The 57,671-nt window shown below is 37.6% G+C and carries 48 protein-coding genes, 4 pseudogenes and 1 other annotated feature (1 of these 53 cut by a window edge); of the genes and pseudogenes, 32 read left to right on the top strand and 20 right to left on the bottom strand.

The window, feature by feature from the left end; translation table 11 throughout:
* From ACTYBU_RS09545 to ACTYBU_RS09525, 5 genes are all read left to right on the top strand, one after another.
* Positions 1 to 628: the 3' portion of an amino acid ABC transporter ATP-binding protein gene (locus tag ACTYBU_RS09545; protein WP_445489187.1), read on the top strand. It extends 95 nt beyond the left edge of the window; only the last 628 of its 723 coding nucleotides appear in the window; the start codon falls outside the window, past its left edge; its stop codon occupies positions 626 to 628.
* A 975-nt stretch (positions 629 to 1,603) separates the two neighbouring features.
* Positions 1,604 to 2,086, top strand: coding sequence for a DUF2975 domain-containing protein (locus tag ACTYBU_RS09540; RefSeq protein WP_445489185.1), 483 nt, complete (start codon positions 1,604 to 1,606; stop codon positions 2,084 to 2,086).
* Between the two features lie 11 nt (positions 2,087 to 2,097).
* Positions 2,098 to 2,313 (top strand): helix-turn-helix domain-containing protein, encoded by a 216-nt coding sequence (locus ACTYBU_RS09535; RefSeq protein ID WP_017153334.1) that lies wholly within the window; start codon positions 2,098 to 2,100, stop codon positions 2,311 to 2,313.
* A gap of 45 nt (positions 2,314 to 2,358) precedes the next feature.
* On the top strand, positions 2,359 to 3,606 hold the full coding sequence (locus ACTYBU_RS09530; RefSeq protein WP_445489182.1) for a DUF4153 domain-containing protein: 1,248 nt from the start codon (positions 2,359 to 2,361) through the stop codon (positions 3,604 to 3,606).
* A gap of 66 nt (positions 3,607 to 3,672) precedes the next feature.
* Positions 3,673 to 4,224, top strand: coding sequence for a hypothetical protein (locus ACTYBU_RS09525; RefSeq protein WP_445489181.1), 552 nt, complete (start codon positions 3,673 to 3,675; stop codon positions 4,222 to 4,224).
* 316 nt (positions 4,225 to 4,540) lie between these two features.
* Here ACTYBU_RS09525 and ACTYBU_RS09520 read toward each other — a convergent pair.
* Both ACTYBU_RS09520 and ACTYBU_RS09515 read right to left on the bottom strand, forming a co-directional pair.
* A pseudogene (locus ACTYBU_RS09520) lies at positions 4,541 to 5,161 on the bottom strand (DUF2238 domain-containing protein).
* A 319-nt stretch (positions 5,162 to 5,480) separates the two neighbouring features.
* Positions 5,481 to 5,972: a hypothetical protein gene (locus ACTYBU_RS09515; protein WP_445489180.1), complete on the bottom strand. Its 492-nt coding sequence runs from the start codon at positions 5,970 to 5,972 to the stop codon at positions 5,481 to 5,483.
* Positions 5,973 to 6,213: 241 nt separating this feature from the next.
* Here ACTYBU_RS09515 and ACTYBU_RS09510 point away from each other — a divergent pair, with 241 nt between their 5' ends.
* The 6 genes from ACTYBU_RS09510 to ACTYBU_RS09485 all read left to right on the top strand — a co-directional run bounded on the left by ACTYBU_RS09510 (position 6,214) and on the right by ACTYBU_RS09485 (position 11,565).
* A complete protein-coding gene (locus ACTYBU_RS09510) occupies positions 6,214 to 6,906 on the top strand; it encodes a VCBS repeat-containing protein (RefSeq protein WP_445489178.1) in 693 nt (230 codons plus the stop codon).
* Between the two features lie 420 nt (positions 6,907 to 7,326).
* Positions 7,327 to 8,358: an ATP-binding cassette domain-containing protein gene (locus tag ACTYBU_RS09505; RefSeq protein ID WP_445489176.1), complete on the top strand. Its 1,032-nt coding sequence runs from the start codon at positions 7,327 to 7,329 to the stop codon at positions 8,356 to 8,358.
* On the top strand, positions 8,355 to 9,170 hold the full coding sequence (locus ACTYBU_RS09500) for an ABC transporter permease (protein ID WP_445489175.1): 816 nt from the start codon (positions 8,355 to 8,357) through the stop codon (positions 9,168 to 9,170). The genes ACTYBU_RS09505 and ACTYBU_RS09500 overlap by 4 nt, the downstream gene beginning before the upstream one ends.
* A 391-nt stretch (positions 9,171 to 9,561) precedes the next feature.
* Positions 9,562 to 10,452, top strand: coding sequence for a LysR family transcriptional regulator (locus ACTYBU_RS09495; protein WP_445489174.1), 891 nt, complete (start codon positions 9,562 to 9,564; stop codon positions 10,450 to 10,452).
* Between the two features lie 198 nt (positions 10,453 to 10,650).
* Positions 10,651 to 11,169 (top strand): acyl-CoA thioesterase, encoded by a 519-nt coding sequence (locus ACTYBU_RS09490; RefSeq protein ID WP_445489173.1) that lies wholly within the window; start codon positions 10,651 to 10,653, stop codon positions 11,167 to 11,169.
* Between the two features lie 24 nt (positions 11,170 to 11,193).
* The gene (locus ACTYBU_RS09485) at positions 11,194 to 11,565 is read left to right on the top strand and encodes a hypothetical protein (protein ID WP_445489172.1); all 372 of its coding nucleotides are present in this window, start codon (positions 11,194 to 11,196) and stop codon (positions 11,563 to 11,565) included.
* A 219-nt stretch (positions 11,566 to 11,784) separates the two neighbouring features.
* Here ACTYBU_RS09485 and ACTYBU_RS09480 read toward each other — a convergent pair whose 3' ends face one another.
* Positions 11,785 to 12,537, bottom strand: a complete 753-nt coding sequence (locus ACTYBU_RS09480) for a CAP domain-containing protein (RefSeq protein ID WP_445489170.1) — start codon at positions 12,535 to 12,537, stop codon at positions 11,785 to 11,787.
* A gap of 146 nt (positions 12,538 to 12,683) precedes the next feature.
* Here ACTYBU_RS09480 and ACTYBU_RS09475 point away from each other — a divergent pair.
* Both ACTYBU_RS09475 and ACTYBU_RS09470 read left to right on the top strand, forming a co-directional pair.
* Positions 12,684 to 12,937: pseudogene (locus ACTYBU_RS09475) on the top strand (polysaccharide pyruvyl transferase family protein); the annotation flags it as partial.
* A 149-nt stretch (positions 12,938 to 13,086) separates the two neighbouring features.
* Positions 13,087 to 14,544: a protein adenylyltransferase SelO gene (locus tag ACTYBU_RS09470; RefSeq protein ID WP_445489168.1), complete on the top strand. Its 1,458-nt coding sequence runs from the start codon at positions 13,087 to 13,089 to the stop codon at positions 14,542 to 14,544.
* An 87-nt stretch (positions 14,545 to 14,631) separates the two neighbouring features.
* Here the strand turns inward: ACTYBU_RS09470 and ACTYBU_RS09465 are convergent, their stop codons facing one another.
* Together ACTYBU_RS09465 and ACTYBU_RS09460 are read right to left on the bottom strand one after the other, a co-directional pair.
* On the bottom strand, positions 14,632 to 15,456 hold the full coding sequence (locus ACTYBU_RS09465; protein WP_445489286.1) for a lipid II flippase Amj family protein: 825 nt from the start codon (positions 15,454 to 15,456) through the stop codon (positions 14,632 to 14,634).
* A gap of 206 nt (positions 15,457 to 15,662) precedes the next feature.
* Positions 15,663 to 17,711, bottom strand: coding sequence for a CocE/NonD family hydrolase (locus ACTYBU_RS09460; RefSeq protein ID WP_445489167.1), 2,049 nt, complete (start codon positions 17,709 to 17,711; stop codon positions 15,663 to 15,665).
* 294 nt (positions 17,712 to 18,005) lie between these two features.
* Between ACTYBU_RS09460 and ACTYBU_RS09455 the strand changes: the two genes are divergently transcribed.
* From ACTYBU_RS09455 to ACTYBU_RS09435, 5 genes are all read left to right on the top strand, one after another.
* Positions 18,006 to 18,668: a TetR/AcrR family transcriptional regulator gene (locus ACTYBU_RS09455; protein ID WP_445489166.1), complete on the top strand. Its 663-nt coding sequence runs from the start codon at positions 18,006 to 18,008 to the stop codon at positions 18,666 to 18,668.
* Positions 18,669 to 18,871: 203 nt separating this feature from the next.
* A complete protein-coding gene (locus ACTYBU_RS09450) occupies positions 18,872 to 20,023 on the top strand; it encodes a betaine/proline/choline family ABC transporter ATP-binding protein (protein WP_445489164.1) in 1,152 nt (383 codons plus the stop codon).
* Between the two features lie 17 nt (positions 20,024 to 20,040).
* On the top strand, positions 20,041 to 20,694 hold the full coding sequence (locus tag ACTYBU_RS09445) for an ABC transporter permease (RefSeq protein ID WP_445489284.1): 654 nt from the start codon (positions 20,041 to 20,043) through the stop codon (positions 20,692 to 20,694).
* Between the two features lie 15 nt (positions 20,695 to 20,709).
* Positions 20,710 to 21,627, top strand: a complete 918-nt coding sequence (locus ACTYBU_RS09440) for an osmoprotectant ABC transporter substrate-binding protein (protein WP_445489162.1) — start codon at positions 20,710 to 20,712, stop codon at positions 21,625 to 21,627.
* Between the two features lie 13 nt (positions 21,628 to 21,640).
* Complete coding sequence (locus ACTYBU_RS09435) at positions 21,641 to 22,297, top strand: ABC transporter permease (protein ID WP_445489160.1); 657 nt, start codon at positions 21,641 to 21,643, stop codon at positions 22,295 to 22,297.
* A 183-nt stretch (positions 22,298 to 22,480) separates the two neighbouring features.
* Here the strand turns inward: ACTYBU_RS09435 and ACTYBU_RS09430 are convergent, their stop codons facing one another.
* Genes ACTYBU_RS09430 through ACTYBU_RS09420 form a run of 3 tightly spaced genes read right to left on the bottom strand, consistent with a single transcriptional unit; the run spans position 22,481 to position 27,014 of the window.
* Positions 22,481 to 23,746 carry an extracellular solute-binding protein gene (locus tag ACTYBU_RS09430; protein WP_445489158.1) on the bottom strand — a complete coding sequence of 422 codons (1,266 nt, stop codon included), beginning with the start codon at positions 23,744 to 23,746 and terminating at the stop codon, positions 22,481 to 22,483.
* 18 nt (positions 23,747 to 23,764) lie between these two features.
* On the bottom strand, positions 23,765 to 25,342 hold the full coding sequence (locus ACTYBU_RS09425; protein ID WP_445489156.1) for a response regulator transcription factor: 1,578 nt from the start codon (positions 25,340 to 25,342) through the stop codon (positions 23,765 to 23,767).
* A gap of 1 nt (position 25,343) precedes the next feature.
* The gene (locus tag ACTYBU_RS09420) at positions 25,344 to 27,014 is read right to left on the bottom strand and encodes a cache domain-containing sensor histidine kinase (protein ID WP_445489154.1); all 1,671 of its coding nucleotides are present in this window, start codon (positions 27,012 to 27,014) and stop codon (positions 25,344 to 25,346) included.
* A gap of 969 nt (positions 27,015 to 27,983) precedes the next feature.
* Between ACTYBU_RS09420 and ACTYBU_RS09415 the strand changes: the two genes are divergently transcribed.
* The 3 genes from ACTYBU_RS09415 (at position 27,984) to ACTYBU_RS09405 (ending at position 33,297) form a co-directional block, all read left to right on the top strand.
* On the top strand, positions 27,984 to 30,509 hold the full coding sequence (locus ACTYBU_RS09415) for a glycoside hydrolase family 31 protein (RefSeq protein WP_445489152.1): 2,526 nt from the start codon (positions 27,984 to 27,986) through the stop codon (positions 30,507 to 30,509).
* Between the two features lie 18 nt (positions 30,510 to 30,527).
* Positions 30,528 to 32,093 (top strand): alpha-amylase family glycosyl hydrolase, encoded by a 1,566-nt coding sequence (locus tag ACTYBU_RS09410; protein WP_445489150.1) that lies wholly within the window; start codon positions 30,528 to 30,530, stop codon positions 32,091 to 32,093.
* Positions 32,094 to 32,457: 364 nt separating this feature from the next.
* Positions 32,458 to 33,297, top strand: coding sequence for a hypothetical protein (locus ACTYBU_RS09405; RefSeq protein ID WP_445489148.1), 840 nt, complete (start codon positions 32,458 to 32,460; stop codon positions 33,295 to 33,297).
* Positions 33,298 to 33,477: 180 nt separating this feature from the next.
* Here ACTYBU_RS09405 and acsA read toward each other — a convergent pair whose 3' ends face one another.
* A complete protein-coding gene (gene acsA, locus ACTYBU_RS09400) occupies positions 33,478 to 35,196 on the bottom strand; it encodes an acetate--CoA ligase (RefSeq protein ID WP_445489146.1) in 1,719 nt (572 codons plus the stop codon).
* A 329-nt stretch (positions 35,197 to 35,525) separates the two neighbouring features.
* Positions 35,526 to 35,840, bottom strand: coding sequence for a DUF2628 domain-containing protein (locus ACTYBU_RS09395; RefSeq protein WP_445489145.1), 315 nt, complete (start codon positions 35,838 to 35,840; stop codon positions 35,526 to 35,528).
* Positions 35,841 to 36,274: 434 nt separating this feature from the next.
* On the opposite strand from ACTYBU_RS09395, the gene ACTYBU_RS09390 reads away from it, so the two are divergent.
* From ACTYBU_RS09390 to ACTYBU_RS09375, 4 genes are all read left to right on the top strand, one after another.
* Positions 36,275 to 36,847: a bifunctional transcriptional activator/DNA repair enzyme AdaA gene (locus ACTYBU_RS09390; RefSeq protein ID WP_445489143.1), complete on the top strand. Its 573-nt coding sequence runs from the start codon at positions 36,275 to 36,277 to the stop codon at positions 36,845 to 36,847.
* A 1-nt stretch (position 36,848) separates the two neighbouring features.
* Positions 36,849 to 37,649, top strand: coding sequence for a DNA-3-methyladenine glycosylase family protein (locus ACTYBU_RS09385; RefSeq protein ID WP_445489141.1), 801 nt, complete (start codon positions 36,849 to 36,851; stop codon positions 37,647 to 37,649).
* Between the two features lie 16 nt (positions 37,650 to 37,665).
* Entirely contained in the window at positions 37,666 to 38,163 is a 498-nt protein-coding gene (locus tag ACTYBU_RS09380) for a methylated-DNA--[protein]-cysteine S-methyltransferase (RefSeq protein WP_445489140.1), read from the top strand.
* 242 nt (positions 38,164 to 38,405) lie between these two features.
* A complete protein-coding gene (locus tag ACTYBU_RS09375; protein WP_445489138.1) occupies positions 38,406 to 39,263 on the top strand; it encodes a CheR family methyltransferase in 858 nt (285 codons plus the stop codon).
* 42 nt (positions 39,264 to 39,305) lie between these two features.
* Here the strand turns inward: ACTYBU_RS09375 and ACTYBU_RS09370 are convergent.
* A pseudogene (locus ACTYBU_RS09370) lies at positions 39,306 to 39,497 on the bottom strand (fused response regulator/phosphatase); the annotation flags it as partial.
* 148 nt (positions 39,498 to 39,645) lie between these two features.
* On the opposite strand from ACTYBU_RS09370, the gene ACTYBU_RS09365 reads away from it, so the two are divergent.
* Positions 39,646 to 40,317 carry a YczE/YyaS/YitT family protein gene (locus ACTYBU_RS09365; protein WP_445489136.1) on the top strand — a complete coding sequence of 224 codons (672 nt, stop codon included), beginning with the start codon at positions 39,646 to 39,648 and terminating at the stop codon, positions 40,315 to 40,317.
* Between the two features lie 170 nt (positions 40,318 to 40,487).
* Positions 40,488 to 41,178, top strand: a pseudogene (gene ypfJ, locus ACTYBU_RS09360) (KPN_02809 family neutral zinc metallopeptidase); the annotation flags it as partial.
* A 63-nt stretch (positions 41,179 to 41,241) separates the two neighbouring features.
* Here ypfJ and ACTYBU_RS09355 read toward each other — a convergent pair.
* On the bottom strand, positions 41,242 to 41,430 hold the full coding sequence (locus tag ACTYBU_RS09355) for a hypothetical protein (protein WP_445489134.1): 189 nt from the start codon (positions 41,428 to 41,430) through the stop codon (positions 41,242 to 41,244).
* Between the two features lie 266 nt (positions 41,431 to 41,696).
* On the opposite strand from ACTYBU_RS09355, the gene ACTYBU_RS09350 reads away from it, so the two are divergent.
* Positions 41,697 to 43,397 (top strand): AAA family ATPase, encoded by a 1,701-nt coding sequence (locus ACTYBU_RS09350; protein ID WP_445489133.1) that lies wholly within the window; start codon positions 41,697 to 41,699, stop codon positions 43,395 to 43,397.
* A gap of 159 nt (positions 43,398 to 43,556) precedes the next feature.
* On the opposite strand, the gene ACTYBU_RS09345 is transcribed toward ACTYBU_RS09350, so the two are convergent.
* From ACTYBU_RS09345 to ACTYBU_RS09330, 4 genes are all read right to left on the bottom strand, one after another.
* Positions 43,557 to 43,784 (bottom strand): 4Fe-4S domain-containing protein, encoded by a 228-nt coding sequence (locus ACTYBU_RS09345; RefSeq protein ID WP_445489131.1) that lies wholly within the window; start codon positions 43,782 to 43,784, stop codon positions 43,557 to 43,559.
* Between the two features lie 644 nt (positions 43,785 to 44,428).
* Complete coding sequence (locus ACTYBU_RS09340) at positions 44,429 to 45,283, bottom strand: hypothetical protein (RefSeq protein ID WP_445489130.1); 855 nt, start codon at positions 45,281 to 45,283, stop codon at positions 44,429 to 44,431.
* Between the two features lie 240 nt (positions 45,284 to 45,523).
* Positions 45,524 to 46,507 carry a GMP reductase gene (gene guaC, locus ACTYBU_RS09335; protein ID WP_445489129.1) on the bottom strand — a complete coding sequence of 328 codons (984 nt, stop codon included), beginning with the start codon at positions 46,505 to 46,507 and terminating at the stop codon, positions 45,524 to 45,526.
* A gap of 181 nt (positions 46,508 to 46,688) precedes the next feature.
* Positions 46,689 to 47,228, bottom strand: a complete 540-nt coding sequence (locus ACTYBU_RS09330; protein WP_445489127.1) for a PadR family transcriptional regulator — start codon at positions 47,226 to 47,228, stop codon at positions 46,689 to 46,691.
* A gap of 174 nt (positions 47,229 to 47,402) precedes the next feature.
* On the opposite strand from ACTYBU_RS09330, the gene ACTYBU_RS09325 reads away from it, so the two are divergent.
* Together ACTYBU_RS09325 and ACTYBU_RS09320 are read left to right on the top strand one after the other, a co-directional pair.
* Complete coding sequence (locus tag ACTYBU_RS09325; protein WP_445489125.1) at positions 47,403 to 48,617, top strand: alpha/beta hydrolase family protein; 1,215 nt, start codon at positions 47,403 to 47,405, stop codon at positions 48,615 to 48,617.
* Between the two features lie 230 nt (positions 48,618 to 48,847).
* On the top strand, positions 48,848 to 49,519 hold the full coding sequence (locus ACTYBU_RS09320) for a YdeI/OmpD-associated family protein (protein ID WP_445489123.1): 672 nt from the start codon (positions 48,848 to 48,850) through the stop codon (positions 49,517 to 49,519).
* Between the two features lie 295 nt (positions 49,520 to 49,814).
* Here ACTYBU_RS09320 and ACTYBU_RS09315 read toward each other — a convergent pair whose 3' ends face one another.
* Both ACTYBU_RS09315 and ACTYBU_RS09310 read right to left on the bottom strand, forming a co-directional pair.
* Positions 49,815 to 50,480: a class D sortase gene (locus ACTYBU_RS09315; RefSeq protein WP_445489121.1), complete on the bottom strand. Its 666-nt coding sequence runs from the start codon at positions 50,478 to 50,480 to the stop codon at positions 49,815 to 49,817.
* A gap of 3 nt (positions 50,481 to 50,483) precedes the next feature.
* Positions 50,484 to 51,656 (bottom strand): processed acidic surface protein, encoded by a 1,173-nt coding sequence (locus ACTYBU_RS09310; protein WP_445489120.1) that lies wholly within the window; start codon positions 51,654 to 51,656, stop codon positions 50,484 to 50,486.
* Positions 51,657 to 51,872: 216 nt separating this feature from the next.
* Positions 51,873 to 52,138: a binding site (T-box leader), on the top strand.
* Between the two features lie 62 nt (positions 52,139 to 52,200).
* Between ACTYBU_RS09310 and ACTYBU_RS09305 the strand changes: the two genes are divergently transcribed.
* Entirely contained in the window at positions 52,201 to 53,058 is an 858-nt protein-coding gene (locus tag ACTYBU_RS09305) for an SAM hydrolase/SAM-dependent halogenase family protein (RefSeq protein ID WP_445489118.1), read from the top strand.
* Between the two features lie 130 nt (positions 53,059 to 53,188).
* On the opposite strand, the gene ACTYBU_RS09300 is transcribed toward ACTYBU_RS09305, so the two are convergent.
* Entirely contained in the window at positions 53,189 to 53,794 is a 606-nt protein-coding gene (locus ACTYBU_RS09300) for an SIMPL domain-containing protein (RefSeq protein ID WP_445489116.1), read from the bottom strand.
* Positions 53,795 to 54,088: 294 nt separating this feature from the next.
* Between ACTYBU_RS09300 and ACTYBU_RS09295 the strand changes: the two genes are divergently transcribed.
* A complete protein-coding gene (locus ACTYBU_RS09295; RefSeq protein WP_445489282.1) occupies positions 54,089 to 55,096 on the top strand; it encodes a YeiH family protein in 1,008 nt (335 codons plus the stop codon).
* 200 nt (positions 55,097 to 55,296) lie between these two features.
* On the opposite strand, the gene ACTYBU_RS09290 is transcribed toward ACTYBU_RS09295, so the two are convergent.
* On the bottom strand, positions 55,297 to 57,303 hold the full coding sequence (locus tag ACTYBU_RS09290; protein ID WP_445489115.1) for a catalase: 2,007 nt from the start codon (positions 57,301 to 57,303) through the stop codon (positions 55,297 to 55,299).
* Between the last annotated feature and the right edge of the window lie 368 nt (positions 57,304 to 57,671).

Genomic DNA, 57,671 nt, shown 5'->3' with positions numbered 1-57,671 from the left:
TATTGGTCCATCTGGCTCAGGAAAAAGTACATTATTACGATGTTTAAACAAATTAGAGATAGTATCTGGCGGCTCAATTGCGGTAGAAAGTCAATCGATCACAGATAAAGATGTTGATATAAATAAAGTAAGACAGAATATTGGGATGGTTTTCCAATCATTTAATTTATTTCCTCATCTAAGTGTTTTAAAAAATATCACGATGGCGCCCATTCTTATTAAAAAGATGGGCAAAAAAGAAGCGGAAGAGTTGGCGTTTAATCTACTCGATAAAGTGGGACTAAAGAACAAGGCGCATATGTATCCAGATAGCCTTTCAGGTGGTCAGAAACAGCGGGTGGCAATTGCAAGGTCTCTTGCGATGCAGCCTAATATTATGCTTTTTGATGAACCTACATCTGCTTTAGATCCTGAAATGGTTGGGGAAGTACTAAGCGTAATGAAAGATTTAGGTAAAGAGGGCATGACGATGGTAGTGGTAACTCACGAAATGGGCTTTGCGCGTGAGGTATCGGATAGAGTCGTTTTTATGGAAAATGGATATGTAGTAGAAGAGGGAAACCCTGATACTATTTTTACTAATCCTAAACACAAACGAACTAAAGCTTTTCTTGAAAAAGTTTTATAAACAAATATCTGAATTTTCTCTTATCATTGGTGGTATTATTTCTTAAACTTCGAATAGAAGCATTATTATTGTTGCTCGTAAATTTAAGTAATATCATAGAAAACGATATAAGTTGGTGAAGACAACAATGGATAAGAGAAAAATCTTGATGACTCCTGGTATTCATTCAGTTGACATTTGTAAATTACTAGTTAAATCGATGCTATGTATACTTCATATACAGAACCACTAACAGATTATTGATGCGATCGATCAGAAAACAATATATAGCTGGCAATGGAAGCTATTAAAGCCAATTGGAGAGAATAGTTTAGAACGCATTCGGCTAAATGACAAGACTGTTAACTCCGATATTATGAAAGTGCAAAAAAACATCCCCTGTTTTTATAATTTTATAAACAGGGGAATTCTTAATTGTGTTGTTTTTTAACAAACAGTATGTCAGAGATAAAACTATTATGGTTGCAATCATTTTCCATTACAAATAAAACACCCTCTTACTTCCCAAGCGTAAAATTGGTACTTTTGTAAAGTCCTGTACTTATATTGGAAAAGACCACTTATTCTAAATATAGAGTAAAATCTATACCAAAACACATACGAAATCCTATTAATAAAAGGGCGGGGTTTAAAGTATAAACCTCGCCTTCTACAATAATTTTACCACTACAAATTCCCTTACATTTCTGCTTCATATAGTGATACAAAAGTTTTTGTTGGAACCGGTGAAAGCTGACTATGCATTATGTGTTAAAATAAACAGAAAGATTGTGAAGGTTTGCACTTAAAGTAAGGGCAGGTTAGCTGTACAAGTTATAAATTTAAAAGAGCATTTCTTTGAATGAGGAATGCTTTTTATTTTTGCTTAAAACAAAAAATACAACAAAAATGTTATTTGAATTAACAAAATTTTATTGTAAAACGATAAAACATATATTAAAATCAAAATCAGAATAAATAAGTGAGGTGCTTTTTATGGAAAAAGTAACAACGTTGTTTTTAAAAATAGCTGTTATTCTTTTAGGACTCCCAGTTCTTGCTCTGTGCATCTTTTTGGTGCCTGAGATGGCGAAGCTTGCAGTAAAATTGCTTCCAGAGTTTGCTTTTATAAAATATCTCGTTTTCATTGCTTTTGATGCATCGGCGATACCTTTTTACTTTGCTTTGTATCAGGCTTTCAAACTCTTACGCTATATTGACAAAAATAAAGCTTTCTCCGATTTATCTGTAAAAGCTTTAAAGAAAATCAAATACTGTGCCATCACAATCAGTATTTTGCATGTGCTGGTTTGGCCGCTCTTCTATATCTTTGCGGAAGTAGACGACGCACCAGGAGTTATCTTTGTCGGATTGGTTGTTCCTTTTGCTTCGATGGTTATCGCAGTCTTTGCGGCTGTTCTCCAAAAACTTTTACAAGAAGCAATTACTATCAAATCAGAAAATGAGTTAACGGTCTGAGGTGAATAACAATGGCAATTATAATCAATATTGATGTGATGTTAGCAAAAAGGAAAATGAGCGTAACAGAACTTTCGGAGAAGGTTGGAATAACAATGGCGAACCTTTCTATATTGAAAAATGGAAAGGCAAAAGCGATTCGATTATCCACTTTAGAGGCAATTTGTAAGGCTTTAGAATGTCAGCCTGGAGATATTTTAGAATACAAAAGTGACGAAGACAGTTAAACATATTGAGGAAACTTAATAATTATTATTAGGGGAGGTATAACTATGGATATTAACAATTTGATTATTGAAAATATTGCTAACCCTCATGAGCTGGAGAGAATGTATAGAAAAGACCCGAAAACTTTTAAAAAGTCATTCTCACACGCATGGGAACAAAATCCTGATTCTCAGATTCTTAGCGTTTGGTATGAAAGATTGCATTTCAAGGAGACGGCAAATACAGAAAAATCTTCCATGCCTCAAAAAGGTTTCTTATTCATGGTCATTTTAGCCATTCTGGCCGGGATAAGCACCAGGATCATTTTCCATTTTGTCGAACAAGAAGCAATTGCTCCAATTAACCTGGCTTTTGGTATTATTCCCTTTATTGCTGCCTATTTTGTATACAATAATACTCCGAAAAAAAGTGTTATTTATTCCCTTGCAGCGTTGTTCCTAATTTCCGGGTTTTATCTTAATATGCTGCCATTAAATGATAAAGACAGTATTATCCTTGCATATTTACACATTCCCATATTCTTATGGGTATTGGTAGGGCTTGTATTTACAGGAAATGAATATTCAAAAGGCAGTACAAGATTAGCCTATATTAAATTTAATTTGGAATATTGTATTCTCTACGCCAGCATGGCAGTTAGCGGAATGGTACTAGCAGCATTAACCATGCAGTTATTTAGATTTGTTGGGTTGGATATAGAAGACTTCTATTTTAGCAATGTCGTTTTATTTGGTGCTGCCGCTCTCGCTATTGTGACTGCATACCTGGTATCAATGAATCTTAAACTTGCTAAGAATATTACCCCATATATAGCTAAAATTTTTAGTCCTCTTGTCCTGGTCACATTGTTGGTCTATCTTATAACGGTTATATGGGTCGGAAAAAATCCATTCTTGGACCGCAATTTCCTGATGGCCTTCAACGGAATACTCCTTGGTGTATTGGCCGTTACCATATTTTCCATTACCGAGAGCGACTCAGACGAGAAAAAGAACATTTCAGATTATATAAATTTTGCCTTAATTGTTCTTGCGCTTATCATTGACAGTGTGGCTTTGTCAGCCATTGTGTTCAGACTTTCTTCTTATGGGATTACGCCTAATAGACTTGCTGTTTTAGGAGTAAACATACTTATCTGGGCAAATCTAATTTGGATTATGCTCTCCTATATGCGTTTTCTACAAAACAAATCCGGACCTTCAACTATCCAAGATGCCGTTACTAAGTATTTGCCGGTCTACGGACTTTGGGCAGCTTTCGTTACATTTACTTTTCCTATAATTTTTAACTAGAAAGGGTCTGTTAATGTAACGAAAAGCTAATCTTCTATAACGAATAAAATCCTTAGAGTCGATATTATGCAGCTTTTTATACAGAGTTGCAACTATGATGGTAATGGTCGAACAGGGCGTTTGATTGTCGGGAGTTATTTATCGAAGTACTTAGAAAAATATTCAGCTATAACTTTTTCTTATGCAGTGAATAAAGATAAATCTAAATTTTACAAGGCATTAGAAGAAATACCATCCCCTTTGAATCAAGGAGATTTGACCTTCTATCTAATTAATATGTTAGAGTTGCTTTCGACTGGACAAAAAGGAATCATTGAAGATCTTGAACTTAATTTAATGAAGCTTGAACGAATTAAAGAGTACATTAATAAGGATAAATGGAAAAATTATAAGGACGAACGTGACTTATTATATTTAATAATTAGTATTAATGTATTTGTAGATGATCATATAATATTATCTGTTCAAGAGTTAATGGAATTGTCAAATAAATCTAGACATATTATTAATAGAGTGATGGATTATTTAGTGCTAGAGAAATATGTTGAGATAGTAAGTAAAAAACCAAAAGCATATAAAGTTTGCGATGAATGTTTAGAAAGTATATTACCTTCTTAAACCACACTTAGATATATCACGGTGAACCGTATCATAAGTAAATGAGGTTTTAGAAGCGAGTATGATACCAAATTACAAGTGATCCGATATTAAGTTCAGACTCAACAATTGTTATCTTTTTGAAAAACTTTTTAAAGAGCATTAATAATTGGTGAAGTTAAATGGGAGGCAATGCTCACCTAGAGAGGCTCTAAGTGCCCAACAAGAAAAAGGGCACTTAGAAAAGTTTGTTATTACAGCTATTTAAACCAAGAGAGTGTTGTTTTCTATTTAAAAAGGTGAGATACCTATGTTATTTTATGTAGATAGCAACTCATTATCTAAGTTTTTCCAATCCTTTATAAAGGATCTTTGTGAAAAAAAGCGAAAGAATGGAACCTACTAATAAAAATGCCATATCCCACTGAGCGTCCCATATGTCTCCTTGCATGCCTAAAAAATCTTTTGTAGCTTTTCCTTCTCTCCCTACTTTTGTACTTGCCCACTCGATGATTTCGTAGAAAGCCCCAATTGCTAGCGTTATACATAGAGCAATAAAATTTGTTGTTTTCCTTTTCAATAAAGCTGTTTTCCTTACTAATATCTCTATTATAACTATGACCATACTCCCCTTAAGAAAATGACCAAACCGATCATAGTGGTTTCTTTGTAAATCAAAATGATCTTTGATCTATGTAAAGAGAGGAACTTTGGAATAAGAATAGTGCCCACCTATAAACGTTAAAATGACAAGAAGGGAAATAATGACATAGGAAACAGTAGTAAGGCGAAAATGATTGTATATTGATATCAAGAATATTAAAACTAATACTGAAGGTAAAATTTCCATTAACCAAACAATATAACCTCCCTCAGGTTTAATAAGGGACCAAATAAGAACAAGCATAACAACAAATAACATAAAAAAATGTAATGAACTACTTTTTTTACGTGACACACAAATCACTCCATCAGAAAACAGGATGTATTTAGTATTTGCAAAAAATTTAATAAATATTAGAAAGAGGTATGGGATGCTGGTTCCGAAAAAAACAAATTTCCATCATAGCTAACTTAATTGCTGATTTTACACCCTCAATCGTATCGTGTATTTCAAGCAAGTAGGATAAGGACGAATTTTATTCGTACAGACTCTTTTGAGGTGAAATGGTCATAGTCTGTAAGGACAAATAAACAATCGAAATGATTGTTTGTACCAGGAGAAAAGTCGATAAATAAAAAAGGGGCTATTACGCCCATAAATCGTCTAAAAACGACTAACACAATACAATGATTTTATAGGGAGTAGTTTGGGCTGGAATACTAAATGTAGCAGGACCATATACAACAAGTAGATTTCGGTTTGCAGGATTCAATGTGAAGGGTTGATCGTTTTGTAATAAAATCGAAGTATAACTCGAAATATTCAATTGTAACTGACCATCACTACTCACCAGCTGGCTGTTAAAATAGTCTACCTTTACATTTTGATAAGTGTAATCTTTTACGATAATGAGGGCTTGATATTGTGGTGGGTAAATAAGAATGACAGGTACATTGACATCATAAAAACCAGTTACACGGTCTCCAACTGAAACCATAACACGGTCTAGAAAATAGGTGGATGGACTAATAACGAAATTTACTATTGAACCATCTTCTCTTATTAAGGACAGTAATTTAAAACAGCCTTTTAATTCCTCATCTGAACCTACTAAATAATCTTGAATCATGGTAACCGTACCAGAAAAAGAACTGAATTTTTTCACTTTTTCCCCTCCTATATGATGAATAATAAACGAAATTCAATCCAAACTTCGAGAGCGGGGGCCATGCAATGTCTTAATGTAAATTCAGTAGGCCTTATAAATTTTATGATGCTGGTGATTAGATATTACTTATAAAGAGCTATCGATAAAGAGCAATAATTCTTTTAGACCGTTAGGAAATTATGATGATAGTCATCATGAAAAGGAGTATGTTATGTATAACTATTATCCTAGGACAACTATGAATCAGCCAAGTATTGTTTCGTTTGCACGTGGTGATGTAACCGGAGATAGAGTACCTGATAATGTTTATTTAACTGGAATAAAGACTCCAACTAGTCCATTTACTCAAAATATTACCCTGCTCGTTCAAGATGGAAGAACTGGCGAGGTAAAAAGTGTTCCACTTCGTGAAAATGCAGGCTACAATCCTACTATATTCTTGGGGGATTTTACTGGGAATAGAGTAGATGATATTTTACTAAGTATTGCTACAGGTGGCAGTGGAAGAATCATGTACCATACTATTTATTCCTTTGTGGAAAATACAGAACAATTACTATTTGATTTCAATGTATATAATGTGCAATACCAATATGAGGTTACTTATCAAGACAATTACAAAGTGGAAGTAGTCAGCAAGATCAATAATAAAAAGTACATGATAGACATTTCAACAAAAGGTGCTGAGTATTTAAATGAGATATATGATGAAAAAGGTAAACTGAAAAGTCCTATTACTGGTTTTGTAAATCCTCTAAGTGGCTTATATCCTGTAGATTTTGATTCAAATAAAGTGTATGAGCTATTGGCGTATCAAAAAATTGCTGGAAGATACAATGCAGATTCTTTAGGATATGTTTTGAACACTTTAGCATGGTTAGATAATAGGTTTGTTTTGCAAAATCAGTATGTAGCTATTTTCGGATATTAGGATAGCAAGAAATAAATTTCGGAGAGGTAGAACTTTTTAAATAAGTAATTATTATACAAAATATATAATCCTCATTTTGATACAACACGGTGAACCTTATCACATGTAAACTGTTTTTTTAGTTATACTCGGTTGACGATGGAGTTGGTATTCATAAATAAATATTCACGCTGCGTCAGAAGAAATCTTTACGTTCTATTGGTATTAGACTGTCAACCTGTCATTCATAGTTCACAATCAGTTTATAAAGAAGGTTTATCATTCCAATATAATCAGTATATATAGAATTATGCAGGCAAACATCTTGGCATAAGAAGGATTGCCAAAAAATACACCTCAAGACGGAGGTGGTTCCCGACGTAGGTTCATTTTTAAAAGAGGAGATACAAATTAAAGTAATAAGAAAAGGGAGGAATGGAAATGGAATATGTAAATAGCAGAATAATCACCCCAGATAATAGTGAATGGGCTGTTGAAGCGCGTGGACTCGTTAAAACGTTTGGCGATAATCGTGCGGTTGACGGAGTAGATCTTAATGTAAAAGCCGGTACTATCTACGGGGTACTTGGTCCAAACGGGGCAGGCAAAACGACGACGATCAGAATGCTGGCGACTCTACTGCGTGCAGACGCTGGCTCGGCTAAGATATTCGGATATGATGTGGTGAAGGATCCGCAGATTGTACGTCAATTGATTGGAGTAACTGGCCAGTATGCATCTGTCGATGAGTCGCTTAGCGCTACGGAGAATCTTGTTATCTTCTCTCGCTTGTTAGGGCTGAGTCGTGCTGAGGCAAAGTATAAGGCAACGGAGCTGTTGGAGGAATTTGGGTTAACGGAAGCAGCGAAGCGTCCGTTGAAGAATTTCTCCGGCGGGATGCGTCGCCGTCTGGATCTGGCGGCAAGTCTTATATCGCATCCACCGCTGATCTTTTTGGATGAACCGACGACCGGGCTGGACCCGCGCACACGTAATCAAATGTGGGATACGATCCACCGATTGGTAAAATTGGGATCAACCGTACTATTAACAACACAGTATTTGCAAGAGGCAGATGAACTGGCTGACCGGGTGGCTGTGATTGATCGAGGTCAAGTTGTCGCAGAGGGTACTGTGGATGAACTGAAAGCGTCCGTTGGTACCTCTTCTTTACACCTAAGAATCGAAAGTCCACTCGACATCGCGAATGCCCGACAGACGATTGAACAGGTCCTTAAGGTTCATACAACTGTGACACCGGAAGCTAGGAAAATTACTGCGCCAATGGCGGATGCTGATCTGGTCACTGATCTGCTTATCGTTCTCCGTGAAAAAGGCATCCATCTCGCCGAGTTGAGTGTTCAGAAACCGACTCTTGATGAGGTCTTTTTAACGATCACGGGCCGCAGTGTGGAGGACGACGAATCAAAGGTGTCAGATAAATCATACAAACTAGAGGAGGCAAGACAATGAAAAGCACTTCTATTAAGCCGGTTGTGGAACGTCAACTGTATAACAAAACGAGCTTCAGCCAGACCGTAAGCCATTCGTTAACGATGGCCTATCGAGGTTTGCTGAAGATTCGGCGCACCCCTGAGCAATTATTCGATGTTACACTCCAGCCAATCATCTTTACCCTGATGTTTACCTACATTTTTGGAGGGGCCATCTCTGGAAACGTGCATAACTATTTGCCGGTTATCATTCCCGGAATCCTCGTGCAGACTGTGATTACAACCTCAATCGTTACCGGTGTCCAATTGCGAGAGGACATGGATAAAGGGGTGTTTGATCGATTTAAGTCACTGCCTATTGCGCGGATTGCTCCGTTGGCGGGGGCACTATTGGCCGACACCATCCGATATACGATAGCGGCTGTGCTTACCTTCGCCATGGGCTATTTCATGGGCTATCGGCCCGACGGGGGTCTGGGTCACGTTGCCATCGCTGCGCTTCTTGTCATTTTGTGTTCCTGGGCTATCAGCTGGATCTTTGCCTTCTTTGGTGTAATTGCACGTACTGCATCAAGCGTACAGGGGATTTCGATGATTGTGCTGTTTCCACTGACGTTTCTCTCCAATGCTTTTGTACCAGCAGACACGATGCCCGACTGGCTCCAGTGGTTTGTAAAAATAAACCCAATCTCGCACCTGGTAACAGCTGTCAGAGAACTCACCAACTCTGGCACCATAGGTTGGGACTTAACTATCTCCCTTATTGGGGCAGCTGTCATTGTGGCAATCTTTGCACCTCTCACGGTACGTGCATATATGCGTCGGACATAGTGAGAGGAAATGATAAAGAGTTTGAAAAACTGTGTAAGCAGCTAAGCTTAAGCATAGCTATTTATACAGTTTTTCTGTTTTTGATAAGAATATTTGTTTCTTTTCTCTCCTTTCGTTACTTGAAATGAATAAAGTAAACTTCCATCAGTAGGGGTTTTTTTCTCATCCCCCACCTAGCTTCCTCGATTTCTCGGCATCTTGAGGTGGGGGGCTTACTGCCCGTTAAGAGTGGGATAAATTCCTAAACTTTCTTGTTTTCTTTTTCGATAAAATTTCTCGATTTCCCAGGGTTTTACGAGAGGAGTCGATATTCAGGCTTACAAAAACAGCAGAAAATATCGGAATAATATGGTAACCTATAGTCAAAAAGGAATTAAAAGTTGGTGAAAACATGGAAATAAAGCATTTACTATATTTTATCGAAGTAACTCGCACTGGCAGCTTTACGCAGGCAGCAAATCAGTTATATATTACGCAGCCTGCGATCAGTAGAATCATTAAATCATTGGAAACGGAGATGGGTGTTTCTCTTTTTATTCGTTCTAGGAAAAAATTGGCGTTAACAGAAGCTGGCCGTGTCCTTTATAAACACGCACAGGTATTTGACAAGCAGTTTCAGTTGTTGAAAGCGGAAATGGATAATGTAAAAAGCCTGAAAAAAGGGCATATTCGTATTGGTCTTCCCTCTATTGTTAATTCCTTTTTTTTCTCCCAATTAATTGCTTCCTTTCATAAAGAATATCCAGAGATAACGTTTCAATTGGTGGAGGATGGGTCAAAGCGAATTGAAGAAAAAGTGTTGGATGATAAGCTTGACCTTGGAGTAGTAGTTGTATCGGGCCATCATGATTTATTAGACTATTATTCTTTTGTTAAAGAAGAGCTAAAGCTTATTGTGCCTCCTTCCCATCGTTTTGCCAACAAACAAATGGTTTCCTTGGCAGAACTTAAGAATGAATTCTTCATCATGTTTAATCAGGATTTTTCACTACGAGACCGCATTATTGCAGCTTGTAATAACGAAGGATTTGAGCCAAGCATCATTTCAGAAACTTCACAATTAGATTTTATTCAAGAAATGGTAGCCTCTAATCTGGGAATAACGTTATTGCCTGAAAGCACGTCTGCAGATTTGACCGCTGATGTTAGAGCAATAAACTTATCCAATCCAAAGATTGATTGGAATCTTTCTGTCATTTGGAAAAACAGCGAGCGGTTATCAAAAGTGTCAAAGGAATTTATTCGTTTTGCCAAAGAAAAGCTTTTGAAAAACGATAAGTAGAAAAGAAGGCTTTCTCCAATTTATGGAGGAAGCCTTCTTTTCTAGAATAAAGCATTTACATAACACTTTGTTATAAACTGCATCTAGTATTGGCATTGTACTTCCAGCAAGTATACGCAATATAATAGTTAATATAGATTTCTAAATATAAGCAATATGTTAATAGTATAAAAGGTATAGAAATAAGGTGAACGATGAATGGTACCAAAAAAAATCAAGGATACTCGTATTATTCAAAATGATCAAGTATTAATTAATGATTTGAACAATTATCATACTTTGTTCGGCGGCGTATTGATGAAAAAGCTGGATGCATGCGCAACGCTATCTGCCCGCAGACACGCAAGAGTAAAAGAGTGTGTTACGGCTTCGACAGATTCGGTCAATTTTATCGAACCGATTCGTCAAAGTGATTCTGTTTGTATCGAATCATTTGTTGTGTATACAGGAAAAAGTTCAATGGAGATTTTTTGCAAGGTAATTGCGGAGGATATGATTACTGCAGAACGAAAAATAGCTGCTACTGCCTTCTTAACTTTTGTAGCGCTGGATGAAAACAAAAAGCCAATCAATGTTCCGGCTATTATCCCGGAATCAGAAGAAGAAAAATATCTTTTCGAAACGGGAAAAGAAAGAGCGGAAATACGAAAGCTTAAACGAGAGCAGCACAAAGAATTAGTAGCAAATCTATCTATAAAAAAGCCTTGGGATGAATAATTATCGACTGAAGGAGGAAATGAAATGTTAGTAATATCCAGTTTTAGCGATTTAATGAACGCAAAAAGTGAGATTGATGAATTTAAAATGACAAAACCAACCGTTTATAAAAAGTTTGTAAATGTTATAAACTTAACACGTCAACTTCAATTTAAATTTCAATATATGGGCTGCCTGCTTATGGATGAAGAGCCAAATGACTCCTGCCCTAACGTTAAGGATGACTATGTATTGGCTTTGTATCAAAAGGAAATAGAAAAGCTAAAAGTAGAAAACACTTTTTCTGATTTAAAAAGATTGCTGGCTGATTATAAAAAAATTGGATACGCTAATCTAAGTGCTTTAGTAATGGGAAAAAATCCAAAAGTATTAGTAGGTCCATCAGTAGTTCGATAAAATAGTGAAAAGACATTTTATTTTAATAAAAATTTGGTATAGAAGAGCAGCTAAATAGTTAGCTGCTCTTCATAATGTAGAGAAAGTACTATTTTCTCTACATTATTTTTTGTTTAGCGTCCATCTCTAATACTTTTTTAGTTCCCCTTTTGATTTAGCTTTTTCTATTTACTTTTAAATAATAGCTTGGCTGGAATGAATATTCCCTGATATACAAATTTACTTTTTAACAAACATCTGAACCCACTCATAACCATTTTTTTCAAATCCAACTCCGATATGAGTGAATTTACTGTCTAAAATGTTTGCACGGTGCCCCTCGCTATTCATCCAGGCATTTACAACCTCTTCTGGTGTTTGTTGACCTTGAGCTATGTTTTCACCAGCTGATTGATAGGAAATTCCAGCGTCCCTTATCATATCAAATGGTGATCCATAGGTAGGACTTGTATGGGAAAAGTATCCTTTTTCATTCATGTCTTGTGCTTTTTCGTTTGCTACATTACTTAATTCAGGATAAGCCTTTAAAGAAGGAAGGCCATTCTTTTGTCTTTCTTTATTTGTTAATTTAATGACAGTTGTTATATATTCGCTTCCGTTTTGATTTTGGTTGGCATTTTGATTAGGCTCATTTTGTAGCGGCTGCTGTGCATTTTTTTGAGTTTGTCCTTGTTGTGTATCTTGTGTTTGCATGTTGCCTTGCTGTGATTGAGGCATTTGCTGCTCCACGTTTTGGTCATTCGGAATATAATTTCCTTCCATAGGTCTGAAATCATACTTAGCATCTTGAATCTTTATTGGTAGCGTATGGGGATAATTTTCACTGTTTAAATCGGTATTAATGCTGGAAATCGTATCACTTTCATTATCATGGTTGTTTTTACCTTGTGATTCATTGTTATTGTTGCAAGCTGTTAGCATTAGAAAAATGGTGCTTAAGGTGAGGGTAATATAAAGATTTTTAATTTTCATCATAAAACTCCTTTGCTATTTTTTTTATTTTTTCTATCTTTTAAGAAAATAAATTAGGTGATTTATGGGAATTAGAAAATTGTTGGCACAAATAAACATGTGAATAGGGTACAACGATATTTAAAGGGAGCCAATTTTCCCTACTTATAGAAGAAGACAGAAGAAAAGTCATCTCGGCGTTTAAAGATAACCAAACACTCTCTTTCCCACAATCTGTCTATTTTGAAGGTATAGAAGAAGGAAATCGAGAGAAGAAAAAATTCAGGATGCTTATCACCAAAATCCTAATTTAACAATAGTCGCAAGAGAGTCGCAGACACTAAATCGGTTAAAAGAAACATTTCGTTCAAATGTAATATATACTCCGGGTATGGTGTTATCATTAAATATAGTTCCTAAAGGTATCTCTTTGTAAAAACAGTATAATAAAATTAGCAGAGGCAGACACTAAAAAGGTGCTTGGATATAACCAAAAAAACATAAATATTTAGAAATTTATATTTTCGAGAAAAAACAAAAGACGAAAGAAGAAAGGGAGAAACGATGACAATGATGACAAAAACAGGATGGAACTTTGACAATAGTTATGCCAACCTGCCTAAATTATTTTTTTCCAGCATTCTTCCAACTCCTGTACGCTCACCTAAATTGGTTATTCTCAATAATGAATTGGCAGAATCTTTAGGTTTGGACATTCAGGCGATGCAAAGCAAGGATAGCGTAGAGGTTTTTGCTGGAAATCAGATTCCTGATGGTGCTTCGCCTCTTGCTCAGGCTTATGCAGGGCATCAATTTGGACATTTTAATATGTTAGGGGATGGTAGAGCGGTGCTGCTAGGTGAGCACATCCTGCCTAATGGTGAGCGGGTTGACATCCAGCTTAAAGGCCCAGGGAGAACGCCATATTCCCGTGGAGGGGATGGGCGTGCAGCACTTGGACCAATGCTGCGCGAATACATTATCAGTGAAGCAATGCATGCACTTCGTATACCTACCACTCGCAGTTTAGCAGTGGTAACAACTGGTGAGCCCGTATTCCGAGAAACCAAGCTGCCTGGTGCTATTCTAACTCGCATCGCTGCCAGTCACCTGCGCGTCGGTACTTTTCAATATACTGCAAACTGGGGTACTGTTGAGGATATTCAGGTATTGGCTGACTATACAATAAAACGTCATTATCCAGAAGTGAAAGGGGATGAAAATCGCTATCTTTCACTGCTTCAGGAAGTTGCTAAGCGGCAGGCTGAGCTTATTGCCAAATGGCAGCTGGTTGGATTTATACATGGGGTGATGAATACAGACAACATGACGATTAGCGGTGAAACAATCGATTATGGTCCTTGCGCTTTTATGGATGCTTATGACCCTGCAACAGTATTCAGCTCTATTGACCGTCAAGGCCGCTATGCTTATGGCAATCAGCCGGTTATTGCCGGGTGGAATCTTGCGCGCTTCGCTGAGTCTCTTTTGCCGCTGCTGCATGAAGAGGAGGAGGAGGCAGTAAAACTTGCACAGGAAATCATTTCAAATTTTTCTGCATTGTATCAGTCTAATTGGCTAGCGGGAATGAGAGCAAAACTGGGAATATTTAACGAAGAGTCGCAGGATGAAGCTCTTTTTGATGGATTGCTCAGTATGATGAAAAAGTATAACGCAGACTATACCAATACTTTCCGTGAACTAACGTTTGATAAACTAGAGGATTCCGTTCTGTTTGGAACCTCTGAATTTAAAGAGTGGCAAATGCTCTGGAAGGAAAGACTAGGCAGACAAGAGGAATCAAAAGCCTCTTCTCATCAATTGATGAGGAATAGCAATCCAGCCATAATTCCACGGAACCATCGGGTGGAAGAGGCATTAGAAGCAGCGGAAAAACGAGGAGACTACAGCGTGATGAAACGGCTATTAAATGCTCTTGCAAACCCATTCGCCCACTCAGTAGAGCAAGAGGAATATGCTGCACTGCCAAAATCGAGTATCCCTTACCGAACCTTCTGTGGTACTTGATAGAAAAGTATCCTTTCCAACAATATCGGAAAACCTCTGGAATAGTTAAATAGAAAGGAGTGGAAACGAAATCTTTTCCACTCCTTTTCATTTAAAGAGGATGAAAAACTTAGTAATCCAGGCAATGTATTGGGCGCCAGGCAAAAAGAATAGCTGGGCTAATATAGTTCCGAAGAGCCTTGAGGCTATCATGATGATGGATATGGCTTTAAGGTTTATGTAGCTTCCTTTTTTATTTACCACATTATCTGCAAGAACAGAGATTTTTGGGTCGATAAAAAGGGCGAGAAGAATGGTTGCAATCCCATTTATTAATCCAGATGCCATCATGGCAGCGCTACTCCTGTCTGGCGCTAATAGGGATGCGTAAACTGCGGATAAGACTCCAATGGTATAAACCGATGAAACAAACATATTGAAGAAAAATAATCGGAAAGGAATATCCTTTAATTTTATATGTCTAATATAGGAAAAATTAGGAGCATGAATATGCTTTATTCCTCTTTTAATATACTCCAATGTAAACCCCTTTTTTATTAAAGAAGGTACAGAACCGCCTTCATTTGCTAAATGGATGATTGCTCTTGAGAAAATAGCGGTGAAAGTCGGCAGCAGGATGATCCCCAGCATCGTTCCAAATGTGGAAGCACCGATGAGCACTCTAAATTGTTTCTCCACAAACAATAGAGTATGTTCTTTAGGAGCAGTATCAAGCAGACTTCCTGTAACAGGCTGCTGCATCATATTCGCCATTCTGGAAACAACGACCATCATATTAAATAAGGAAAGGGCAGAGGCAATTAATTTAACTCTTGCTCCGGATAATCTCACTGCATAGGCGAGCGTTTCAATGCTGTGAATAATTAGGGTGAATAATGCGATAAATAAGACCTTGCCTGTAAGAAATTCCAATGGATTCACTTCTTTCTTTACTGCTTGTACATGGGGATATCGTACCATATATTGGATGAAAAAGCTTTTGTGTTTTAAAAGGAAAGAACATAAAAAGAGGTCTTGGTGCTTGAAAAGGCTAAAAAATAAGTACGAAAAAATCAAAAAATCCCGGTATTCTAGACGGGATTTTTTGATCTACTAGGATGGATAAAGAGATTTCCGGCTTAAACTAAGTCACGGGGAACTTCTTTTATCCACTTTTTGTGGAATACTTTTTCTTTTCCTTCATAAGCAGTCAGTTCGTTTGTAAGATAGAAGTACTGGTCATCGGCTTTCATGGTGCTAGTCGTTTCTGTTTTTGTCTGCCAATCCTTTCTTCCAACATGCATGGTCCATTTGCATGTTACTTCTGCAGATAATGGATCTCCTTCTACAATGGTGTAGACATTATGATTGGTGCTTCCATATTCTACTCCATTATGCACGAGCTTGCGGGAGCCTTCATCAGAAAAGTCATCCAGCTTCCATGTGCCGCTAATAATGTCATGCTGCACTTGACGTGTACGGTTTTCACCACTAAATTCTATTTTCTCAGCAACTGCTGCTGTTTCTGGCGGACCAAAAGCAGGAAGTGTATCGTCCATTGCTTTTTTCTCCCTTACAGGAAGGGTAAGTTTTGTATTTTCTCCAGTGAATACTTGCAGTGTCGCTTCTTCAGGAGAAGGCCATGCTTGCGGCCAGTAGGTTGGCGATAGTGCAAGCTGCCAGCGATGTCCTTCTGGTATAGAATGGGCAATCGCATTTAATTTCATATTTATTGTGTACTGTTCACCTGGTACTAACGCAGTTGGAAACTCATGACTTTCACGATGAGTAAGATTTAGCATTCCCCAGCTTACGAGCCTAGAACTGCCATCCGGCGCTACATCACAAAGACGTACAGCAAGCAGTGAGTTTGGCTTGTCTGAGCTGAGCTCTACTTTCACTTCCGGAAAGCCGAGAATTTCCATTGGCTGCTCTAATGGCTCCGATGTAAAGCAAACCGCTAATCCATTTTCAAGTCGCTGGTCTGCCGCATAATCGCCTGGCTGGCCAAATGGACAGAAAACTCCGGCATACAATCCATGCTGCTGCGCACCCGAAACGGTAAGTGTGTCTTGTTTTGGCTGCTCTTTTTCCAAGGTTTGATGAGAAAGCCAATATTCCGCGCTGTTTCTCTTAGAAGGCGGCCAGCTCTCTTCTGCCACCCAACGGCCAGGTCTTTCTTGATAATCAACCTGCGGCGGTACACTATCTTGCATCCATGCGCGAAGCAACGGCTCATCCATAATGCCAGTCTCGATACCTTTTAACCAATAGTCCCACCAACGAAGACATTCCTGCAGGAATCCAATGGATGGTCCAGGAATAGCCACTTCAGGGTATTCATGTGCCCATGGTCCAACAAGTCCTTTTTTTGGTCCTGGAAGTCCTTCGAGTAGACGGAAAACGGCATTCGTATATCCATCCGCCCATCCGCCTACAGCAAATATAGGAATATTAATATCTTCATAGTTTTCGTTTACAGATCCGTGCTTCCAATAAGCTCCTCTTCGTTGTTGTTTTACCCATTCTTCTACAAATGGAGGTGTCTTTTCCATTCGCTCGAACCAATTTTCCCGCCATTTATCCCCGACGATGCGTGGGTCGGCTGGTCGGCTGTTAAAGGCGAACATAGTCGATCCCCACCAGAGCATATCTGATGCTAAAATGTTTCCTCCTTTATAATGCACATCATCCGCATAGCGGTCGTCTGTAGAGCATAGAGTTATGACCGCTTTCAGTTCTGGAGGCCGGTTCGCGGCTACTTGCAGCCCATTAAAACCACCCCAGGATTTTCCAATCATTCCTGCCTCCCCAGTAGACCAGGGCTGTTCAGCAATCCACTTTAAGACATCAGCTGCGTCCTCTTGTTCTTGAGGAAGATATTCATCATACATGATTCCTTCTGAATCACCGCTGCCCCGAAGATCTACTCGGATGCTTGCATAGCCATGTCCAGCAAAATAAGGATGGCGAATAGAATCTCTTAATGCAGTAAAATCATCCTTGCGATAAGGGATATATTCTAAAATGGAAGGTACTGGATGTTTCTCCGCATCATCTGGCAGCCAAATTCTCGCTGATAATCGTGTACCATCTTTCATTGGAATCCAAACATGTTCTATTTCACGAACTTTTTTAGGGAACGTTTTTTTTATAGATAATTGAGAATCTCGAACATTAAAAACCATCATAATCCTCCTGAAATTTATATGATTAAAAACCTTTATGAAAGTGCACAGAAAGTATAGCGATGCAAACGTTCAAGTTAGTTGCATCTCAGTATAACTCTAGGGAATTTGCGATCAATTTTGCATTTTCAGAACATTGTGCTATAATTTTGTAATCATGATTATTTTTTTGGTAGTGATTATATTATCACATGATGGGGATGCTAATCAAATTATGATGATTAGTTTATAGGGTATCTAATCTATTGGTATTCCAAAATAGCAGGTGATCTTTTGTGTAGAGGAGCATGGGTTTTGAATAACAAAGAGATAAAAAAAAGCCGTATGTGGAAATATTTTGTGGAAGCAACTGCGGAAATTATTCAAGAAGAAGGAATAGAAAAGGTTACGATTAGAAAAGTCGCAAATAAAGTAGGATACAATAGTGCAACTATCTATAATTATTTTTCAGAAGTTTCACATCTTATCTTTTTTGCCTCTATGACGCTTTTAAAAGATTACACGGAAGAAGTAGCGGTATATATGCAAAAATCAGAAAAGCCATTAGAGAAATACCTTCTAGCGTGGGAATGTTTTTGCCGCCACTCTTTTAGCCAGCCTAAAGTATTTTACGCTATTTTTATCAATGATTTAGGCGATTATCCTGAAAATATGCTGGAAAGTTATTATAAAAAATACCCGCGGGATTTAATTAACATTCCAGAAGAATTAATTCCTACCTTGTTTGAACGAAATATGTCGAAAAGAGGAAGATCAGTTCTTGAATTAGCTTTACAGGAAGGAGAGATAGAAGAAGAGAAGGTAGATGCCATCAATGAATTAACCATTTTAGTATGGCAGGGGATGTTTAGCAATATCCTAAACCATCGTAAAAGCTATGATTCTGAAAAGGCAGTGCAGATTACGATGAAATATATTTCAGAGATTGTACGCAATACAGAAATATTCAAGTTTTAATAAGGTGAAAAACCTTTTAGAATGACGGAGCAGCCTGAATACACGTAGACTCTCAGCACGGATTAGCGAGACAGGCGAGAAGAAAGCAGGAGTGAAACGACGAAGCGGCTAGCCCCGTGGAAAGCGAAGTGTATTCAGGCTGAGGGCTAAATAACAACAATCTATACGAAAAGAGCCTAATAAAAAATGGAGGTTTTAGAAAATTGCTTAAATTTGACCATGTTTCAAAAGTTTATAGTGGAAATAAAAAAGCTGTTAATAATCTAAATTTAGAAATCAAAAAAGGCGAGTTTATTTGTTTTATTGGACCCAGCGGCTGCGGGAAAACAACAAGCATGAAAATGATTAATCGTTTAATTGAACCTACAGAAGGACGTATTCTAATAGATGGCAAGGATATTATGGAGCAGGATAAAGTAAAGCTACGCCGTGATATAGGATATGTTATCCAGCAAATTGGTTTATTTCCTCATATGACCATTAGTGAAAATATTACCCTCGTTCCTAAATTGCTTCAATGGTCCAAAGAAAAACGCAGAGAAAGAGCAGAGGAACTTATTCAATTAGTTAACTTGCCGCTGGATTATTTAGATCGCTATCCACAGGAATTAAGCGGAGGACAGCAGCAGCGCATCGGTGTGCTTCGTGCATTAGCATCTAATCCGCCGTTGATATTAATGGATGAACCTTTTGGGGCGTTGGATCCTATTACACGCGATGGGCTGCAAGAAGAATTTAAAGATCTTCAAAAACGACTTGGAAAAACGATTGTTTTTGTCACACATGATATGGATGAAGCAATTAAGCTGGCAGATCGCATTGTCATTATGCGTGATGGTCAAATTGTACAAGTAGATACTCCAGATGAAATACTCCGAAATCCCGCAAATGAATTTGTAGAATCATTTATTGGAAAAGAACGCATCATTCAAACAAAACCCGATGTGACGACAGTAGGCCAAATTATGAATAAAGTGCCTGCTGCGATTCAGAAAGAAGAGACACTTTCTGCTGCTATTAAGCAGATGAAAGAAAAGCGCGTTGATTCTTTGTTGGTTATCGATCATGATCATAAACTAGAAGGCTATATCGATGTAGAAATGATTCAAGAAAATCGAAAAAAATTTAACACGGTTGGTGAATGCTTAAGAACGGAGCTATATTTCGTAAAAGAAAACAGCTTCATCCGCGACACGATCCAAAAGATGATTAAACGCCAAACAAAATATATACCTGTAGTAGATGAAGACAACAGATTAAGAGGGATTGTGACTCGAGCTACGCTTGCTGATTTAGTTTATGACTCTATTTGGGGCGAGGAACAAGAAGAAGAAAGTAAAACAACGATTAAATAAGAAAGGAGATGATAATATTGGATGCTATTATGCAGTTTTTACAGGAACAAGGAAATAGTTTGCTTTTAAAAACATGGGAACATTTGTATATCTCCCTATCAGCTGTTCTTTTAGGAATTGTGGCAGCTGTTCCTTTAGGAGTGGTTTTAACACGATTAGGTAAAATAGCAGAGACGGTTATACGTATGATAAGTGTGATTCAAACATTCCCTAGTCTTGCTATATTAGCTTTTTTTATCCCGATTTTAGGTGTCGGAAAGCTGCCTGCAATTATTGCTTTGTTTTTCTATTCCATGCTCCCTATCCTGCGCAACACCTATATTGGCATTAAAAATACGGATAATAATTTAGTGGAAGCCGGACGAGGAATGGGGATGACAAATTGGCAGTTGATAGCGGGACTTGAACTGCCTATGGCCATTCCAATTATAATGGCAGGAATTCGTATTTCAACCGTTTATTTAATTGGATGGGCAACTCTAGCTTCGTTTGTTGGAGCAGGAGGTCTTGGTGACTTTATCTTTGATGGCTTAAATTTATACAAGCCAGAATTTATCCTTGCTGGAGCCATTCCATCTACCATATTGGCTCTTTTAGCAGACTGGATTTTAGGAATATTGGAGAAAAAGTTAACACCGCGGACAACTTCAAAAAAACGTGAACTAGCTTAGAAAGGAGAAGCATACATGAAGAAACTTTTAAAGCCAATCCTTGCAAGTACTATTATTGCGCTAATTCTTTCTGGTTGTTCTCTGCCTGGTCTAAGTGGTTCCACAGAAAATACCGTAAAAATTAGTACAATGACAACATCAGAAACACAAGTTATTGGCTATATTCAAAAATATATGATTGAACATTATACTGATTTAAACACAGAAATTGTCGGAAATTTAGGTTCTTCTATTATTTCTCACCAAGCGATGGTGAATGGAGATGTAGATGTTTCCGCTGCACGCTATACAGGGACAGACATGTCTGGTGCATTAGGCATGGAGCTTGTTAGTGATCCGAAAGAAGCAATGGATATCGTACAAAAAGAATTTGACAAAAGGTTTGATCAAAAATGGTACGACTCCTACGGATTTGCGAACACCTACATTGTCGCAGTACGAAAAGAGGAAGCAGATAAACATAACTTAAAAACTCTTTCTGACTTAAAGTCATATGCAGGAAACTATAAATTTGGCGTCGACAACAGCTGGATTAACCGCGATGTCGTTGGCTATGAGCCGTTTAGCAAAGAATATGGCTTCAAGTTTGGAAATGTATATCCGATGCAGATAGGTCTTGCTTATACCGCTTTAGCAAATAAAAAAATGGATGCTGTGCTTGTTTATTCTACCGATGCACGGATTAAACAGTTTAACTTGGCAACGCTGGAGGACAATAAACATTTCTTCCCTCCATACGATGCATCGCCATTAGTAAGCAAAAAACTACTAGAAAAGCATCCAGAATTGGACGGGATTTTCCAAAAGCTCGTTGGCAAAATCGATGGAGATACCGTTATTGAGCTAAATTACGAAGCAGATATCAAGTTGAAAGAACCAAGCATTATCGCAAAAGAATTTTTAGAAAAACACAATTACTTTGAAGAGGAATAGGAGGTGTTAAAGAATGAATACGATCACTCAATTAGTTGATTATTATGCGCAAAACTCAGCTTATGTATGGTATGAAATTTATCGGCATTTTCTAATGTCAGCCTATGGTGTCTTCTTTGCTGCTATTGTTGGTATTCCTGTTGGGATTTTGATAGCTAAATATTCTAAGCTTAGTCCATGGATTATTTCTTTAGTAAATGTCATACAAACAATTCCTGCACTGGCCATGCTTGCTGTTCTTATGCTTGTTATGGGGCTTGGTACAGGGACAGTAGTAGTATCCCTATTTTTATACTCTTTGCTGCCTATTATAAAAAATACCTATACAGGGCTGATTGGCGTTGACCGGACACTTCTAGAAGCTGGACAGGCTATGGGAATGACACGTATGCAGGTTCTTCGAATGGTGGAGCTGCCATTGTCATTGTCTGTCATTATGGCGGGACTTCGCACAGCTCTTGTGATTGCTATCGGAATCGCAACAATTGGAACATTTATTGGAGCAGGAGGTCTAGGGACTATTATTGTCCGAGGAACAAATGCTTCGAATGGTACGGGAGTCATACTCGCAGGAGCAATCCCTACAGCGTTGATGGCAGTTGCTGCAGACTTGATAATGGGGTGGCTGGAGAGGCTGTTATCTCCTGCTAATAGTAGACAAATCCGATAAAAAACGTTTAGGCTATTCGAATAAAGAATATAATAATATAGTAAAAAACGGGTGTTCAATTCTTACACCCGCTTTTTACTATATTATATAGAAAGAAGTGAACACTCTTTGCAAATTCTTAAAGTAGGCAAGCAGTGAAGATAATGGGCATCTATAGAAGGTATATCCCAAATATCTATCTTCTTAGGATTCTGCTAATAGCACGTCTATTTCAGCCGCTGCACGATCTAAGCCATCCTCTACTGACAATTCACCGGAGAATATTTTAGTTAAGTACTCGGTATATACTCCATCGATTTTATTCCAATTTTTAACAGGTGGCAAAAGAAAGGCAAGATCTGTTGCTTCCTTATAAGCAAATAGATAAGAATTTCGAGGTTCTTTCAACATTTTAGCAGCTTCTAAATTGGTAGGCATTAAACCAGTTTTCGCCATTAGAACTTGGGCTTTTATCCCTGTCATCCACTTCATAAAAATCCAAGCCTCCGTCCGATGTTTGCTGCCCTTCATCATAATTAAGTTTTCACCGGTAACTAGGGCTGCTGGATGACTCATTTGAGGAAATGGTACAGGTAAGGTCAGTTTGAGTGCTTGATGTAATTCTGCACCGCTCAAAAACCCATAGAACCAAGGACCATCATCTGTCATAAGCATATTTCCAGCCTTCATTCGATTCCAGTTTTCTTCCGTCCCTAATATATCACCAGGAAGATCAATAAGCTTTTCTTTGTAAAGGCTAGTTAACTGCTTCACTGCATGGATAGTCTCATCTCCGTTTAAATAGCCGGAAGCTTTGTGGAAGTTCTTGTCCGTTAAAGTCCCGCCAAGGCTGTAAAGATAAGCAAGGCTATCTCGAGTATTCAGACTTCCTATTCCAATGGAAAAGTGATTTCGCCGGGCAAGAGTCAATACCTCGTCCATTGTGCTTGGAGGCGTTGAATAGCCCGCTCTTTTCAATAGTTCAAGATTAAAAATAGCTGCTTTCGTATAGATATTGAGCGGAAGAGAATAATAAATAGTATTATGTAAGCCTGCATTCATTAAATTTGATTGGAACCTGCTGTGAATATCTTCAAAGTCCGGCAATGCATTCAAAGGTTCTAGAAAGCCTTTCTGTGAGAGCTCAGGAACCCACGAGATATTAATCCGAGCCACGTCTGGACCTCGATTGGAGAAGGTGCGAGCCATCAAGCTGGTTTTTAATTCATTATTAAAAGCTAAGTTTACTGAATGTACTTCAATATTAGGATACTCTTTTTCGAAAGCAGGAATTAATTTCTGTTCCAGCAGTTCGGTTTCTTTGTCATTGTATGTGTGCCAAAAAGTAATGATATGTTTTTTGCTATGATGGAGCTTTTGAACTTTGTCAGGATTCGAGATCATGGCAGAGTTACTGCATCCTGCCATCCATGCTAAAACCAGTACGAAGGATACAACCCGCCAAAGCATCACGTAAACCACCCTTTCTTAATCAATTGATAATCTAGTAGCTTGGTGTTTTTCCCTGTACTCAATCGGAGTTAGTCCGGTTATTTTTTTAAACAATTTGCTAAAATATTTTACATCATTAAAGCCTGCAGCTTTCGCTATATCGTAGACGCGGCTCTCATTTTCTGCCAAAAGCCGCTTTGCTTCTCTGATGCGAAGATCGTTCAAATAATCAACAAAGTTTCGGCCAGTTTGTTTTTTGAAATATAGGCTGAAATAACTTTTGCTAAGATGGACAATATCCGCTACGCTCTGTAGAGTTAAGTTCTCCGTATAATGGGCAGCTATATATTCCAAAGCTTTCGTAATCAAATCTTCATCATAATCTTTATCCGCCAATTTCCTTATAATGGGTGTCCGGATTTCTTCAAGTTGACTTATCAGAATGGCTGTCATATCTTCCAACGTTTCTGCACGGTAAAGGAGATCGAACTGCTCAGATAGTGCTGAATTTTGGTATGTATTTAATTCATACGTTCCTTTAAGAAGATGGAACGCCTCTTGCTTAACTTGTGCTGAATTTACTGCTCCGCTTTTCCAACGATCCAAAGCAATTTCAATTGCAGATGAAACAGGATCACCATTGCTAACCATATCAAAGAAGGGTTTCCAATCATTCTGTTGTTTTTGGACAATAGCTGTCTTTTCTATAAGAACATTGGATGGTTCGATAGAATAAAGCCCACCCAATCCTTCAAAAAAGCGTCTTTGGCAAACCAAATTGCTATTGGCAAATCCGTCAAGAATGCTCCCTATTCCTTTTTCTGTCACGAATCCGGCAGACATGGAAATTCTCCATTTTGATTCCATCAATTGTTTCCATTCAAGGAAACTTTGCTGTGCCATTCCATTGCTGTTCGGTACTATAATAAATACTGCGCTTTCCGACACAAGAAATGCGACTCCTTCTTCCACTTGTTCATAAAACATTTTTTGTAATTCCTCTAAAAGGAACTGTACATACAAGTAGCCATGATTTTCTCTCCATTCGTCCGTACCATCTAAAATAAGATAAATACAAGAATAGGAATCCTCCAGCCAGCATGGAACCCAGCTTTCAGCTGCTAGAGAAGGGTTCTCCTGAACAATCAATCTTTTAATTTCTTGTTCAATTCTTTTTCTGTTCAAATAGACCGCCTCTTGCTGGTAATGAATTAATTCGGTATTCCTTTTTCGTTCTTTCTCCAGTATGGAAATGCACTGCCGAAGGACGGCAAGCAGGTCATCTTTTGTTAACGTTAACTTTAATAAATAATCAACAGCTCCAAGCTTAAGCCCCTCTTTTACGTACTCAAAGTCACTGTAGTTGCTGATTAAAATCACTTTCAACCAAGGATAAAGCTTCATTGCTTGCTTCATGAGTTCAATCCCATTCATCGAAGGCATTTTTATATCTGTAATAAGAATATCAAACGAATTTTTTTTAAGACCGTCAAGTGCTTCTAAGCCATTTGCGTATTGGTCATCAACCATCATGCCTTCTTTTTCCCAATCAATAAAGACAGAGATTCCTTTGCGGATAACAGGCTCGTCATCCACGATAAGAATTTTATACATGTTAATCCCCCTGGTCCGCTAATTTTTTTAATAAAATTCGAACAGTCGTGCCTTGTTCAGGTTTGCTCGTTATACTCCAATCCCAACTATCTGCATAATATAGTCGAAGCGTATCAAAAATATGGCGCAGCCCAATTCCCACTTTTCCATGCGCTAGAGCGGTCTTTGGATTGTTCAATTCCTGCAGCCTATCTTTATTCATTCCTAAACCATTATCGGATATAAGTAATTCTAATCCGTCATCATGAAAGGAATGAATCCTAATGGTGATTTCGCCTTCGATATTTTTTGGTACGATCCCATGAAATATAGCATTTTCCACCACAGGCTGCAGAAGCATGCGGGGAATAGGCCTCTGTTCAATCCCTGCTTCCATATCGAGTTTTAGGTGAAATGTTCTTTCATAGCGAAGTTCTAAAATAACCAAATACTTTCGAATAATATTCAGTTCCTCTCCAAGTGTTATAACACTTCCGCTTTTTCCCATATTTGCTTCTAGTAGATGATTTAGCGCTGATAATACGAGAGAAGCACGGTCGTTCTGCTTTGAATCGATAAGCCAACGAAGAGTGCTGAGTGTGTTATATAGAAAGTGGGGTTGGATTCGATGCATAACAGCTCGAAGCTCCGCGTGGTATTTTTCACACTGTTCCATTTCTACCTGTTTCATTAAATTCTCAATTTCATAAAGCATTTTGTTAAATTGCTCGCCCAAGAAGCCAATTTCATCAGAAGATTGGACAGCTGTCCTTACTCTTAAGTCTCCTTGCTGCACGCTCATCATTTTTCTGGTTAATTGTTTAATAGGTTTAGTCACTCTTCTTGCAAAGAAGAGCCCGATGCCGAATGCAAGAAGGGAAAAAATTGCAGAAGTAAATAAAATCCAGGATTGCAGACGATCCAACTGTCCGCTGATTTCAAGCATCGGAACAGTGCCTACAAGTATCCAGCCGTTGCTGAGAAGCTGTTTAACGCCGTAGTATGGAACACCTTTTACAGTAAATTCAAATTCTTCTGTGTCTTCTAGGACAGCAAGCCTGTATAGGTCAGGATTTTCCACCTTTTTGTTGATTACACGAAGATTAGAATCTATCATTATTTTTCCCTCGGTATCTACAACAAAAAATTTTCCGGTCTTCCCGAGTTTCATCTGACCAATTGTGTTGAGTATAGATCTTCCGTCTAAGTGAACTTGGACAAGTCCGATATTACTCATTGTATCAAAATTTTTCAGGACCCTGCTGACGGGAAGAACCAATTCTGTATTCACTCCGCCCCCTTTATAAGGATCATATTGAATTCCTTGCCAAACCAATGATCCATCCTTTCTTTTGGCTGCTTGGATCCAATTTTGGCTGTATAGATGTATGTTTTTTAGGTTCATTTCGGAAAAGGAGCCGCTGCCCCAACCATTGCCCTCTTCGTTCAGAACATAAACAATTTTAACGAAGGAGTTGGAATAAACATAATTGTTTAACAATGTATTTATATACTGGGAATTCTTTTTTTGTTTAAACGCCGGCGTATTTTTCAATTGTAAAGCAGCTTGCTGAATATTCGGATCGCTGCTGATAAAATCCGAGGAATCCATGCCAACGTTCAAAATGGAAGAGAGAGACTCTGCCGTTTGTTTGGCAATTTGAACGGTTGATTCCCTCACATTTTTCTTCAAGATAGAATTAGACTCCCAGTAGAAAGACAAACAAGTAAAAAGTGCCGGAATTAAAAATACGAGCAGAAAGGCCAGGATAATCTTGGATGAAAAGCTTTTTCTCAATAACCGTTGTCTTACCATAACACCCCGCCTTATTCAAATATTTCTATTGTTATTGTAATGGTCAAAAGGGTATTTGAACATTACAATAATGTGTCTATTTATACTATTTCTTAAAATTAACATATCATTTTTTTTAAAACTATAAGTGAAAGTGTTTTATATTGAACAAAAAAAGAAAAATAGTGCACCATAATAGAACACAAAAAATAAATGATATAAATCCATTATTTTTAAAAAAAACCTTAATCTGGAATATAAAACTTTTTTTAGTGTCTTATTTTAAGGGAAAAGTGATAAGAAAAAGGGTGACATTTCTAACGAATATAAACAAAGAGCAAAGTCCTATAGTACTCTAGGTCTATATTTCTAAAATTATCTTTTCAATTTGTAAAGAACTAGAAATAGTCTGCCATATAGAAAGGGTAGAATAAAAATAAGCAGAAATCAATGTCTTCCGTTATGTTAAGGCTATTATTGAAAACTAATTTGCTAGCAATCTAAAAAAATGAAAACGTATTCAATTGGACATAGGAATTTCTCCCGATTGTTGTATGAACCATATATTGCTAATTTAATAACAAGACCAAGGTAAACCGGTGCCCTTTGGATTAAAAGAGAGGAGAGATGACAAACAAAATATAAAATAAGTGCAGTTTTGAATTTTGAGTGCCTGACAGTTCTTTATATTATGTTGTAAAAAGTAGATTACCTGATTAAAATTTGAGGATTTCAATATGCAAAAAATGTGCAGTTTCATCATTTGTACTGGTGAAATATGTTCAAAAAACCAATGTAACAAGAATTATAATGTTCAACTATGAGCATAAACATTTTTCTAATCTATTTCGTTGGAGGTATTTATCATTGTCCATTATAAAACCAAAAATTAAAGTTATCGTATCTCTTTTGTTTGCTTTAATCATTGGGTTATCGACTGTTTTAACATCAGCTTTCGCTGCTCAGCCGGAGCCCGATACACCTTTGAATAAGAATAATCTACAGAAACTTTCTGTGAGTGGTACAGAAAAAATCAAAGACGGTGTGAAATTCGATTTAGGAAACTATGATGGCTATATCCACATGTTATCAGAGGATATGATCAAAGTTTCTGTTCTCCCTGAAGGCACGGATGAAAAAGACTCACCAGCCATTCAGAAAAAAGATTGGGAGACTCCTAGGTTCACAGCGACAGAACAGGATGGAGTATATACCCTGAAATCAAAAAAAATCACAGTGGTTGTAAATGAACAGCCTTTTGGCATTAAGGTTCTTGATGAAAAAGGACAAGTTATCAATGAAGATTACTTAAATAACGATGCAACATCCGGTTACGAGAACGGAAAGCCATACGTATTCAAAAAAACGTCTAAAGACGAGAATTTTTATGGATTCGGGGAGCAGACAGGAAGCACATTCAATAAACGCGGAAAGAGCTTAGGAATGTGGAACTCGGATTCATATGGATATAATAACAGTACAAAGTATGTTTATACCTCCATTCCTTTCTTTTTGGGTCTAAAAGATGGCAAAGCATATGGTATTTTGTTCGATAACTCTTATCGTTCTTATTACGAAATGGCCAGCGAATCAGATGATTACTACTATTTTTACGCAAATGGCGGTCCATTAACTTACTACTTTATGAATGGTCCTGATATTTCCCATGTGTTGGATCAATACACAGAGTTAACTGGTAAAATCAATCTTCCGCCGGAATGGGCATTAGGTCTTCAGCAAAGTGCATGGGCTTATACACCTGAACAGCTGACCGAGATTGCCAAAACCTATCGTGATAAAAAAATTCCGCTCGATACACTAAACTTTGATATTGATTATATGAATGGCTACAGAGTTTTTACGTGGAGCGATCCTTTTAAAAACGCGTTTAAGCAAATCGAAAATATGGGAGGCTTTCACACCGTGGCTATCAATGATCCAGGCGTGAAACAAGATGATCAATATTCCATATACAATGAAGGAACAGCTAAAGATTTTTGGGTTAAAAAAGCGGACGGAACACCTTATATTGGTCCGGTTTGGCCGGGGAATTCTGCATTTCCTAATTTTCTGAAAAGTGATGTACGTAATTGGTGGGCGGGTCATATTGCCTCCACTCTTCTAAATGAAGGTATTGATGGTATTTGGAATGATATGAATGAACCTGCTGTATTCAATGATGGGGATGGATTCTTCCATACGCTTCCGAACGATTCTTTTGGAGAAGATGATCAGGGGAAAAAGGTGCTTCATACGGAATTCCATAATTATTATGGACACTTGGAAAATGAGTCAACATACAATGCTTGGAAGCTTAGCAAACCGAATGAAAGACCGTTTATCCTAACTCGTGATATGTTTGCTGGAACGCAGCGATACGCCGCGGTATGGACTGGGGATAGTCTGAGTGATTGGGAACACTTGCAAATGTCGTTGCCGATGAATATGAATCTTGGTCTTTCTGGAGCTGCCTTTGTAGGAAATGATATTGGCGGTTTTGGAAATAAGGCGAATCCTGAACTATTTGCTCGCTGGATTGAGCTTGGTGCATTCTTGCCATTTGCCCGTATTCACTATGATCAATGGAGTGATCGCAGCTATCATCAGGAACCATGGTCATTTGGATCTGATGTTGAAAATATCAGCAAAAAATATATTGAAATGCGCTACCAGTTGCTTCCTTACCTGTATAATGCTTTTCATGATGCAGCAAAAACAGGGAAACCTGTTCAGCAGCCACTTGTTTATCAGTACCAAAAGGATAAAGGTACTTACAACATTGATGATCAGTTTATGTTTGGGGATTCCATGATGATTGCTCCTGTTGTTGCTGAAGGGAAAACATCCCGCGATGTATACCTTCCTGAAGGTGAAACTTGGGTGAACTTTTGGGATCACAAAGAGTACAAGGGCGGACAAACGATCAACATTAACGCTCCTTTAGACTATATGCCGATTTTTGTGAAAAAGGACTCCATTATTCCGACCCGTGAAGTACAGCAGTACACTGGCGAGAATAAGCTGACAAACCTTACACTTGATACTTATTTGGATAATGAAGCATCTTACAGCTTCTATGAAGACGATGGTAAAACGCTTGACCACAATAATGGTGAGTCCAATGTAACCAACTTCCATATCGCTAAGAAGGGAAATCATATTGACTTTGAACAAAACAAAGAGGTTCAACAATATGATTCAGCGATTCAAACGTACACGCTGAAATTGCATCAAGCAGAAGAACCAAAGAAAATCAAAGCACGTAATCAAGAGTATGTTAAAGCGGACAGTCTGGATTCCCTAAAGGAAAACAGCTATTATTTCGATCAAGATACTGCAATGCTATATGTGAAAATACCGGTTGATATGGATGGAAAACTGCAAATTAAATAAGAGTAGAGGTATAAAAGGATGAAAAAAAGACTTTCTCTCGTTCTAACGTTGGGCTTGCTGTTCAGCAGTTCGCCTGAAGTGTTTGCAAAAGGACAGCCACCTAATGATTCAAATGATAATCTTGGAGTCTATTATGAGCTTTTCGTTAACTCTTTCTATGACTCCAATAAAGATGGCCATGGCGATCTTAATGGGGTAGCCCAAAAGCTGGATTATTTAAACGATGGAAATAGCCATACCAAAAAAGATTTAGGTGTTAACGCCGTCTGGCTAATGCCCGTCTATCCATCGCCAACTTATCATAAGTATGATACGACAGATTTCTATAATGTCGATCCGCAATATGGAACGCTTGAAGACTTCCGTCATATGGCCGATGAAGCACATAAACGTGGACTTAAGATCATCCTGGATCTTGCGCTGAATCATTCGAGCAGCCAGCACCCGTGGTTCCAGGCAGCTGTGAAAGATAAGAACAGCTCCTATCGAAATTATTATATTTGGGCGGATAAGGATACGGATATCAACGAAAAAGGGCCTTGGGGTCAGCAGGTTTGGTATGAAAGCTATCCTGGTTCAGGAGACTATTATTATGCTGTGTTTGATAAAGCAATGCCAGACTTGAACTACGATAATCCAAAAGTCCATGAAGAAGCCATCAATATTGGACAGTTTTGGCTGAAGCAAGGTGCGGATGGATTCCGACTGGATGCGGCCATGCATATTTATACAGGCGAAACAGATAAGAACGTTGCCTTATTAAAGGAATTCAGTCAAGGTTTAAAACAAGTGAAACCGGATGCCTACCTGGTCGGAGAAGTTTGGGATCGTCCAAATAACATTGCACCGTACTATCAGGCACTGAACTCCAATTTTAATTTTGACCTTGCTGGAAAAATTGTAGATTCCGTGAAATCCGGCGTAGATAATGGATTAGGTCTCTTTGAAATGAACACTCTTGATCTCTATCAAAGTTTCAGTACATCAGCGATAGATGCACCGTTTTTGACCAACCATGACCAAGCGCGGACCATGTCGGTGCTGAACGGGGACATGGATAAAGCGAAAATGGCAGCATCAATACTCCTGACAATGCCAGGTAATCCATACATTTACTATGGGGAAGAAATAGGTATGCTTGGTGAGGGGCCGGATGAGTATAAACGTGAACCGTTCCGCTGGTATCAAGGGGATGGCGAAGGCCAAACAACTTGGGAAGCGCCGCGTTATAACGTGGGAACCTCTGCTGTTTCTGTTGAATCAGAAGATAAAGACAAGGATTCCTTGCTTAATCATTATCGAGATTTGATACATGTTCGTCAATCTTCCTTGGCTTTAGCCAAAGGGGACTTAAAGGAAATACAGACTGGCGACAGCCGAGTGATAGGTTTTACCCGAAATTACCAGGAAGATTCCGTGCTCGTTTTGCACAATCTTTCGAAGGAAACAGTCACAGTATCCGTTCCGAGCCAAGCAGTCAAAGGGAACAAGAGATTATTTTCCAATGATAAAGTGAAGGTGAAGCGTAATGACGGGGAGATTCAAGTCACCCTCTCAGCAACATCGACAATAATTTTAGAGTAATTATTTCAGGTTTACCATACAGGAGATCCTGGAAAGAACTTTTATAAGCAGACTCTGTTAAAACGATAATGTTGTTTTTGGGAAGGAAATTTGCGAGACTCCACAGGAGCAAAGCTCCGAGGAGGCTCGGCGCCCGCCCCGTGGAAAGCGAAGTGTATTCTGACTGCGGTCTTTATTTTTCAGGGGAGCCTAAGTAAAGTTGCTTACTACCTGAAATGAAGAAAGATGCTTCCAAATTGTTAAAAGACTAAAAAATGAAGAAGGGGCTAGCAAATAAGTTAGTTCTTTCTTCATTTTATCTACTAAACTAGCAATTAGACGAAGTAAGTGTTGAATTCTGAAACGAACGAAATGAGGGAGAATGTTGAAAAAGGCATATAAAATAACTACAGGCATCCTAACTGTATCATTGCTGGCTATTTCATGTGTACAACCTGGACATATCACTTTGGCTGCAGCAGCAAAACAAGAGCAAAAGCAAATAGATAACCAAAAAAAGGGACAAAAAGTTCAATCAATATGGGATAAAAGTTCATTATCTTTTATAACTGCAGGTGTAACCTCTAATGGCATCTCTGCGACTATTAAAAATGGCTATGACTCAAGGGCTATGCAGGGAGAAGTCAAATATGAAGTTTACTGGTCCAAAGAAGGTAATCCTAAAGATGGAGAAGTGGTTGCAGAAGGGAAAGTTAGTCCATTAACTCCAGGTGAAACACAACTGTTAACTTACTCACCAGATCAGCTTGAAGCTGGAAATTATATGTTTAAGGCTTATCAACGGCCTGACCATCCAGGGACAGGAGAGTTGTGGAGTGAGTCCGTAACTATACAAGAACCGATCGAATTAAACGACTCAGAAGAACCACAACGTCCGTTTGATCAGTATTTCCAATCCAATGTTGAAAAGGGAACAGCTACGTTTACTATTCCTGAAGGGGCCTCCCCCGTTGAGATAAGCTTTACAAGCTATGCCTATCCTGAAGGAACAGGACCTCAAGATTACAGCAATCCATATGAGGCTCAGTCTGTATGCGATAATGTTACAAAAGTTTATGGACCAGGTACATATACCGTAGATGTGAAACTTCCGACCGGATATTTTCAGGCCGATCTGTATTTAGGGCCCGAAATGGAGAAATTAACGGAATATGGGCATCCAATGGATATAATCATTGATGCAGATTCTGGATTAAATGAATAAAGGTAAAATTGGAAGGATATTTCTATAAATAAGAATCAAATAGAGACATAGATACTTCCACGCTAAAAAAGTGGCTAACCAATTATTTTTGGAAGTTAGGGTGGAAGACTACAACAAAAAGAGACTGCTGGAAATCGTTCAACTTTCAAGCAGTCTTTTATCGTTCCTTGTCGTATTCTACTACTCTTCCATTGTCGATAAATCTCCGGTCGGCAATCCGAGCTCCCATGCTTTTAACACACGGCGCATAATTTTGCCGCTTCTTGTTCTCGGGAGTTTATCACAAAATTCTATTTCTCTTGGAGCGGCATGTGCAGCTAATCCTGTTTTCACAAATTGGCGGATTTCTTCTTTTAATGCTTCTGATTCTGTATAGCCATCAACCAAAGAAACAAAGGCTTTAATAATTTCTCCTCTAATGGGATCTGGCTTTCCGATTACTCCAGCTTCGGCAACTGCTGGAAATTCAATTAACTTGCTTTCCACTTCAAATGGCCCAATTCGTTCCCCTGCCGTCATAATGACATCATCCACACGACCTTGGAACCAGAAATAGCCATCTTCATCGATATAAGCTGAGTCCCCTGAAACATACCAGTTTTTAAAAGGAAAATAGCTTGCGTACTTTTCATGGTTGTTCCATATGGTATCCATCATGGAAGGCCAGCCTTTTTTAATAGCCAAATTGCCCATCTGATTAGGTGGAAGGATATTTCCTTGGTCGTCCAGTATGGCTGCTTCTACACCTGGAATTGGTTTTCCCATGGATCCCAGCTTCATTTCCATACAAGGGTAATTGCAAATCAGCTGTGCCCCTGTTTCTGTCATCCACCATGTATCATGTATCCGCTTCAGAAAAACATCATTTCCCCAGCGAATGACTTCAGGATTTAACGGCTCCCCTACACTTAAAATATGGCGCAAAGAGGATAGACTGTACTTTTGAACTGCCTCTTCTCCTGCCGCCATTAACATTCGAAAGGATGTTGGCGCGCTATACCAAACCGTTACGCCAAATGTTTCAATCGTCTTATACCAAGCATCCGGACTAAAACGCCCGCCAACAACAATATTTGTTGTCCCTGTTAACCAAGGACCAAAAATTCCATAAGAAGTGCCAGTAACCCATCCCGGGTCTGCTGTACACCAATAAATATCATTTTCTTTTAAATCCAACACCCATTTTGCTGTTTGATAATGCTGGATCATGGCGTTATGAACATGCAAAACACCTTTAGGTTTGCCGGTTGATCCAGAAGTATAGTGGAGAATTAATCCATCATCTCGATTTACCCATTCTATTTCCAACTGCTCAGAAGCATACAGAAAATATTTATGAAAATCTGCAATTTTTCCCTTCTCTTCGACATTTTCGCCAACAATAAAAATTGTTTCTAGTGCCGGCAATTCCTTGATCGGAACACGCTCCACCAAATCGGCTGTGGTAATTAATACTTTTGCTCCGCTGTCTTGCAGACGGTCTTTTACCGCACCTTCCATAAAGGCTTCAAATAAGGGACCGACAATTGCCCCTAGTTTAATGGCGCCAAGCAGTGCAAAATATAATTCAGGAGAACGAGGCATAAAGATAAATACCCGATCCCCTTTTTCTACTTTGCCTTTTTCCTTTAATACATTTCCTGCTTTATTGGTTAATTTTTTTAAATCTTCAAATGAATATTTTTCGCTTCTCGTATTACTGAGATAGTAGAGGGCCGCTTTATCCTTTGTAGGACTTTCAGCGTGCCGATCAATCGCTTCATATGCTAAATTGACCTTCCCGGTATGATGCCATGAAAAATTTTGTTCCGCTTGTTTCCAATGGAAATGTTGGTACATCTCTTCGTAGTTTTCCAGGTTATAATTGCCTTGAATAGGTGGAAACGTTTTCAAGTTCATTCGTACATCCCCCTCATTTCAATAATTTAACATCTATACTATAAAGTGAACCTTCCATCAGTGGGGGTTTTGTTCATCCCCCACTGATGGTTAGTTAAACTTATCGGATCTTTACGGGCAAGTTTCAACATCTAGCGTCCTCGATTTCTCAGCATCCCCGAGGTGGGGGTTTTACTGCCCGTTAAGAGTGGGATAAAATAAAATCACTATATACACAATTTTAATGGTTGAAATTTAATTTTATTCCTTTTTTATCAAAAACAAGTTTATAACGCAGAAAAAAAGCTGACATCAAAAGGATTTTTAAACCTTTGCGTCAGCCATTTGTCTTATGCAGTTTTAGAAATGATTTGATTATTTTCTAACAAAGCTCTTGAATCATCATTTGCAGGTTGATAGCCTTTTTCGATTAATTCTTTTATGTATATTTTGTTGTAAACAAAGGCAAATACAATCCCGCTTATCCATGCCCCTATACCTAAAGTAAATGAGCCGAGTATTGCCTCAATAACAAGCATGATAACAGCCCATTTTAAATCACCACGAAACAATGCAGGGAAAAAACCGAAGAAGAATGTTGTCCAACTAAAACCAACCTTAACTTCTTTTCTTAACCCACCTTGATTTTTTAAAACAGCTTTCATTTCAAAATCCACTCCTCTTTTAGTATAGAGAGAGAGAAAAGGAAAGAATAATTATTATGATAAAAGTACTAAAAAAGTTCTAGTTTTTTCTCTTCTCTAGTACTATAATATTATAATTTATGACAAAAAGGGAGATTTATGGAGAAAATTTATCGTTTTATGGTTTTACCTTATTTCCTGTATCCATATATTTTTAAGCTAATAATCTGAAAGGAAGCTTTCACTTTTCCCCATGATCACGTTCTGCTCATTTCTTCAAGGGTAATTATCCTTTTCTTATCTTCAGACCATAAGAGCAAGAATGAGGACGAATTGGATGTGGAATCCTTGTTACAATGAGATCAATTAAACGTTGTGGTAAGATTTCTTTAGAAGTATGAAAAAGGAATAAGGATAAGGAAACATGGAAAACGGAATGGAGCGGAAGGGAAAAAATGGCTGCGATAAATCTTTCTTTTGATGAAATGTGGGAGAAAATCATTGCTGGTGATCGTAAATATGACGGGTTATTTTTCACGGCGGTGAAAACCACCAAGATTTACTGTCGTCCTTCTTGTCGATCAAGGAAGCCGAAAAAAATAAATGTGGAGTTTTTTTATGATATAGAAGAAGTAGAAAAAGCTGGGTTTCGACCTTGTAAAAGGTGCCAGCCAGAAGTAGAGCATTCGCCGCATATTGGAACGGTGAGACATGTAATTGCCTTTTTACTCCAACAATATAAACAAAAGATAGAGTTAAAGGATATTGCCAACCATGTCGGGTTGAGTACTTATTATTTGGAGCGACTATTCAAACAGGAGACAGCAGAAACTCCACGTACTTATTTAGAGAAAATCAGAGTAGATAAAGCAGCATATCTTCTTGCAACTACGAATAGAACTAATCTTGAAATTTGTTATGAGGTTGGCTTTCAAAGTCCTTCCAATTTTTACAAGGTGTTTCGCCGCTCGAAAAATTGTTCACCTAGTGAATATCGAATCCTTAAAAGAGAAGAACCTGCAACGTGAAATGGATCGATCAAGAGCTGCTGCACAGATAAAAGGTGGATGTTTATACAAGCTGGTTGAAGTAAGTGGAGAACCTATTTTATTAAAAATTCAGAATGCTCTATCTTCCATTTATGTAGAATTTCCAATAGGAAGTCCTTCTGAAAAATACCGAGGGCTAATTGCAAACTACATAGGAGAATGGTTTGATTTCGATCAAGATTTAGAGAATTTTTATAAGGTGGCTAGCAAGGATAGAGTATTGAATAACCTTGCAGAAAAGTATAAAGGTTTACGGGTTATATGTATTCCAGATTCATTTGAACCGTTAACATGGGCTATAATAGGACAACAAATCAATTTAAAGTTTGCTTATACGCTAAAGAAGCGTTTTATTGAACATTTTGGAGAATCGCTTATATATGAGGAAGAAAGATATTGGCTATATCCAGCATATAAAATAATAGCGACTCTAGATGTGGAAGACTTAAGGAAGCTCCAATTTACTTCTAAAAAGGCTGAATATATAATAGGAGTCGCTAAAGCGATGAAAAACGGTGAGTATACGAGAGAACTGCTACTTCAAAAATGCGACTATGATCAAATCAAACAAGTTTTATTGAATATAAAAGGAATAGGAGCATGGTCTGCAGATTATGTGCTGATGAAATGCTTCCACTATCCACAAGCATTTCCGATAGCGGATGTTGGTCTTCATCATGCAATAAAGCTTCAATTGGATCTTAAAAGTAAACCTACTTTAGAAGAAATCAAAGAATTATCGTTGAAATGGGAAGGCTGGCAAGCATATGCCACCTTCTAAATGTGGAGGTCATTATATGAGTAAAATTTATGCCATAGATTATCACTCTCCGATTGGCATTATAGAAGTCATGGGTACAGAGGAAGCCGTTTTCTCTATTTTATTTTCTGAAAAGGAGGCGGTATTCCATCTTCCAGGAGAAGATATTCCTAACGTTTTAATGGATTGCTATCGGGAGTTGGATGAGTATTTTCAGGGGAATCGTTATGAATTTACGTTTCCTTATATCCTGGAAGGGACGGAATTTCAAAAAAGTGTATGGCAGGCATTAACAGAAATTCCATACGCAAAAACAGGTTCGTATAAAGATATAGCTGTTTCTATTCTAAAGGAAAAAGCAATGAGAGCAGTAGGAAGTGCCAATGGAAAAAATAAAATAAGCATTGCCATTCCGTGTCATCGTATTATTGGTTCAAATGGAAAGCTTACAGGCTACGCAGGAGGTTTATGGAGAAAAGAATGGCTTCTTCAGCATGAAAGAGATATGTTGGCAAAAAAGGAGCAAAATGATTGATAAGCTGCTCAAATGCTGTCTGCACTTGGGCTTTTTTTATATAAAAATTCCGAATCACAAGTGAAATATTAACAAAAGTACTTGATATTTCTTTTTCGTTTTAAATACTATACTATTAATATAGTTAAATTATAGTAAAAAGGCAGAAGAAGGAGCATCAGATTATATCAGTAAACCTTTGGATTTAGATCAATTATATTATGTTCTGCGCGTGTGGCTACAAAAGCAAGGAGGCTAATGTCATGGATAATCAATACTTGGATGTAGAGCATGAAAGAGAGGAAAGTCAACATGCCAGTGTAGAAATTGACTTATTGCTGGAAGGAATCTATCGGTTGTCCGGGTTTGATTTCCGCCAATACAATCGATCCTCTATTTCTCGACGTATTTATTATCGAATGAAGATGGACAGCATTCCAACGATCTCTCGATTGCTCGAAAAAATTATCCATGAAGAAGCCTTTTTAGAACAGGTTTTAAATGATTTTTCCATTAATGTTACAGAAATGTTTCGCAACCCAAGTTTTTTTAAAGCATTTAGAGAAAGAGTAATTCCGCAGCTGCGGAATCTTAAGGAAATTCGGATATGGCATGCTGGATGTGCTACAGGCGAAGAAGTATTTTCAATGGCTATTTTGCTAGAAGAAGAAGGGTTAATGGATAAAACAGTTATTTATGCAACAGATATGAATGAACATGTTTTACAGAAAGCGAATCAAGGAGCTTTTCCTCTGCATAAAATGCAAGCATATACAAAAAATTATATGCTTGCAGGTGGAACACATGCATTTTCAGAATATTACAAGACAGATCATCATTATGCATATTTCCATTCGAATCTGTTAAAAAATATTATTTTTGCTCAGCATAATCTTGTCACAGATCAATCATTTAATGAATTTCATGTAATTATCTGCAGAAATGTTCTCATTTATTTTACGACGGCATTGCAAAACCAAGTGCAGCACCTATTCTATGAAAGTTTAAGCAAAAATGGTTTTCTTGGTTTAGGAGATAAAGAAACACTTCGTTTTGTAGATGCAGCGCCTAACTATAAAGAGTTAGTTGGGGATGAAAGGATCTATCAAAAAATTCGTTAACTTAGAAAGCGGGATTCTTTATATGGAATCCTGCTTTTTTAATAGAGAATTAATTAGGTTGGTTTTGCATAAAATATGCCAGTCTAACTCAGCTTTTAAATGTAATGCAACACGGGTACTGGCAAAAATATCCACCTTATTAAGCAGTTTTGTTATATAGTCTGTCCCGCCAATATCTAATGCATCTGCCAACTTGTTTTTATCTTCAAGTGCAGTAACAAAAATTATAGGCAAAGTAGTATTTTAAATGAATGGCGCATAATTCTGACTAGTATGAATAAGGGGGATTTTCTTTTTTCATGTTTGTATATGGGTAAATGAGTCTAATTATTTTATATAGTGCAAATTATATAAACATACAAGGAAAGGAGGTTATGGATAGATGAAAATAAGTATAAGGGTTATTTTGCTTGTTTTTTCTATAATCCTGAATGCACTCGGAAATGCACTAACCATAAAAGTTGCATTAGGTTCAGCACCTTGGACTGCTGCCAGCCTAAATGTGTCAAAAGGTCTTGGTATATCAGTTGGGAGTGCTACTATAATAATTGGAAGCATCATACTGATTTTAGATGATGTGCTTCGACGGAAATTTAACCGAATTAAGGATCTTTATAATTTTCTTTATTTGATGTCTTTTGGCTATATCATTGATTTGTGGTTATTATCCATGAGAAACGTTGAATTTCACCATTTTTCTTTTCGATTATTTCTATGTATTGCCGGTATTCTGATGATTGGTGCCGCTGTTTCCATCTATTTAAGAGTCGATCTTGTCTTTCATCCTTGTGATGATCTATTGAATATTTTAAGACGTAAATACTTAAATGGAAATGTCATCTATGCTGAAATCATAAGTCTCGGCCTCCCACTTTGCATAAGCGGCATTTTTGGGGTTGTGCAAAATAAAATTTATGGAATTAATATTGGTACGCTCATTAGCTTCATGTTTTTAGGTTTTTTCATCCATTTTTTTGATCGTACGATTCAACTTAATAATCGGCCAATCGTTCAGCTCCAACCATATTGGGAAAGAAAGAAACGGAATGAATGAACTCATAGTTGATGTTTCTTAATATAGCGAAAGCATCTTTTAAAATAAACAGCTCCTTGTCGGGAAGACAGAGGGCTGTTTATTTGGCCTTTAATTCTAAATTCTATCAACATAGGGTATAAGGCTAGTACATTGCTGCTCATACATAAAAATACAGGAGGAGATTGCTGGTGAAATGGAAAGGCAGGAAAGGAAGCTATAATGTAGAAGACCTCAGAGGCATGGGAATGGCCGGAAAAGGGGTCCTCGGTGGAGGAGTTGGTTTAGTAATTGTCCTTATTATTACTTTGCTTGGCGGAAATCCAGGTGAATTATTAAAAATAACTTGCAAATGACCGATTCAGACAGCAGTACACCCTATCAAGAAACAGAACAAGAGAAAGAGCTGTCGCAATTTGTATTCGTTGTGCTTGCAGATACAGAAGAAGTATGGAAGGAGGAATTTCAGAAAGAAGGGCTAACATATACAAATCCTACTCTGGTTTTATACACAGGAAGTGTTGATTCTGCCTGTGGAGCAGCTGGTTCATCCGTTGGCCCATTTTATTGTCCTGGAGATCAGAAACTCTATATTGACCTTAGCTTTTATCAAGAGCTTCAAGATGAATTTAAAGCGTCTGGGGATTTTGCGATGGCTTATGTTATTACACATGAAGTTGGCCATCACACGTACAAACCCTTTTAGGTACATCTGATAAAATTATGCCATTGCGGTCCAAATTAAGTGAAGAAGAATTTAATAAGTACCTTGTTCGTTTTGAATTGCAGGCAGATTATTTTGCTGGCGTTTGGGCAAATCATGCTCAAGGAATGGACTTGCTTGATGAGGGAGATTTAGAGGAAGCTTTGACCGCAGCAAATATTAATTGTTTTACATGATTAACAGGATTATTTGCTAACGTTTTTCATACTAGTATACTATAATTATGTACAACCATAAGAAATATGCCATCCTTTTAATAACTCTTTATTAAGCAAATGCTGTTTTGAAATAATTGTTTTTAGCCGCTGATGAAAATATAAAAAAGCAGATAATTTTTTATTTTTACCATAGATGGTTGACAATATTAGCATAAAAACATGCATAAAATTCATAATAATAGAAATATTCACCTTTTAAGGTATGTTTTTTATGATTTTTATTTCTTAATGTATGGAGAGTTCTTTTTAAGGGTTGGATAATTATTCGCAGGTCAGAAATAGATAGAGAGTTGATTCTTAGCAATAAAAGCAAAAGGGAGGGGGAATAATATTTTGCTTCATGTGGAGCGGATAAACAAATGGGTGTAAAGCAGGTCTAAATCTAAAGTAGATATGTGTAACCACTTGAGATGATCTGACATAAAAAATAATTAAATATACAGAATGGGAGTGAGATCATGAAGAAATTTCATTGGATCAAGTGGCGTACTTTCCTTGTTAGATTCGCAATCATTGCTGTTATTGCAATAGCATTCTGGGCAGGCGGTCCAAAAGCTTGGAATATTGGTCTCAGTATTCTCAGCCTTTTGATGCAATTGCTATTTGCGGTTGTGTTTATCATTATTCAGTTTGTTGCTCTCTTTTGGTTCTTGGCTCGGGGGCGAACGTATTGGATATTACCTGGGGAAACAGGTTCTACCTGGGATGACTACAGAGGGAATCCAGAGATTGTCGAAAATGCAAATCGGATTGTAACCTTGCTTAGAGGTGTTAAGGAGTTCAAGGAAATGGGCGGCGAGGCGATACGTGGATTGCTTTTATGCGGACCTCCCGGAACTGGTAAATCTTATCTTGCTCAAGTTATTGCAAATGAAGCGCAAGTTCCATTTGCATATGCTTCAGCACCAAGCTTTCAAAACATGTTTTTTGGTGTTGGAAATTTAAAAGTAATGGGTCTCTATAAAAAAGCGAGAAAACTGGCTAAAGTATATGGTGCATGTATTATTTTTATTGATGAAATAGATGCGATTGGAATGTCGCGGCAGGCAAACAGCGGCGGTGGCGGAATGTTTGGAATGGGTGGAGGAACTGGCCTTCTAAATGAACTGCTTTTGCAAATGGATCCACCTAATATTGATAACTCAAAGATTGCAAAATTTTTCCGTTTACTTGGTCTGCATCGCAAGCAGGCAGAACGGCCGGCAGTATTGACTATTGCAGCAACGAACCTGCCTGATGTTCTTGATCAAGCTTTGCTGCGTCCAGGTCGTTTTGACCGCAAGCTTTGGGTCGATGCACCAGATTATGATGGTAGGGTGGATATTTTTCAATATTATCTGAAAAAGGTGCAGCGAGATGACACCCTTACGCCACAAAGCGCTGCTTTGGATACCATAGGCTATAGTCCGGCGCAAATTAAGCATATTGTTAATGAGTCGATTGTAATTGCTCATCAGCGAGGGGCGCAAAATGCCAGCTATGAGGATTTCCGATCTGCTATGGAAACATATGAATGGGGGTTGAAACAGCCGCTTCGATCCATGAGTGATGATGAAAAAAGAAATGTTGCCTACCATGAGGCTGGCCATGCGGTAGCACAGTATTTATTGAAGCCTCACGAACGTGTTTGGAAAGTAACTATTATTCGAAGAGGCGGGGCTCTGGGGCTTGCTGCTACTAAACCAACAAAAGAGCGGTATAATCGAAGCGATAGTGAAATCTTGGCAGAGATTCAGGTTTGTTTAGCAGCCCGTGCTGTTGAAGAAGAGTTTTTAGGGAAGAAATTAAACGGTGTCACCTCCGACCTGCGTCAAGCTACACAGCTTGCTGGGGTTTATCTAGGTATGGTTGGGATGGGGGATGAGCTGTTCAGCTGGCTTGCGATTGGATCACAAACCGATGCTTTAAAGCAGCTGCGGCCGAAGATAAATGAGCTTCTAAAAGATCAGATGGATCAAGTGAAGGGCTTAGTAAAAGAACAGTCGGAATTCGTCCATAAAATTGCAGGTGAATTGCTAAAACGCGGTGATCTTACAGGAGAAGAAATTGAACAAATTTATGTTAGCCTAAACGGTCACAGCCGGCTAGATGTACCGGAAATAAAAGCAAGTATCGTGTATGAAAAGAAAGAGGAAGATGCTTTCAGCGAAAACAACTAACGAAAAAATACACAAGAATGAGGCAGAAATGCGGATCAACTCTATGAAACTGGGAATGAAGATGAGGGTATCTAATTAATCGAGTGAATGATAATTAGATACCCTAGTTTATTAAAAAAACATTCTTTATTATGCCCCGCATTCCTTTGGAATAGTGAATTATAAGAAGGGCTTATCCTTTATTTTAATGGATTGTGCTGGACAGCTGTCTTGAGCTTCCATTAAATCCTCGAGCATATCTTCCTCTACTATTACAGTGCCAGTATTGCTATCCAACAGTACTTCCGCAATTCCATCATCATCAAAATCAAAGATGTCTGGGGCAATTGCACCGCATGCTGCGCAAGCAATACAAGTGCTTTTTTCCACTATTGTAAATTTAACCATTAAACATCATCCCTCTTTCACAATAAGGTATATCCTAATAGTAAACGCTAATAATGTGGATTCTTCTAACTAAATGTGACCATTTTTTAACAATTTTTGAACGGTGAAAGTAGTAGTATTCTTTTTAACTCAAAGTTCGCAGTTATCCCACTCTTAACGGACAGTAAGACCCCCACCTCGGGGATGCTGAGAAATCGAGGAAGCTAGGTGTTGAAACTTGCCCGTAAAGGTCCGATAAGTTCAACTAACCATCAGTGGGGGATGAAGAAAACCCCCACTGATGGAAAGGTTCACTTTATAAATTCCTTTTCACGCCTTGAGACAACTTGGTTTGGAGCAATAGAAAAGGAATGTTGCTTTTAAAATATCATCTTTCAACGTTAATCTACCAACAGATGAAACCTGAGTCTGTCTTCTAAAAGATGGTTGTTTTTACCTGGTACAGCGAAAGCAACCACCCTATTTAAAAGCAATAAAGTTTGAAAAAATACCCAAATAGAAAAAATTAACTCTACTATTGTTTTGTAGTAATACCTTGTTATAACAAGCTGTCTCTTCATCACTCTCTTTGCGAAGTTTGAGTTTTTAATAAGAACATGTTTTTTCATACGAAATAAGCAGGACGCTTGGACATCTATAGTTTCTTATTCAAAAAGGAAGTATCTTTTCGCTTTATGTGGATAGACCCCATCTGCTTCATGTAAGCTCCAAAACAAATCATCCGGTTTTCTTCCAATCGTACCGTGTAAAATCAATCCAGGTGCTGTTACATGAAGAGGCAGCCCTTTTGTATTATACATTCGATTTGAACCGAGATCAGTTAAAACAACTGTGTCTCCAATGATGCTAGTTATTTCAAATAAACTTTCTTCTGTATTGGCAAATTCGCAAAATTCTTCTTCCATTTTATCTAAGTCTTTATTAATATCCCAACCCTCTTGATGGATTTTAGGGAAGTTGATTTGGAAAAGGGCGTTTAGCAATTGTTCGCAACCTATCAGATCGTTTAATGCGTCTTTATAGTTGCTTATTGTCTTAAAAAAGGAAGTATTTGCACGGAAATCAAGCCAGAAGCAAAATTTTTTTAATTCCATCAGAAATTTTTCTGTTTCTTTTTTTTCTGGAGATAGTTTGATAGAAAGAGGGAAGTAGAGATAAATCAGCTTTTCCCAAAAGGGGGATTTGCAGGTTTCCCAAGAGGATGGAACCTTGTCTTCTAAATAATCAGTCATGTACTTGGAGAAAATACGGAGAAACTCATTACAGTCTGGATCCGACAAATACTCACGCTTATAATCAATTAAATCATCTCCATAAAATTCAAATAGAGCTCGAAACCGCATATTAAAATGAGAACTAATTTCTATTTTCTTTAAGAATTTTTTACGATCTAATGGATTTTCAATCGGATGAAGTATAACTTTAGTTTGGGAGGTATTTTCGCAGCAAATTTCTTGTGGTTTTCCGCTGCCGCATAAACAATAAGAATAATTTTTCATAAAACAAATCAACCTGCTTTCTATTTAATTTGCGAAACGAGAAAAAAATAATAGTTTACCCGAGGACGAGGGGTAATTTAAGGAATTATTCGTATTATACAAGGTATAACAGAACGTGTCACTATCAAAACGTGTTAATATTTTGAATATTATGTGAATTTTACTGAATAAAGGATGAGCAAGCATTAGTGAGAATTGCTTGCTCATCCTTTGAGATAAGCTGCTGTATTTGCTTTGCTTTTAATAAACTTTGTCGCCATTAAAGATGGAGTTTTTTACAACAACATAATCTACATTGCGGATGGATTCCAGTTTGTTTCCGCCAGCATAAGAGATTGAGGATTGAAGATCTTGCTCCATTTCTGTCAATGTATCTTGGAGAGAACCTTTGTGTTCAACAAACATTTTTTTGCCTTCCACATTTTTCTTTTCCCCTTTTTGGAATTCAGAAGCGGAGCCAAAATATTCTTTGAAGAGCTTTCCTTCTTTTTCAAATGTTTCTCCTGGTGATTCCTCATGACCTGCAAATAAGGAGCCAATCATGACCATCGAGGCACCAAATCGAACAGATTTGGCAATATCTCCATTAGTGCGAATCCCTCCGTCTGCAATAATTGGTTTGCTTGCTGCTTTGGAACACCAACGAAGAGCGGCTAATTGCCAACCACCAGTTCCAAATCCTGTTTTAATCTTGGTAATACAAACTTTCCCTGGTCCAATGCCCACTTTTGTTGCATCTGCACCAGCATTTTCTAATTCTCTTACTGCTTCTGGCGTGCCAACATTTCCTGCGATAACAAAACTTTTTGGAAGATGTTTTTTTATATGTTTAATCATTTCAATCACAGCATTGGAATGTCCATGTGCGATATCGATTGTAATATAATCTGGAATAAGATTCTCAGCTGCTAATTGATCGATAAATCCGTACTCATCTTCTTTAACGCCGACACTTATAGATACAATTAACCCTCTTGATTGCATATCTTGAATAAAAGAGACCCTTTGTTCAGGATAAAAGCGATGCATAATATAAAAGTAGCCATTTTCCGCTAAATAAACAGCGATCTTTTCATCTATAATTGTTTGCATATTTGCAGGTACAACAGGCAATTTAAATGTATGAGCTCCTAATGTTACTTTTGTATCACATTCAGAACGACTATTAACAATGCATTTTGCAGGAATTAATTGAATATCTTCATAATCAAATACATTTTCCATGTATTACACCCCTAAACACGAATATTAAAAACTTTTTATATAAAAATGTTCGACCCTTTGGTAATGTACATCATTTTTATCAGTATGTCAAAGTTTTTACTATTTATGTATAAAACTGGTCGGAAACACTTCATAAAAAAAAGGATTAATGCCAGCTGAATAGCAGTCATTAATCCTTTTTTTAACATGAATGAATAAATTTTTCACACCATTCAATATATAAGCGCTCATATTGAATGCCAAATTCCACAACAGCAATGCTGGAAGTAATGGGGTCCTTTGGATTGGCTGGATCTTGCATCCCTTTTAATTCAGCTGCTTTATCTAAATAGACTGATAACTTTTCTTCATGCATTTTTTTTCTTTCGACCAGCCTTTTTTTCATATCCTCCGGTTCTATCAGCCATGAATTATATGCTTTAAGTAAAAATTCATCTTTCATTTGTTGAGGTTCTGACGGGGCCATTGTCCACTCTATTAATTTTTCTTTGCCAACTTCTGTGATTTCATAGACTTTTCGTGCGGGCCGATAGTCATGCTGTTCTACACCTTGAATTTTTACTAATCCCTCTTTATCCATTTTTGCTAATTCAGGATAAACTTGGTTGCTTCCTATTTTCCAGAATGGTCCCATTCGGTTGTTCATTTGTTGTTTAATATCATATCCGCTTAACGGTTCTCTCGCTAATAAAGTAAGCATAGCATAACGATTTGCACTCATATAAATTACTCCTCTTGCTAAATATAGGTTCATATTAATATATATTTTTTTGTGATTTTTATCAAGTTAATAAAAATATAGGTTAAATTTAACTTATATTTTTATTGATAAACAAAAATATATATGTTATTTTTTACTTAGGTTAAAATTAACATATGAAAAGAGGTTTTGTTTATGAATTTAATTTTTAAGGATCACACTTTTTCTTTTGAATTATTACGTACTTTAAGCTATGCACCATACGGTGGAGCAGATATCAGTGAATGTCTGTCTACTGCTTATCGGATAAAAGAAGGGGATTTTGAAAGCTGGTATGAAGAATGGTACAAGACAGCAGAGAGAATTCATGGTTTAGCAGTTGACAGTTTAGAGCGAAATAATCGGATAAGTGCTCGTGAGTTTTTTATGAGAGCTTCAAATTACTATAGAACAGCAGAGTTTTTTCTTCATGGGAATCGGCATGACCCACGAATTATGGAAACATGGGGAAAAAGCAGAAGTGCATTTTGCCATGCAATAAATTTAATGGATATAATGGTGGAAGAAGTGAAAATTCCTTATGAAGGGACATATTTGCCTGGTTATTTTTATAGAATAGATGATACTCCAAGACCTACGCTGCTTGTTCATGGAGGGTTCGATTCTACTGGGGAAGAATTATATTTTGAAGTAGCATCTGCTGCAGTGCAGCGTGGATATAATAGCCTTGTCTTTGAAGGCCCAGGCCAAGGTGCAGTTATAAGGGAGCAAAATATCCCCTTTAGGCATGATTGGGAGAAGGTGGTAACACCAGCAGTGGATTTTTTGTTTGCTCGTCCTGAGGTGGATTCAAGTCGAATTGCTCTAATGGGTATAAGTCTTGGAGGCTGTTTAGCACCTCGTGCAGCTGCATTTGAACATCGATTGGCGGCATGCATTGCAAATGATGGATTATTTGAGAATCAGTTTAGTGGAATGGGTCGCAAGCTGCATCAAGGTAGAGAGGGAAATTTAGATGATCCTGAATACATGAACAACTTTATACAATTTCTAATGGAAAAAAGTACAAACGTCCGCTGGGCTATAGAAAATGGAATGTTTACGTATAATGCGGAATCCATCACCGAACTTATTGAAAAAACAGAGCTTGTTACATTAGAAGGAGTCGCAGATAAAATTAAATGCCCTGTGCTGGTATGTGAAGCAGAAGCCGATCACTTCTTTGCAGGGCAGCCGCAAAAGCTTTATGATGCATTGACATGTCCTAAAACCTATTTGCTTTTTACAGAAGAAGAAGGTGCAGAAGAACATTGTCATTTTGGTGCCCTACAATATTTTAACTACCGCATTTTTGAGTGGTTGGATAAAACAATGGGTGTAAAGAATGGGACATTGCAGCATTCTAAATAAAGAAAGACGTAGGAGTAGAATATAGTTGTATAAAAGTTCGAATGATCGACATTTGTCTGACCATTTGAACTTTTTTATTTCTTAGACAAAAAAGCATCAAAGCAAACTTATTGAGCTGTTTCCTTCATGGAAGCGAACGTCTATAAAAATCACAAAATATTGCTAACTTAAAGTGGAAGCTCTACACTGAAAGAAGGCGTGATCATAATAAACAATGGGTGGTAATATTAATGGTTAAAACTATTGTAGAAAAATTAAATTTGCGGAAATATGAAAAAGTGGCAGTGCTGAATTTGCCAGAAGGTGCTTCATATTTAGAAGAAATTGCAAATTATGATACAAAGCTAGACGACGATGCTTATGACCTTATTTTTGCTTTTGTATTAGATATGGACACTTTAAAGGAACTAATAAACAAGGTAATTAAAAAAAGCTATCTCAATAAAAACGGTTATTTATTTGCAGCCTATCCAAAAAAGGGGAATAAATTGTATTCCACTTTTATTCACCGCGATGATTTATTTGATGGCTTAGGTGCAGGCGAAGATGGCTATATTGGAACAAGTAATATTAAATTTGCGAGGATGGTGGGACTCGATGATGTTTTTACTGTTGTCGGTTTTAAAGAAGACAAGGCTGGCAAAAATAAAAAATCTTCTAAAGCAAGTCAATGTGTAGATGATTACATAGAATTTATTACTCAGATAGAAGAAGATTTACAGGATAATCATACTTTACTGGCATTCTATCAATCCCTTACATCAGGATACCGTAAAGATTGGGCTCGATATGTGTATAGTGCGAAACAAGAAGAGACAAAAGCAAAGAGACGTGAGGAAATGAAAATGATATTAGGAAAAGGATATAAAAGTCGAGATCTGTATCGAAGAGATAATCGATAAAGTAAACTTCCAGCAGTGGGGGTTTTTCCTCATCCCCCACTGCTGGTTAGTTGCACTTATCGGACCTTTACGGCGAGTTTCAACACCTAGCTTCTTCGATTTCTCGGCATCTTGAGGTGGGGGTCTTACTGCCCGTTAAGAGTGGGATAAAGCTGGTTTAGAATAAAGATTCTTGATTTTCTTCTGTTGGAGTGAAAAAAAGTATCCCTAATTTAAATGGGACACTTTTTTAACAATTAATCATGTATGAGGCGAAGTAAAAAGGAGAGAGGTACTCTCCTAATAAGCATATGTCTTAAGCTTCTGCTAATTTCGAAGAAATTAAGTCTGCCACAAGGATATACCGTCTTGGAGCATCTCCTATATATTTAAACGGGTAGCATGTCGAGACGGTTAATGTTGCTTTTGGTTTTGGGACGATTACTGTTCGATCGTCTTTGTCAACTATCCGCACTTTTTTTACTTTATACGTAAATTCTCCGGCAGACGTTCTAACCGTTAGAACGTCTCCTTTTCCGATTTCCCCAAGTTTGCGAAACACAGTATCTCGATGGCCAGACAATACGGTATTATCTTTTTCTCCTGGCAAAACGCTCCCTGCAAAATGGCCAACTCCTTTTTCCAGTTCTTCTTCATCTGTACCATGGAATATAGGAAGTCGTGCATCTAGCTTTGGAATAATAAGCTCTCCCATATTCTCTCCTTTTTTTGGAAGAGTCGAATATATAGAGGATTGCGTTATTGGTTCTTTTTTCTTTGTCTCTAATTGCTCTTTCGGTTGCTCTATTTTTGCATCTGCTTGTACTTGCCCTGTTTTAAAAAGGAAATAGCCCTTTAAAAAAGTATAGGCGTTAGTACCGCTAAACCAAAGCCCAAACAAAATAATGGCAGTAGGTAAAGAAAGAAGAAGCAAACGGCTTCTCCTTTTGCTTCTTGCAGTGTTTTTAGCTGCACTTCTCATTTGTTACATCCCTTTAGCACGAACACGGCGAAACAGGATAGTACCAGCCACAATAAAAGCTAGTCCAATTAAAGTGTTCTGCATGTAATCGGAAGCGGTATTTGGAAGTTTGCCGCCTTTAACTGTTTTTACAACAGTTTTTGCTTTCACAGGCGTTTTTGCTATGGTTTTCTCTACTGATTTTATATCATTTCCAGTTTCCTTAATTAACTCGGAACCAAACATATCTGCAGTTAATAATACATCTGCAAGGAATTCTCCTTGTTTAGTATATATTTCAATCAGCAGGTCATCGCCCTTAGTCGTTTTCATTGTCATTAAGGAGTCAAAGCTTAGTAGTTTTTTTTCTCCATCATGTACAAGGTAGTATTTTGTATTTATTTCGAAAAGATTTAGCATGCTGTTTGAAATATCTAGAAGTTCGGCAATTTGTTCAGCAGAAAGGTCATCAGCAGAATCAAAGTTTTCGAATGCCGTCATTCGATCGCCAAGTGCTGTTAACTTGTCTAAAAAAGCAGAATCTTCCCCATCAATTGTTTCCAGATGAGCAAATAATTTTTCAAGCTCTTCATCTGTCAGCTGGACAGCATTTAGTAGTTTATCCATTTCTGCGTCGATATTTGCACCGCCGTTTTGGTAATAATCCACGGTAAGCTCAAGGTCTTCTATATATTCATAGTTTTCAATTGAATCATCATATTTTTGTAAAAACTTTTCAAGTTCCTCTTTCGATTTGAAGCCATATTGATTTAAAAGCTCCTGAAGGCTGCTTTCTTCAATTGGAGTACCTTCAGATCCATTTATATAAAAATCGACATAATCATAAAGGTCTTCACTAAAAAGGATGCTGGAACCTTCTAGGACATCTTGTCCTTTTTCTATATCACCGTTTTCGATAAGAAGTGCATTTAGCTCTTCCCGGCTTAATTCAAAATCCTGAAGTACTGGCTGAATAGATTCTTCTGTAAGTGGGGTTCCTAGTTCATCAGTGGATTCAAAGTCATCCAAATACCAATCCTTGCTTTCTAAATAATTGATATAATCTTGTTTTTCCCAGCCGATATCTTCTAAAAATGCTTCCAATTCTTTGTCATCAGATTCCATAGCAGAAGCTGCAGCAGGCAATAAACCAAAACCAATGATTACAGCAGACAATAAATATAATAAACGTTTCATCGTTTCCCCCTAGACTCTATTAATATATATGTTCCAGAATATTATAAGTGTAAAAAATAGATTTAGAAACAAAAATATTTTTCTGAAAAATTAATTTTCATATTAACAAATAGGAGACTTTGGAAGAATGCTAATAAATAAATCAGAAAATTTTTAGTATTGACATAATAATAGGAGCATGGCATGATTAGTGGAAAGATTTGCTAGAAAATATAAAAAGAGACGAAGAAAAGAAGAGTACACTCGAAATGAAGCTTAACAGAGAGCCTGGATAGGTGAAAGCAGGCAGTGGATAGTAGAGCTGGAAGATGGTCTTGGAGTCGAGCGGTTGAAGTAAATAGTTATCTATTTTTTAAATCGCTACGGAAGCACCCGTTACCCGTGCAGCAGTATGACGAGAAATATCTCAAGTACTGGCAGAGGCATAAATAGTAATATTTATGCGAATAAAGGTGGTAACGCGTTAATAACACGCCCTTTTACGAGTCTAATAGGAGATTTGTAAAGGGGCGTTTTTTTATTTTAAAGGAGTGAAGAGAGAATAATGAGTAAGTATTTAGTTTTGCAAACGGATTTTGGGCTTTCAGATGGGGCTGTCAGTGCGATGCATGGTGTTGCATATACAGTAAGCAATGAGATTGTTGTACAAGATTTAACCCATGATATTCCGCCATATGATATCTGGGCAGCATCGTACCGGCTGTTACAAACGGTTTCCTATTGGCCAAAGGGTACGGTATTTGTGTCGGTAGTAGACCCGGGAGTTGGGAGTGATCGCCGCAGTATTGTCTGCAAAACAAAATCTGGCCACTTTATTATTACACCAGATAATGGCACATTAACGCATATAGCTCATTTTCAAGGAATCGATGAAGTAAGAGTAATTAATGAAGTGGTGAGCCGCTTGCCACATTCAGAAGAAAGTCATACTTTTCATGGCCGTGACATATATGCATATAACGGAGCAAGATTAGCTTGTGGGGAAGTAAGTTTTAATGAGTTAGGAGAAATTGTTTCATGTGAAACAGTGGAAAAGCTGGAAATTGAAAAATCCAGTATAAAAAATGGCATTATTTCTGGCAATATTGATGTACTTGATATACGCTTTGGATCGCTTTGGACGAATATTCCTCTTTCATTAGTAAAAGAAAATCATATTGTACATGGAGATTATTTACAAGTATCCATTTATCATGGTACAAAAAGGGTGTATCAAAATATTGTGAAATTTTCAAAATCATTTGCTGATGTGAATATTGGAGAACCGTTGGTGTATGTAAACTCCTTAGTAAACATTGGAGTTGCCGTTAATCAGGATTCATTTTCTCGTTTATACCATATTGGCACAGGAATTGATTGGAAAATGGAGCTAAGAAAAGCAGCGAAAATAATATTTGAATAAAAATATAAGAATAGTACGTTTTAGTCAAATGGTCTTAAACTCTGTTTGTGGAGATAATTCGATATTCTTTTTTTGTGACGGGGAAAAGAGGAACAAGCAGGGAGATGAATGTGTATCTACCCTGCTATTGTTATACATAATAGTTAAACTCCAATTCTAATTTTGCTTCAATCGTTATTTGTCCTGGTTCAATAGTAGTAGCAAATTCTGAGCTTGCTAGCTTTTGATAAGGTATGGGTGCTGGTTCTGTTGTTTGCTCGACCATTTTCACTGGGATTGGATCGAGGATTACTTGCATTGATTTTGACAGTGTTTGAGCCTTGGCTATTCCATCCTCAAGTGCAGTTTGCAGTGCTTGCTTATAATATTTATTTTTGTTTTTAACAGTAAAAGTAATAGAGGATATTCTGTTCGCTCCATTTTGCACTGCTGTATCGATCACTTTCCCTGTTTGAGGAAGATTATCTATGGTGATAGAAAGGATATGTGCCACCTGATACCCTTTAAATTGTTGTTTGCCATCCACATAATCATATTGAGGAAATACAGTAAATTCCGCTGTTTGTATATTTTCCTTGGAAATGCCAAGTCCTAATAATGCTTGAATGATTTTCTCAGTAATTTGGGCATTTTCTTGTTGGGCCTGCTGAAGCTCTGACTCCTGTGTTACGACCCCTAAATTCATTTTTACTACATTTGGTTCTAACGACAGAATGCTATTTCCAATCACTGTCATCTTTCGTTTTACCTTATTATTTGTTTCCCTAATCGGAGGATAATACATATTTTTTCCCCACTTTCTCCTATAGTTTACTACTACTTATTTCATGATGAATTTCTTCTGTTTATGTCTATTTTAAGAAAAAGATATACAGCAAGCAAAAATGAAAAGAAATGAGAACGTAATAGATGGAAGTTTAATTATTATAAATATTAATAATTAATATTATTAATATTTATTTTACTAATGATAAGTGTTCTGATAAATTGCTTGTAGAGGAAAATTAAAGGAAGTGCTTAAATAGTGGAAATGGTTTGGGGAAAACAAACTCAATTGGTCTTTATAAAGGGAGTTGGCATTACCGCGCTGATTGCAATAGCAGCAAAATTTTTATCAAAACTTCCATTCTTGTCCATTATGGGACCATTGGTTATAGCGATTATGATAGGGGTTATTTGGCGAGCTGTATGGGGAATTGACGAAAAAATCCAAACAGGTGCATCATTTTCCAGTAAAAAACTTTTACGAATTGGGATCATTCTTTTAGGGATGAGGTTGAATATTGTCGATATCTATCATGCGGGAATAAGCGTAGGAGTTATTGCAGTGATCTGTATGGTATTTTCTTTTTTTATTGTTTATGTTTTAGCAAGGTTTTTTCGGGTGGGAAAAACCCTGAGTATTCTCACAGCTTGTGGGACAGCCATTTGTGGTGCTGCTGCTGTGATTGCGATAGCTCCTCAACTGAAAGCTAAACAGGAGGAAACAGCTGTTGCTGCTGCAGCGGTGGCAATATTAGGGACCGTCTTTACACTGGGATACACCTTTTTGTATGCTATTTTTTCTTTTTCTTCGACAGAATACGGTGTGTTTTCTGGTGCCACGTTGCATGAAGTGGCTCATGTAGTTGCTGCGGCTTCTATTGCTGGTCAAAACGCGTTGGATATAGCGGTTATTGTGAAATTGACTCGTGTTGCATTATTGATTCCTGTAGCGTTAATTATCGGATTTTTAAACAAAAAAAATATAAGGCCTAAAAACAAAATAGGAATGGCTATGAACTCTATACCATGGTTTATCATTGGGTTTCTTGGGATGAGCGCATTTCATTCGACGGGACTTGTTTCAGAATCGCTTGCTCAAGTTATAGTGAATACTGCCTATTTGCTAATGGCTATGGCAATGGCTGGAATTGGATTGCAAGTGGATATTAAAACTTGTTATACATTAGGGAAAAAATCGTTTACAGCTGCCTTAATTGGGAGCTTATGCTTAGCTATTTTAGGATATTTGCTGGTTCTTTTATCCCGCTCTTAACGGGCAGTAAGACCCCTACCTCAAGATGCCGAGAAATCGAGGAAGCTAGGTGTTGAAACTCGCCCGAAAAGATCCGATAAGTGCAACTAACCATCAGTGGGGGATGAGGAAAAACCCCCACTGATGGAAGTTTACTTTATTAAAATGCCCTAATATAAATGCCCTGATACGGAGAAGAATTAGGGCTTAAGTTGTAATACTTATTGTTTTCTCTCCCAAAAACGGCCTTGTGTGATGCCTTCAATAAAATCTGCGATGGTTTTATTGGATAAATCGTAGACGCCAGCTTCTTCTATTTTTACACGACTTTGCGTTAATGATTCTGGTAAAGTAATAGAAATTGCAAGTGGCTTAAAATGTTTATACGTCATTTCGATAAATTCTAATGCAGGAGCTGCTATGGAAGATTCACTGCTTACCAAGATGGCCGCATCAAAAAGACTCGAATCTGCTGTATCATAAGTGTCTGTTACCTGTAGCGTCTCATTTATAGCATGCACTTTTTTATCCACAATACTGTAGTTGACTTTATGCTGTGCTAATGTTTTTAGCCATTTAGTCAAATGTTCAGCATCTGCCTTGCCGTTTAGAAGAATTGCGACAGTTTTTGTATCTGGCTTTCTATTCGTATTCGCCATGCTGAGAGCAGGAGATTTTTTATCGGATTTTACTTCATGGTTTTCTTCTGGCAATACGGCTCCAATAGTATCGGAAACTTCTGCTGCTATTTGGCGGTCGATATGATTTAATACAACAATGGCATTATTTTTAACATTCATTGATTTACATTTTCCCAATTCAAAGCTAAGCGCATCTCTTATGTGCTGCTGTTCATATGGAGCGAGGCTATTATAAAATAACTTGGCTTGTGAGTAAAAGTCTAAGAAGCTTTCACTTCTGCCTCTCACTTTACGGCCGTCCATTTTTTCCTGATAATGCTCATATCCGCCTTTTTCTTTAGGAACTGGTTCTGGCTGATTATTATTTAAGCTATTATTGTGGTAGCTTGTTTGTCCATGATGAATGGACATTTGATGCATTCCGTCTCGTTGATTATTATGGAACGGGCAAACTGGTTTATTAATAGGAATCTGGTGGAAATTAGGTCCGCCTAGTCGTGAAAGCTGTGTATCTGTATAGGAAAATAATCGCCCTTGTAATAGAGGATCATTGGAAAAGTCGATGCCTGGAACAACATGGCCAGGGTGAAATGCAACTTGTTCTGTTTCTGCAAAAAAGTTGTCAACATTGCGGTTTAATGTCATTTTACCGACAATTTTTACGGGTACTTCTTCTTCTGGCCAAAGTTTAGTAGGATCTAAAATATCAAAATCAAATCGAAATTCCTCTTCTTCTGGAATTAACTGCATTCCGAATTCCCACTCTGGATAATCTCCTTTTTCTATTGCTTCATATAAATCTTGCCGAAGAAAATCAGGGTTTTTTCCTGCTGTCTTCTGTGCCTCATCCCAAACTTGTGAATGAATGCCAAGAACTGGCTTCCAATGAAATTTTACAAAATGAGCTTTTCCTTCTGCATTGATCAGTCGGAATGTATGGACACCAAAGCCCTCCATCATCCGCAAGCTCCGTGGAATAGCACGGTCGCTCATCGCCCACATGACCATATGTGCTGTTTCTGGATTTTGTCCGACGAAATCCCAAAAAGTATCATGGGCACTGGCTCCTTGTGGTATTTCATTATGTGGTTCAGGTTTTACGGCATGTACAAAATCAGGGAATTTAATGGCATCTTGAATAAAGAAGACAGGAATATTGTTTCCTACTAAATCGTAATTTCCCTCATCTGTATAAAATTTAGTAGCAAAGCCGCGCACATCGCGAACGGTATCGCTTGATCCCCTGGATCCTTGCACAGTAGAAAAACGTACAAATACAGGTGTTTTTTTCGATGTGTCGTTCAGGAAATCTGCTTTTGTATATTTCTCTAATGATTCATACAGCTCGAATTCACCATGTGCTCCTACACCCCGGGCATGGACAATTCTTTCTGGAATTCGCTCATGGTCAAAATGAGTCATTTTTTCGCGAAAGTGGAAATCCTCCATTAAGGTTGGACCTCTAAGACCAGCCTTTAAAGAGAACTCGTCTTCTGCCATTTTTAGACCTTGATTTGTCGTTAAGGCAGCATTTTTTTCATTATCGATCGTATAGTTTTTTAATTGTTCTGTCTTTTTGTTCGTCATTCAAGAACCTCCTTATTATGATAGTATGTATAAACTAAAAAGCAACTCTTCCCTTCTGTTACCCGGTTTATTGGGAAAAAAACCTATTTTTTTTATTTAGATTTATTATTACGGGTTAACGTTGATATGTATAACAGCTAAATCTTGTCATTGGACTTTTTTGTCAGTGAAGAAAAGAGGGAAAATCGAAAGGAAACGTAAAAATTTCAAGGGAACATGCAAAAAAAAGACAAGCCAAGCAGGCTCGTCTTTTAAGATGGCTGTTTTCTCAAAGTTTGTTGTTTTTTACATAAAAAAAATGGGATAAGAATACTTAGCAGCCTGCATACACGTAGACTCCTGTGGGAATGCGAGAAAGACTCGGGCGC

The sequence above is a fragment of the Niallia sp. 03133 genome (assembly GCF_052663225.1).
The sequence above is the reverse complement of the archived record's forward strand: the minus strand, read 5'-3'. Positions and strand labels throughout refer to the sequence as shown.

Coding starts and splice junctions, on each gene's coding strand:
- ACTYBU_RS09300 (WP_445489116.1), bottom strand. CDS start 53,794: ATGACAGTGATTGGAAATAGCATTCTGTCGTTAGAACCAAATGTAGTA.
- ACTYBU_RS09535 (WP_017153334.1), top strand. CDS start 2,098: ATGGCAATTATAATCAATATTGATGTGATGTTAGCAAAAAGGAAAATG.
- ACTYBU_RS09460 (WP_445489167.1), bottom strand. CDS start 17,711: ATGGTTTTTAATGTTCGAGATTCTCAATTATCTATAAAAAAAACGTTC.
- ACTYBU_RS09385 (WP_445489141.1), top strand. CDS start 36,849: ATGGATCGATCAAGAGCTGCTGCACAGATAAAAGGTGGATGTTTATAC.
- ACTYBU_RS09530 (WP_445489182.1), top strand. CDS start 2,359: ATGGATATTAACAATTTGATTATTGAAAATATTGCTAACCCTCATGAG.
- ACTYBU_RS09380 (WP_445489140.1), top strand. CDS start 37,666: ATGAGTAAAATTTATGCCATAGATTATCACTCTCCGATTGGCATTATA.
- ACTYBU_RS09350 (WP_445489133.1), top strand. CDS start 41,697: ATGAAGAAATTTCATTGGATCAAGTGGCGTACTTTCCTTGTTAGATTC.
- ACTYBU_RS09365 (WP_445489136.1), top strand. CDS start 39,646: ATGAAAATAAGTATAAGGGTTATTTTGCTTGTTTTTTCTATAATCCTG.
- ACTYBU_RS09505 (WP_445489176.1), top strand. CDS start 7,327: ATGGAATATGTAAATAGCAGAATAATCACCCCAGATAATAGTGAATGG.
- ACTYBU_RS09345 (WP_445489131.1), bottom strand. CDS start 43,784: ATGGTTAAATTTACAATAGTGGAAAAAAGCACTTGTATTGCTTGCGCA.
- ACTYBU_RS09375 (WP_445489138.1), top strand. CDS start 38,406: ATGGATAATCAATACTTGGATGTAGAGCATGAAAGAGAGGAAAGTCAA.
- ACTYBU_RS09330 (WP_445489127.1), bottom strand. CDS start 47,228: ATGAGTGCAAATCGTTATGCTATGCTTACTTTATTAGCGAGAGAACCG.
- ACTYBU_RS09490 (WP_445489173.1), top strand. CDS start 10,651: ATGGTACCAAAAAAAATCAAGGATACTCGTATTATTCAAAATGATCAA.
- ACTYBU_RS09425 (WP_445489156.1), bottom strand. CDS start 25,342: ATGTATAAAATTCTTATCGTGGATGACGAGCCTGTTATCCGCAAAGGA.
- ACTYBU_RS09435 (WP_445489160.1), top strand. CDS start 21,641: ATGAATACGATCACTCAATTAGTTGATTATTATGCGCAAAACTCAGCT.
- ACTYBU_RS09390 (WP_445489143.1), top strand. CDS start 36,275: ATGGCTGCGATAAATCTTTCTTTTGATGAAATGTGGGAGAAAATCATT.
- ACTYBU_RS09295 (WP_445489282.1), top strand. CDS start 54,089: ATGGTTTGGGGAAAACAAACTCAATTGGTCTTTATAAAGGGAGTTGGC.
- acsA (WP_445489146.1), bottom strand. CDS start 35,196: ATGAACTTGAAAACGTTTCCACCTATTCAAGGCAATTATAACCTGGAA.
- ACTYBU_RS09485 (WP_445489172.1), top strand. CDS start 11,194: ATGTTAGTAATATCCAGTTTTAGCGATTTAATGAACGCAAAAAGTGAG.
- ACTYBU_RS09315 (WP_445489121.1), bottom strand. CDS start 50,480: ATGAGAAGTGCAGCTAAAAACACTGCAAGAAGCAAAAGGAGAAGCCGT.
- ACTYBU_RS09305 (WP_445489118.1), top strand. CDS start 52,201: ATGAGTAAGTATTTAGTTTTGCAAACGGATTTTGGGCTTTCAGATGGG.
- guaC (WP_445489129.1), bottom strand. CDS start 46,507: ATGGAAAATGTATTTGATTATGAAGATATTCAATTAATTCCTGCAAAA.
- ACTYBU_RS09500 (WP_445489175.1), top strand. CDS start 8,355: ATGAAAAGCACTTCTATTAAGCCGGTTGTGGAACGTCAACTGTATAAC.
- ACTYBU_RS09510 (WP_445489178.1), top strand. CDS start 6,214: ATGAATCAGCCAAGTATTGTTTCGTTTGCACGTGGTGATGTAACCGGA.
- ACTYBU_RS09290 (WP_445489115.1), bottom strand. CDS start 57,303: ATGACGAACAAAAAGACAGAACAATTAAAAAACTATACGATCGATAAT.
- ACTYBU_RS09325 (WP_445489125.1), top strand. CDS start 47,403: ATGAATTTAATTTTTAAGGATCACACTTTTTCTTTTGAATTATTACGT.
- ACTYBU_RS09395 (WP_445489145.1), bottom strand. CDS start 35,840: ATGAAAGCTGTTTTAAAAAATCAAGGTGGGTTAAGAAAAGAAGTTAAG.
- ACTYBU_RS09310 (WP_445489120.1), bottom strand. CDS start 51,656: ATGAAACGTTTATTATATTTATTGTCTGCTGTAATCATTGGTTTTGGT.
- ACTYBU_RS09440 (WP_445489162.1), top strand. CDS start 20,710: ATGAAGAAACTTTTAAAGCCAATCCTTGCAAGTACTATTATTGCGCTA.
- ACTYBU_RS09470 (WP_445489168.1), top strand. CDS start 13,087: ATGATGACAAAAACAGGATGGAACTTTGACAATAGTTATGCCAACCTG.
- ACTYBU_RS09430 (WP_445489158.1), bottom strand. CDS start 23,746: ATGCTTTGGCGGGTTGTATCCTTCGTACTGGTTTTAGCATGGATGGCA.
- ACTYBU_RS09540 (WP_445489185.1), top strand. CDS start 1,604: ATGGAAAAAGTAACAACGTTGTTTTTAAAAATAGCTGTTATTCTTTTA.
- ACTYBU_RS09340 (WP_445489130.1), bottom strand. CDS start 45,283: ATGAAAAATTATTCTTATTGTTTATGCGGCAGCGGAAAACCACAAGAA.
- ACTYBU_RS09495 (WP_445489174.1), top strand. CDS start 9,562: ATGGAAATAAAGCATTTACTATATTTTATCGAAGTAACTCGCACTGGC.
- ACTYBU_RS09410 (WP_445489150.1), top strand. CDS start 30,528: ATGAAAAAAAGACTTTCTCTCGTTCTAACGTTGGGCTTGCTGTTCAGC.
- ACTYBU_RS09480 (WP_445489170.1), bottom strand. CDS start 12,537: ATGAAAATTAAAAATCTTTATATTACCCTCACCTTAAGCACCATTTTT.
- ACTYBU_RS09525 (WP_445489181.1), top strand. CDS start 3,673: ATGCAGCTTTTTATACAGAGTTGCAACTATGATGGTAATGGTCGAACA.
- ACTYBU_RS09320 (WP_445489123.1), top strand. CDS start 48,848: ATGGTTAAAACTATTGTAGAAAAATTAAATTTGCGGAAATATGAAAAA.